The organism is Candidatus Arsenophonus lipoptenae, from assembly GCF_001534665.1.
In the GTDB taxonomy this organism is placed as follows: domain Bacteria; phylum Pseudomonadota; class Gammaproteobacteria; order Enterobacterales; family Enterobacteriaceae; genus Arsenophonus; species Arsenophonus lipoptenae.
Map to the genome: position 1 here is coordinate 690,172 of NZ_CP013920.1, position 57,671 is coordinate 747,842.

General features: G+C 24.1%; 37 protein-coding genes, 1 tRNA gene and 1 pseudogene. 18 read left to right on the top strand and 21 right to left on the bottom strand.

The annotated features are described in order from the left end of the window. Positions 1-138: 138 nt before the first annotated feature. The 5 genes from AUT07_RS02830 to serC all read right to left on the bottom strand — a co-directional run bounded on the left by AUT07_RS02830 (position 139) and on the right by serC (position 5,610). Complete coding sequence (locus tag AUT07_RS02830; RefSeq protein ID WP_066283868.1) at positions 139-432, bottom strand: integration host factor subunit beta; 294 nt, start codon at positions 430-432, stop codon at positions 139-141. Between the two features lie 77 nt (positions 433-509). Further along, entirely contained in the window at positions 510-2,177 is a 1,668-nt protein-coding gene (gene rpsA, locus AUT07_RS02835; protein WP_066283873.1) for a 30S ribosomal protein S1, read from the bottom strand. Positions 2,178-2,329: 152 nt separating this feature from the next. Then, positions 2,330-3,004 (bottom strand): (d)CMP kinase, encoded by a 675-nt coding sequence (gene cmk, locus AUT07_RS02840; protein ID WP_066283875.1) that lies wholly within the window; start codon positions 3,002-3,004, stop codon positions 2,330-2,332. A 111-nt stretch (positions 3,005-3,115) separates the two neighbouring features. Then, the gene (gene aroA / locus AUT07_RS02845; protein WP_066283878.1) at positions 3,116-4,399 is read right to left on the bottom strand and encodes a 3-phosphoshikimate 1-carboxyvinyltransferase; all 1,284 of its coding nucleotides are present in this window, start codon (positions 4,397-4,399) and stop codon (positions 3,116-3,118) included. A gap of 113 nt (positions 4,400-4,512) precedes the next feature. Next, a complete protein-coding gene (gene serC / locus AUT07_RS02850; protein ID WP_066283881.1) occupies positions 4,513-5,610 on the bottom strand; it encodes a 3-phosphoserine/phosphohydroxythreonine transaminase in 1,098 nt (365 codons plus the stop codon). Positions 5,611-6,593: 983 nt separating this feature from the next. Between serC and AUT07_RS02855 the strand changes: the two genes are divergently transcribed. After that, the gene (locus AUT07_RS02855) at positions 6,594-7,640 is read left to right on the top strand and encodes a 3-deoxy-7-phosphoheptulonate synthase (protein ID WP_066283883.1); all 1,047 of its coding nucleotides are present in this window, start codon (positions 6,594-6,596) and stop codon (positions 7,638-7,640) included. A gap of 471 nt (positions 7,641-8,111) precedes the next feature. Here AUT07_RS02855 and guaA read toward each other — a convergent pair whose 3' ends face one another. Next, the gene (gene guaA, locus AUT07_RS02860) at positions 8,112-9,689 is read right to left on the bottom strand and encodes a glutamine-hydrolyzing GMP synthase (protein WP_066283885.1); all 1,578 of its coding nucleotides are present in this window, start codon (positions 9,687-9,689) and stop codon (positions 8,112-8,114) included. Between the two features lie 73 nt (positions 9,690-9,762). Then, on the bottom strand, positions 9,763-11,223 hold the full coding sequence (gene guaB, locus AUT07_RS02865; RefSeq protein ID WP_066283889.1) for an IMP dehydrogenase: 1,461 nt from the start codon (positions 11,221-11,223) through the stop codon (positions 9,763-9,765). 1,135 nt (positions 11,224-12,358) lie between these two features. Here guaB and dapE point away from each other — a divergent pair. After that, positions 12,359-13,495 (top strand): succinyl-diaminopimelate desuccinylase, encoded by a 1,137-nt coding sequence (dapE, locus tag AUT07_RS02870; RefSeq protein ID WP_066283892.1) that lies wholly within the window; start codon positions 12,359-12,361, stop codon positions 13,493-13,495. 352 nt (positions 13,496-13,847) lie between these two features. Here the strand turns inward: dapE and bamC are convergent, their stop codons facing one another. Together bamC and dapA are read right to left on the bottom strand one after the other, a co-directional pair. Beyond that, entirely contained in the window at positions 13,848-14,525 is a 678-nt protein-coding gene (gene bamC / locus AUT07_RS02875; RefSeq protein ID WP_066283895.1) for an outer membrane protein assembly factor BamC, read from the bottom strand. Positions 14,526-14,544: 19 nt separating this feature from the next. Continuing rightward, a complete protein-coding gene (gene dapA, locus AUT07_RS02880; RefSeq protein WP_066283897.1) occupies positions 14,545-15,447 on the bottom strand; it encodes a 4-hydroxy-tetrahydrodipicolinate synthase in 903 nt (300 codons plus the stop codon). Positions 15,448-15,967: 520 nt separating this feature from the next. Between dapA and bcp the strand changes: the two genes are divergently transcribed. Next, positions 15,968-16,438: a thioredoxin-dependent thiol peroxidase gene (gene bcp / locus AUT07_RS02885; protein ID WP_066283898.1), complete on the top strand. Its 471-nt coding sequence runs from the start codon at positions 15,968-15,970 to the stop codon at positions 16,436-16,438. An 81-nt stretch (positions 16,439-16,519) separates the two neighbouring features. Here the strand turns inward: bcp and AUT07_RS02890 are convergent, their stop codons facing one another. Together AUT07_RS02890 and AUT07_RS03425 are read right to left on the bottom strand one after the other, a co-directional pair. Beyond that, a complete protein-coding gene (locus tag AUT07_RS02890) occupies positions 16,520-17,569 on the bottom strand; it encodes an AI-2E family transporter (protein ID WP_066283903.1) in 1,050 nt (349 codons plus the stop codon). Positions 17,570-17,993: 424 nt separating this feature from the next. Beyond that, positions 17,994-18,664, bottom strand: a pseudogene (locus tag AUT07_RS03425) (HdaA/DnaA family protein). 1,125 nt (positions 18,665-19,789) lie between these two features. On the opposite strand from AUT07_RS03425, the gene speG reads away from it, so the two are divergent. Both speG and ppk1 read left to right on the top strand, forming a co-directional pair. Next, positions 19,790-20,365: a spermidine N1-acetyltransferase gene (speG, locus tag AUT07_RS02895; RefSeq protein WP_066283905.1), complete on the top strand. Its 576-nt coding sequence runs from the start codon at positions 19,790-19,792 to the stop codon at positions 20,363-20,365. Between the two features lie 52 nt (positions 20,366-20,417). Beyond that, the gene (gene ppk1 / locus AUT07_RS02900; protein WP_066283907.1) at positions 20,418-22,496 is read left to right on the top strand and encodes a polyphosphate kinase 1; all 2,079 of its coding nucleotides are present in this window, start codon (positions 20,418-20,420) and stop codon (positions 22,494-22,496) included. Between the two features lie 344 nt (positions 22,497-22,840). Here the strand turns inward: ppk1 and AUT07_RS02905 are convergent, their stop codons facing one another. Continuing rightward, positions 22,841-23,287, bottom strand: a complete 447-nt coding sequence (locus AUT07_RS02905) for an NfeD family protein (RefSeq protein WP_066283908.1) — start codon at positions 23,285-23,287, stop codon at positions 22,841-22,843. A gap of 1,384 nt (positions 23,288-24,671) precedes the next feature. Here AUT07_RS02905 and murJ point away from each other — a divergent pair. Further along, positions 24,672-26,207: a murein biosynthesis integral membrane protein MurJ gene (murJ, locus tag AUT07_RS02910; RefSeq protein ID WP_066283911.1), complete on the top strand. Its 1,536-nt coding sequence runs from the start codon at positions 24,672-24,674 to the stop codon at positions 26,205-26,207. 104 nt (positions 26,208-26,311) lie between these two features. Here the strand turns inward: murJ and AUT07_RS02915 are convergent. Continuing rightward, a tRNA-Val gene (locus AUT07_RS02915) sits at positions 26,312-26,385 on the bottom strand. Positions 26,386-26,745: 360 nt separating this feature from the next. Here AUT07_RS02915 and AUT07_RS02920 point away from each other — a divergent pair. Then, positions 26,746-27,369 (top strand): riboflavin synthase, encoded by a 624-nt coding sequence (locus AUT07_RS02920; RefSeq protein WP_066283914.1) that lies wholly within the window; start codon positions 26,746-26,748, stop codon positions 27,367-27,369. 478 nt (positions 27,370-27,847) lie between these two features. On the opposite strand, the gene mrdB is transcribed toward AUT07_RS02920, so the two are convergent. The 6 genes from mrdB to leuS form a co-directional block, all read right to left on the bottom strand. Continuing rightward, positions 27,848-28,963: a peptidoglycan glycosyltransferase MrdB gene (gene mrdB, locus AUT07_RS02925; RefSeq protein ID WP_066283916.1), complete on the bottom strand. Its 1,116-nt coding sequence runs from the start codon at positions 28,961-28,963 to the stop codon at positions 27,848-27,850. A gap of 6 nt (positions 28,964-28,969) precedes the next feature. Beyond that, positions 28,970-30,880, bottom strand: coding sequence for a peptidoglycan DD-transpeptidase MrdA (gene mrdA / locus AUT07_RS02930; protein WP_066283918.1), 1,911 nt, complete (start codon positions 30,878-30,880; stop codon positions 28,970-28,972). A 686-nt stretch (positions 30,881-31,566) separates the two neighbouring features. Then, the gene (nadD, locus tag AUT07_RS02935; protein WP_066283921.1) at positions 31,567-32,250 is read right to left on the bottom strand and encodes a nicotinate-nucleotide adenylyltransferase; all 684 of its coding nucleotides are present in this window, start codon (positions 32,248-32,250) and stop codon (positions 31,567-31,569) included. After that, positions 32,234-33,274, bottom strand: a complete 1,041-nt coding sequence (gene holA, locus AUT07_RS02940; RefSeq protein WP_066283926.1) for a DNA polymerase III subunit delta — start codon at positions 33,272-33,274, stop codon at positions 32,234-32,236. Before holA ends, nadD begins: the two co-directional genes overlap by 17 nt. Before the next feature lie 61 nt (positions 33,275-33,335). Beyond that, entirely contained in the window at positions 33,336-33,827 is a 492-nt protein-coding gene (gene lptE / locus AUT07_RS02945) for an LPS assembly lipoprotein LptE (protein WP_066283931.1), read from the bottom strand. A gap of 29 nt (positions 33,828-33,856) precedes the next feature. Beyond that, complete coding sequence (gene leuS, locus AUT07_RS02950; protein ID WP_066283934.1) at positions 33,857-36,445, bottom strand: leucine--tRNA ligase; 2,589 nt, start codon at positions 36,443-36,445, stop codon at positions 33,857-33,859. Between the two features lie 760 nt (positions 36,446-37,205). Between leuS and pssA the strand changes: the two genes are divergently transcribed. The 5 genes from pssA (at position 37,206) to corA (ending at position 45,923) form a co-directional block, all read left to right on the top strand. Next, a complete protein-coding gene (gene pssA, locus AUT07_RS02955; protein WP_066283937.1) occupies positions 37,206-38,564 on the top strand; it encodes a CDP-diacylglycerol--serine O-phosphatidyltransferase in 1,359 nt (452 codons plus the stop codon). 151 nt (positions 38,565-38,715) lie between these two features. Next, positions 38,716-39,915: a class I adenylate cyclase gene (locus AUT07_RS02960; RefSeq protein WP_066283941.1), complete on the top strand. Its 1,200-nt coding sequence runs from the start codon at positions 38,716-38,718 to the stop codon at positions 39,913-39,915. A 1,068-nt stretch (positions 39,916-40,983) separates the two neighbouring features. Beyond that, a complete protein-coding gene (gene dapF, locus AUT07_RS02965; RefSeq protein ID WP_066283943.1) occupies positions 40,984-41,808 on the top strand; it encodes a diaminopimelate epimerase in 825 nt (274 codons plus the stop codon). An 890-nt stretch (positions 41,809-42,698) separates the two neighbouring features. Next, positions 42,699-44,867, top strand: a complete 2,169-nt coding sequence (gene uvrD / locus AUT07_RS02970; protein ID WP_066283945.1) for a DNA helicase II — start codon at positions 42,699-42,701, stop codon at positions 44,865-44,867. A 105-nt stretch (positions 44,868-44,972) separates the two neighbouring features. Continuing rightward, entirely contained in the window at positions 44,973-45,923 is a 951-nt protein-coding gene (gene corA, locus AUT07_RS02975; protein ID WP_066283948.1) for a magnesium/cobalt transporter CorA, read from the top strand. Between the two features lie 567 nt (positions 45,924-46,490). On the opposite strand, the gene mscM is transcribed toward corA, so the two are convergent. Beyond that, the gene (gene mscM / locus AUT07_RS02980; protein WP_204200693.1) at positions 46,491-49,814 is read right to left on the bottom strand and encodes a miniconductance mechanosensitive channel MscM; all 3,324 of its coding nucleotides are present in this window, start codon (positions 49,812-49,814) and stop codon (positions 46,491-46,493) included. 17 nt (positions 49,815-49,831) lie between these two features. Further along, positions 49,832-50,758: an archaetidylserine decarboxylase gene (asd, locus tag AUT07_RS02985; protein WP_083495551.1), complete on the bottom strand. Its 927-nt coding sequence runs from the start codon at positions 50,756-50,758 to the stop codon at positions 49,832-49,834. A gap of 411 nt (positions 50,759-51,169) precedes the next feature. Here asd and orn point away from each other — a divergent pair, with 411 nt between their 5' ends. From orn to hfq, 6 genes are all read left to right on the top strand, one after another. Continuing rightward, complete coding sequence (gene orn / locus AUT07_RS02990) at positions 51,170-51,715, top strand: oligoribonuclease (RefSeq protein ID WP_066283955.1); 546 nt, start codon at positions 51,170-51,172, stop codon at positions 51,713-51,715. Positions 51,716-51,987: 272 nt separating this feature from the next. Further along, on the top strand, positions 51,988-52,485 hold the full coding sequence (tsaE, locus tag AUT07_RS02995) for a tRNA (adenosine(37)-N6)-threonylcarbamoyltransferase complex ATPase subunit type 1 TsaE (RefSeq protein WP_066283957.1): 498 nt from the start codon (positions 51,988-51,990) through the stop codon (positions 52,483-52,485). Next, the gene (locus tag AUT07_RS03000) at positions 52,463-53,704 is read left to right on the top strand and encodes an N-acetylmuramoyl-L-alanine amidase (RefSeq protein ID WP_236860970.1); all 1,242 of its coding nucleotides are present in this window, start codon (positions 52,463-52,465) and stop codon (positions 53,702-53,704) included. The genes tsaE and AUT07_RS03000 overlap by 23 nt, the downstream gene beginning before the upstream one ends. A 21-nt stretch (positions 53,705-53,725) precedes the next feature. Beyond that, complete coding sequence (gene mutL, locus AUT07_RS03005) at positions 53,726-55,657, top strand: DNA mismatch repair endonuclease MutL (RefSeq protein ID WP_066283963.1); 1,932 nt, start codon at positions 53,726-53,728, stop codon at positions 55,655-55,657. Further along, positions 55,650-56,624, top strand: coding sequence for a tRNA (adenosine(37)-N6)-dimethylallyltransferase MiaA (miaA, locus tag AUT07_RS03010; protein WP_066283964.1), 975 nt, complete (start codon positions 55,650-55,652; stop codon positions 56,622-56,624). The genes mutL and miaA overlap by 8 nt, the downstream gene beginning before the upstream one ends. Positions 56,625-56,766: 142 nt before the next feature. After that, a complete protein-coding gene (gene hfq / locus AUT07_RS03015; RefSeq protein WP_066283966.1) occupies positions 56,767-57,063 on the top strand; it encodes an RNA chaperone Hfq in 297 nt (98 codons plus the stop codon). Positions 57,064-57,671 lie beyond the last annotated feature (608 nt).

The following is a 57,671-nucleotide window of genomic DNA, read 5'->3' on the forward strand; positions in this document are numbered from 1 at the left end:
GCTAAATTAGAAAAATAACATACCTATGTATATGTTTAACATGTATGTACAATCTGTTATACTACATAGATTTAAATTATTTTATTTTTTTATTAAAATATTAAATTTAAAATGAAAGGTTGTTAATAATTTTTAATTTTATAAATTTTTATATGTGGAATTTACACGATTTCTTAATTCTTTTCCTGGTTTAAAATGCGGAATATTTTTTCCGTTCAATAAAACTTTTTCACCAGTTTTAGGATTACGGCCAATGCGCGGTGGTAGGTAGTGAACAGAAAAACTACCAAAACCACGTATCTCTGTACGTTCTCCTATAGAAAGAGTTTTTGTTATTTGTTCAAGAACTTCTTTTACAGCATTTTCGATAAGTTTTTCTGATATATGAGTCAATTGATTAACAAGTTTTTTAATTAATTCAGATCTTGTCATAGTAATAATATTCCACTAAATTCTTATTAATGGTTAATAACAATTAATAAGGCTATCTTAATTTTGAAAAATATTAATTATTCACCTTTTGCCGCTTTGAATGCTACAGCCATAGCATTATTTGCAAGATTATTATTTTCTTTTTTATTTGCAGAAGAATTAATTATTTCCTTTTCATGTATTTCATCTTTTAAATGTAGAGATAAGTTAACAATTCTATGTTTGCGATCAATACCGATATATTTAACTATAATTATATCACCAATATTGATGATTTGGGTATCATCTTCAATTAATCCTTCAGATATTCGTAAATAACCTTCAACTCCAGTAGCTAATTCAATAGTGGCTCCTTTTTCATCAATAGAAATTACTTTTCCTTGAACTGCAATACCCTTTTTATGAGTGGAAATATAGTTATTAAATGGATCTTCTTCTAATTGTTTAATACCTAAAGAAATACGTTCACGTTCAGCGTCAACTTGTAATACAACAGCAGATATTTCATCACCTTTTTTATATTCCTTAATTATCTCTTCACCTGTATTTTTCCAAGAAATGTCAGATAGATGCACTAATCCATCAATGCCTCCTTCTAAACCAATAAAAATTCCAAAATCAGTAATTGATTTTATTTTTCCATTTACTCGGTCATTCTTATTATGAGTTTCTGCAAATTGTTTCCATGGATTTGGCTTACACTGTTTTAAGCCTAATGAAATACGACGACGTTCTTCATCAATATCTAATACTATAACTTCTACAGTATCACCAACAGTAACAACCTTAGATGGATGGATATTTTTGTTAGTCCAGTCCATTTCAGAAACGTGTACTAGACCTTCAACACCTTCCTGAATTTCAACAAAGCAGCCATAATCAGTGAGATTAGTAACTTTTCCTGTTATTTTAGTATTTTCTGGATAACGTTTAGCTATGGCTATCCATGGATCTTCTCCAAATTGTTTCATGCCTAAAGATACTCTTATACGATCGCGATCAAATTTTAATACCTTAACATTGATTTCATCACCAATATTTACAATATCACTTGGATGTTTAACTCGCTTCCAAGCCATGTCTGTAATATGTAGTAAACCATCAACACCACCAAGATCAACAAATGCACCATAGTCAGTTAAATTTTTCACTATACCTTTAACTTTCATACCTTCTTGTAGTGTTTCTAATAAGTTATTACGTTCTGCGCTATTTTCAGATTCAATAACTGCACGACGGGAAACAACAATGTTATTACGTTTTTGATCTAATTTTATAACTTTAAATTCAAGTTCTTTATTTTCTAAATGTGTCGTATCACGAACAGGACGAATATCAACTAATGAACCAGGTAAAAAGGCCCGAATGCCTTTTAATTCTACTGTGAAACCGCCTTTTACTTTACCATTAATAATACCTACTACAGTCTCAACATTTTCATAAGCTTTCTCTAATATTAACCATTCTTCATTACGTTTAGCTTTTTCACGAGATAAAATTGTTTCACCAAAACCATCTTCTATAGAATCTAAAGCAACATCGATTTCATCACCAACTTGAATATCAAGTGCACCGTCTATATTTTTAAATTGTTCTATTGGAATTGCAGATTCTGATTTTAAACCAGCATCAACTAAAACTATATCTTTATCGATCGCAATAATAACACCACGAACTATAGATCCTGGACGAGTTTTTATGTTTTGTAAAGATTCTTCAAAAAGTTGAGCAAAGGATTCTGTCATAGTAAGATCTTCAAATTTTTAAATTTTAACTTCCATTTGATATTTTCTAAAATGAGGTTATTGTATACTTCTATGCTAATTATGCTAAATATTATTTTATATATAAATTATTTAAAATCAAAAAATAATTTAATTAATATAATGAAATTATATTATATTTTTTTATTTATATAAGCAAGCACTTGTTCAATAACTTTTTCAAAAGATAAAGACGTTGAATCTAAGATAAAAGCATTTTTTGCAGGAATAAGTGGTGCAAATAATCTATTACGATCACAATCATCTCGCTTTTTAATATCATCGATAATAGTTGATAGTTTAACATTAAAACCATTTTTATGCAACTGTTTCATGCGTCTAAGTGCTCTTTCTTTTAGAGAAGCATGTAGAAAAATTTTTGCTATTGCATCAGGAAAAACTATTGTTCCCATATCACGACCATCAGCAATTAATCCAGGTTTTATACGAAATAATCTTTGTTTAATTAGTAATGCTTTTCTTACTTTAGGATACTTTGCTATAAGAGATGCTATATTACCTATAACTTCACTAAGAATATCATTACTTATGTCATTACCTTCAAGCATTACAATTAATTTATTTTTTATCAAATTAAATCTAATATTAAGACTATCAGCTAATAAAACTAGTTTTTTTTCAGATTTAATATCAATATTATATTGCAATACTGCTAATGCTATAACACGGTAAATAGCACCAGAATTAAGCAACTGCCAACTAAATTTATTTGCTAATGCTAGACATAATGTGCCTTTTCCTGACCCACTTGGACCATCCACTGTAATAACTGGAGGTAATTTGTTCATAATAATATTTTTGTAATCAAATAAAACAATTTTTATTTAATATTTTATTATAGTGATTAAAATATCTAATTTATTATTTTGATAGTGATACTCAAAATAAATGTTATTAATTTAATATCGATAACTTATTTTTTCTAGTTGATTAAAGTAATCTGGAAAAGTTTTAGATATACAATTTGGATTTAAAATTATAACTGGGATATCAGATAATGCTATCAGTGAAAAGCACATAGCTATACGATGATCATTATAAGTTTCTATTGTAGAATATTTGAATAATTTAGGTGGTAAAATACGAATGTAATCAATCCCAAATTTTACATTTGCACCAATTTTTATTAATTCTTTACTCATTGCTGTTAATCGATTAGTTTCTTTTACACGCCAGTTATAAATATTTCGAATAATAGTTTCCCCTTTTGCAAATAAAGCGACGATAGCGATAGTCATTGCGGCATCAGGAATTTTATTCATATCCATATCAATACTAAGTAAATTATCCCTTTGGCATTCGATAAAATTTTTTCCAAAATTTATTTTTGCTCCCATTTTTTTTAAAACTATCGCAAATTTAGTGTCACCTTGTAAACTATTTTTATTGATACCTTTTACTTTTACTGTCCCACCTTTGATTGCAGCTGCCGCTAAAAAATAAGAAGCAGAAGAAGCATCACCTTCAATTGAAATTTTTCCTGGTGAAATATATTGCTGGTTACCTTTAATATAAAATTTATTATATTGCTGATTTTTTATTTTAACACCAAAATTATGTATTAATGTAAGAGTCATGTCAATATAAGGTTTGGAAATAAGACCACCATATATTTGAATAATTGTGTCATTATATGCTAATGGAGCAGCAATTAAAAGTGCAGTTAGATATTGACTAGATATCCTTCCATCTAATATGATATTACCACCTATAAATCCACCTTTTATTCTTATAGGAGGATAACCATCTTGTTTAAGATAATCAATATTTGCTCCACCTTGTCGCAGAGCATCAACTAGATGTTTAATAGGTCGTTTTTTCATTTGAGAATTACCTGTTAAGATAATATCACTATCCATTAAGGATAATAATGCACTTAATGGACGCATAACAGTACCTGCATTACCAATAAAAAGTTTTAAGTTTTTCTTGTGATTAAAATAACAAGGGTCACCTTTTACAATACATTTTGTAGAATGATTAGATAATTGATATTTTATATCAAATAATTTTAGCACATTTAACATATGATAAATATCATCACTAACAAGCAGATTAGTTAATACGCTTTGTTGTTGAGATAATGCAGCTAATAATAGTACCCTATTAGAAATGCTTTTAGATCCAGGAAGAGTAATAACACCGTTAATATAAGAAATTGGTTGAATAGTTAAGGATTGCATGAGAAGTAAAGACTCTATTAATATTATATTAAATAAATTGTTTAAATAATGTTTTTAGGAAACTTAAGTTATTAATTATTTCTTATTCAAGAGATAATATGTTCAAATATTCATTATTTATTTTGATATTCAAAATCCTTCATAAAATTAATTAATTTTTTTACACCATCTATAGGCATAGCATTATAAATTGAAGCACGTAATCCTCCGGTGCTATGATGTCCTTTTAAAAAAAGTAACCCTTTTTGCTCTGCAGATTTGATAAAAATTTTATCTAAATTTGATTTTTTTATTTTAAATGGTATATTTATACTAGAGCGATTTATTGGATTTATTTTATTGATGTATAAACTACTATTATCAATAGTATCATATAATAACTTTGATTTTTCTTGATTTCTTTTTTTCATTTCTAGTAATCCACCTTGTTTTTTTAACCATTTAAATACCATGCCAGATAGATACCATGCAAATGTTGATGGGGTATTATACATTGAATGATTTTTATCTAAAATATTATAATTAAGAATAGAAGGAATTATTTTTCTGTTTGCTTTTTCGCAATATAATAAATCATTACGAATGATAACTAATGTAATACCTGAAGGTCCAATATTTTTTTGTGTTCCAGCATAAATAACGCCAAAACGATTTACATCTAATGGTGCTGATAAAATAGCAGATGAGTAATCTGCAAGTACAATTTTATTATTTGAAAAATTAGGTAACGAATTAATAGCAATACCATCAATTGTTTCATTTGGGCAATAATGTATGTATTTTGAATTATTTGTTAATGACCATTGATTTATTGGTTGTACACTTAAATGTTCTGATTTTTCTATTAAAATGTTAATTTTGTTAACAATACAATATTTTAATGCTTCATGAGCAGCAGATTTAGACCAATATCCACTTATAACGTAGTCAACCGTTTCATTAGGATTAAATAAGTTTAATGGTAATGCGGCAAATTGACCTCTTGCCCCACCATGGCAAAAAAGAATTTTATAATTATCTGGTATTTTGAGAAGTTCACGTAGATTTTCTTCAGCTTGTTTAACTACTTCTATAAATGCTTCACTACGATGACTTATTTCCATGATAGAAACACCCATACCATTCCAATCACAAAATTCTTTTTTAGCTTTTATTAATACTTCTTTAGGTAACATAGCCGGACCAGCGCTAAAATTATATATTTGATTCATAATTCATCCTTATTTTTATTTAAATTGAAATTGTTACTAATTATTTTTTCACTATTTAAATTTTTAATTAAGTTAAATTATTACTTAATTAATATTATAATTAACTTTATAATTATTTAAATATTAATTTAAATTATTAATAATTATGACATATTAATAATATAACGATATCAATCATATTTAATTATGAAAATTTATTTTTTATTAGATAGTTTAGTAATTATTAAATTCCTATATAAGATTTATTATTTATCTAAAAATATTATTTAATATTAATATAATTTAAATAATCTAACTTAATACGAATAAGATTTTTTGAAATTAAGTATTAATATATTTTTTATACTTTATATAAAGTATAAAAAATATTAATATAAAATTTATAATGCTAAAATCAATAATTTTTATTTATTATTAGTTATTTAAATATTATTTATATAGTTTATTAATAAACTTCATAAAATTATTTTGTATTAGGTAAAAATGAATATTTTTTGTTTATTAAAAATTACTTATATACTTATATATAACAAATAAAATAATTTAATAGTTATACTTTTATTTATTTATTGTTATAAATTTTAATATTATATTTGAATATAATAATAGTTAATTATAGAATATAAAATATTAAATTATTAAAAATATTATATATTTCTTATATAAGCATCACAAAAAATTTAATTTATTAAAACATTTTAATAAGGTATATAATTATATTTATAATATATCATAATATCTATTTATATGTTTATTTCTTCGTTAGTTATCTAATAAATATTCAAATATAAAATCATACTATAATAAAAGTTATGATAAATATATAATTATTTTTATAAAAAATTATTTATCAATTTAATTAATATATTTATTATATAAAGTATAATTTATTTATTCGATAATTAATTTACTTTATTATTCAGTTTAATAAATAGTTTATTTGCAATATTTTTATCTAAATTACAAATATATATGAGATGAATATGTATAAAATAGATGAATTAAGAACTCGACATATTGATAAATTAATTACACCTCAAGATTTAGTTGATGAGTTCCCATTATCTAATAAAATCGTAGAAAATGTAGTAATGTCTAGAAAAGCAATTGAATTAATTTTGATAGGTCAAGATCAACGATTATTAGTAGTAATTGGCCCCTGTTCAGTACATGATACTAAAGCAGCATTTGAATATGCTCAATTATTATCTAAATTAAGAGTGGAATATAAAGATTATCTTGAAATCGTGATGCGTACTCATTTTGAAAAACCACGTACAGTAATTGGATGGAAGGGATTAATTTTAGATCCTGATTTAAATAACTCTTATAAAGTTAATAAAGGATTACGTTTAGCTCGTGAGTTATTAATGAATATTAATCAACTCCAATTACCAACAGCAACTGAGTTTTTAGATATGATAACTGGACGTTATGTAGCAGATCTTATTAGTTGGGGGGCTATTGGAGCTAGAACAACAGAAAGTCAAATTCATAGACAAATGGCATCAGCACTATCATGCCCAATTGGTTTTAAAAATAGTACTGACGGAAATATTAATATTGCTATTAATGCTATCCTTGCTGCACGCACAAGTCATGTATTTTTATCACCAGATAAAAATGGTCAAATGACTATTTATCAAACCCAAGGTAATCCTTATGGTCATATTATTATGCGAGGTGGAAAAAATCCTAATTATAAAGCTAAGGATATAGCTATAGCTTGTTATCAATTGCGCCAATTAGAATTACCAGAACAATTAATGATTGATTGTAGTCATGGTAATTGTCAAAAAGATTATCATCGTCAAATTGATGTAGCTAAAAATATTGCTGGACAATTAGAGAGAGGATCTAAGGTAATTGCTGGGATTATGGCAGAAAGTTTTTTAGTTGAAGGTGCTCAGAAAGTAATTTCTGGCAAAGAGTTGACATATGGTCAATCTATTACTGATCCTTGTTTAGGCTGGCAAGATACTGAAAAATTACTAGCTATATTAGCCGAAGCAGTAAAGTATAGATTTTAAATCTATTGATGTTACTTTTAAAAAGTATAATAAAATTTATTTATAGTTTATTTTTTTATATTTTTGTAAAAAATTTTATTTAGTTATCATAATTTTCTAAAATGAATTTTTATATAGGAAATATAAATTTTATTATTATATTAATTATAATTCTTTTTACTGTATTTACTTTGTACATTTAATATTTAAGTGGTATTAAATAAAAAATAATTTTTTATTTTAAATTTTAAAAAAATTGTTAACGCAATATTTTTAAAAAAATATAATTATTTTGAAGCTAATTTTCTGAAAAGTTTTTTTTGCTAATTATTTTTATTTAAATTAAAAATAATTATATTAAATGATTAATACAAGATACTGTTAAATACTAATTAATTAAATATAATTTTTAGCAAAAATTTATTTAAATTTACCTGATAATTTACTTTATTAATTAAATATTTAAAAATTATAATTTTAACTAATTATATGCTATTCCCATTCTATTGTAGCTGGTGGTTTGCCTGTAATATCATAAACTACTCTAGAGATACCTTTTACTTCATTAATAATTCTATTTGATACTAAATTAAGAAAATCATATGGAAAATGTACCCAATTAGCAGTCATAAAGTCAATGGTTTCAACTGCTCTTAATGCTATTGTCCAATTATATTTGCGTTCATCTCCCATTATACCAACAGATTGTAATGGAAGAAAAACAGTAAAAGCTTGGCTTACTTTATAATAAAAATTGTTTTTATGTAATTCTTCAATAAAAATTGAATCAGCTTGCCTTAATAGATCACAATATGATTTTTTTACTTCACCTAATATACGAACTCCTAATCCAGGACCAGGAAATGGATGACGATATAATATATCGTAAGGAAGACCTAATTTTGTACCTATTATCCGTACTTCATCTTTAAATAATTTTTTTAATGGTTCTATTAATTTTAATTTCATTTTTTTTGGTAACCCACCAACGTTGTGGTGGGATTTAATAATATCTTTTTTACCTTTCAGAGAAATAGAAGATTCGATAATATCTGGATAAATAGTCCCTTGTGCTAACCATTTTACTGTAGTATACTTTTTTGCTTCTTCATTAAGAATTTCAATAAAAATGCGACCTATTTTTTTACGTTTTAATTCTGGTTCAATAATTCCTACTAATCCATTAAAAAATCGTTCTTCTGCAGATACATTAATAATGTTTAAATTAAATTTATTTGATAATATATCAATAATTTGTTGTGCTTCATTTAGGTGTAATAAACCATTATCAATAAATATACATATCAATTGATTACCCACAGCACGATTAAGCAGTAATGCAGTTACTGATGAATCTATACCTCCAGATAATGCTAAAATAACAAGATCATTTCTAATTTTTTCTTGTAATTCTTGTATTGTATTTTCAATAATTATTTCAGGTGTCCAATATGTTTTACAATGACAAATATTTAATATAAACCGTTGCAAAATAGCTTTACCTTGATAAGTATGAGTTACTTCAGGATGGAATTGAATTCCATAAAAATGTTTTTTTTCATTAGCAATGATAGCAATAGGACAGTTATCAGTACTAGCTATAACCTTAAAATCTTTAGGAAGAGTAGTTACTTTATCTTCATGACTCATCCATACATTAAGTAATGGTTCACCATTTATACTAATATCATCATATATATTGTTAAATAGATTGCAAAAACTTTTAATATATACTTTGGCATAACCAAATTCTCGTTTATTAGTTGTTTCAACTTGTCCCCCTAATTGAATAGACATAGTTTGCATACCATAACAAATGCCTAATACAGGAACACCTATTTTAAAAACATATTCAGGAGCACGTGGGCTATTTTTTTTAGTAGTACTATTAGGTCCTCCAGAAAGAATAATGCCATTTGGATTAAATTCATGTATTTTAATTTCTGAAATATTCCATACAAAAAGTTCACAATAAACACCTATTTCTCGAATACGACGTGCAATTAATTGACTATATTGTGAACCAAAATCAAGAATTAATATTTTATATTGCTGAATATGAGATGTCATCTAAATAAAATTCCAAAAATAAAATCTATTATTTAATTAATTTGTAAAATTACGTTAATAAAATATAAAATAATTAACTTAAGCGATAATTAGGTGATTCTTTAGTAATTGTAACATCATGTACGTGACTTTCTTGTATACCAGCATAACTAATACGTACAAATTCTGTCTTTTTTCTTAATTCTTCAATAGTACTACAACCTGTTAGTCCCATACAAGAACGTAGACCTCCCATTTGCTGATGTATAATATGTTTTAATAATCCTTTATAAGCAATACGTCCCTCTATTCCTTCAGGCACTAATTTATCAGTTGTATTTTCTACTTGAAAATAACGTTCAGAAGAACCTTTCGACATGGCACCTAATGATCCCATCCCTCTATATGATTTATAAGAACGACCTTTAAATAAAATTATGTCTCCAGGTGATTCTTCAGTACCAGCAAGCATTGAACCAACCATAACACATGAAGCACCTGCTGCTATTGCTTTAGCAATATCACCTGAAAATCTAATCCCACCATCAGCTATTACAGGGATATTCATGTCATTTAATGCTTCAACTGCATCAGAAATAGCAGTAATTTGAGGTACACCAACCCCTGTTATAATACGTGTTGTACAAATAGAACCTGGCCCAATGCCTACCTTTACCGCATTAACACCAGCTTCTACTAATGCTTTTGCACCCTCACCGGTTGCTATATTACCTCCAATAATTGGTAATTTGGGATATTTTTTCCTAATATCTCTAATATACTGTAAAACATTGTTAGAATGCCCATGAGAAGAATCAATTAGCAAAACATCAATACCGGCTGCGACTAATGCTTCTATACGTTGTTCATTATTTTTACCAATACCTACAGCTGCACCAACTCTTAAACGACCTTGTTTATCTTTACATGCATTAGGTTTTCTTTCAGCTTTTTGAAAGTCTTTTACTGTAATCATTCCAAATAAATTAAAATTATCATCAACAACTAATGCTTTTTCTATGCGTCTTTCATGTAATTTTTGTAAAACTACTTCACGTGATTCATTCTCTTTAACCGTGAGTAAATTTTGTTTAGTTGTCATAACTGCTGTTACTGGTTGATCTAAGTCTGTTACAAAACGAATATCTCGACCAGTAATAATGCCAATCAATTCTTTTTTATTAACTACAGGATATCCAGCAAATCCATTTTGCTTAACCAATTTATAGACTTCTCTGATTGTTGTTTTTGGAGTTACTGTTACAGGATCTATAACAATACCACTTTCATGTTTTTTTACTCTCCGCACTTCTTCTGCTTGATGTTTGATAGACATATTTTTATGAATAAAACCCATACCACCTTCTTGGGCTAATGCAATTGCTAAATTTGATTCAGTGACAGTATCCATTGCAGCAGAAATAATAGGGATAGTTAAACGAATAGAATCAGTTAATTGTGTAGATAAATTAGCTGTATTTGGTAATACATTTGAATGTGCTGGAACTAATAACACATCGTCGAATGTCAGTGCTTCTTTCTTTATACGTAACATTAGCATATCTCTTCTGAAGAGATTTAGAAAAGGATAAAATCTTATCATAAGATTATATATTATGGATTTTATTGATTCCAGTGTTTTTGTTAATAACAAGTGAATAATTTTATTTTAAAACTTAGATATATTGATATTGATTTCATTTTTTATATATATGCTATTTTTGTATTTTAATTTTATATAATTTTTTTAAATATTAGTTTTTTTAAAAGTATTTAAACATCATTATTTTAAATATCTTGTAATACTATTGCATATTATAAAAATATATTAAATATATGTAATATTTGTATTTTTTACATAATCTATTGTTAAAATCAAGTTAATGAGTTATAAATAAGTCCATAAAAATATTAGAATTTTAAAAAATATAAAAATATGATTTTTATCATAGAACATTAAAATTTGTCATATTTTTTTAATTTACTTTATTAATTATTAGTTTATTTTATTAGTTAATTTAAATATATATAATTCTAAAAAATAGTTTAATAACTTCTTAAGTTATATATATTTTGATTTATATTATATATAAGCTATAAAAATAATAATATATACGTAGAAAAGAATTAAAATTTATGATCATATAATTTAAAAAGTATTATTTTAAATATTAAACTAATAATATTGAATTTTATAAAATGCTATTTATAATAAATTAAATAAAAAATTCTGTCGTTCCTATTATTGTTATACTTTTAACATAAAAAGCAATAATATATTACAAGATTTGTATAGTTAAAAACTAATACGTTATGTCATCATTAATTGATTATATACTATACAGTATATAAAACTGTAATTCTACTAGACAAGCATATAAATAACTGGATAGCAATAAAATTATTTACTATTCATATGATTATAAAGTTAATGGAATACATATTAAATTGATTAAATTTTTTCATATTCACAATGAGAATTATTAATTAATAAACGTAGAATTACATGAAAAAATTTGTCTGAAGAACAAAAGAATATTACAAATATAAATAGTGATAAAAATTTAATATTAAATTATCCAACAATTATAAAACATCCGTTATTAGTTGTTAAAAATAAATATTTACTCAGATTTTTAATACTAGATTATAACAAGATTGAAGAAAATTTATACTATTAGAAGCTAATTATGATTTGTCCTGTTATTAAGTTAGCACAAGAACTTATCCAACAACCATCTATTAGCCCAAATGATCATGGTTGTCAAATTATTTTAATGAATCGATTAAAAAAAATAGGTTTTTTAATTGAAGTTATGTCATTTGGGGATACCACTAATTTATGGGCTTATCATGGAAAATATGGTGATATGGTAGCTTTTGCTGGACATACTGATGTTGTTCCTGCAGGTAAAATTCAGGATTGGCGTTATCCTCCTTTTACTCCAACTGTGGATAAAGGTATGTTATATGGCCGAGGAGCTGCTGACATGAAAGGTTCTCTAGCTGCAATGATTATTGCAACTGAGAAATTTATTATTGATAATCCTAATCATGCTGGTAGATTAGGTTTTCTGATCACTTCTGATGAAGAAAGTGAAGCAATTAATGGAACAGCAAAAGTAATTGACAAATTAATATATCGTAAAGAAAAAATTAATTATTGTATTATAGGTGAACCATCTAGTCATATGAAATTAGGTGATAATATCAAAAATGGTCGTAGAGGTTCATTAACGGCTAAACTTGATATCAAGGGGACTCAAAGTCATATTGCTTATCCATGTTTAACTAATAATTTAATACATAACTCATTATCGTTGTTAAATGAATTAATTAAAAAAAAATGGGACACTGGTAATGATTTTTTCCCTCCAACAAGCATGCAAATTTTTAATATAAATACTAATAGTATTAGTAATAATACTATTCCTGGGGAATTGTCTGTTCAGTTTAATTTTCGGTTCAATAGTAATATTACAGAACAACAAATTCGTCATCAAGTTGAAAAGATACTAAGAAAATATAATTTTCATTATAAGATCAAATGGGTTTTATCTGGTAATCCGTTTATAACAAAAAGTGGTAAATTAATTGATATTGTACGTCAGGTTATAAAGCAGCATTGTGGTTATCAACCTCAGTTATCAACTTCTGGAGGAACATCTGATGGACGTTTTATTACTAAAATGGGAACAGAAATAGTTGAATTAGGTCTATCAAATCAAACTATTCATAAAGTTAACGAATGTGTTAGTATTATAGATCTACAAAATTTAAGTTTTATTTATCAGAATATTTTGCAAAAAATATTTGCAATAATTTAAAATTATTTTTTCAATGTTTAAAAAAATTTGTATATTAAATTCAATTAATATTCGTTAAATAACATTAGTTTATTAACATACTATTTTGTGTTTTATTATTTATTAATAATATTTTTAGTGCTATAGTGTGATCTAATAATTAGATAGTTAAAATTTTATAAATAAGATTATTTAATATCTTATTAAAAATGATTTATCCTGATATTTTTTTGTTAAAAATTTTATTTTTCAGTTTTTAATATATACTTTTAATATAAATTTAAATATCATTAAATCCTGATAGGTAGTATTACTAATTTTTTAATTTTGCTATTAAAATGCATTTTGCTAAATTATTTTTAAAATTATAAATTTAACTTATTGTATTATTATGTAATTTATTTATTGAATAAATTAGTTTATTTAACATTAACATATTATAACGTTGAATTTCTGTAGGACTGGAAATATTTTTTGATTTTTGTTTTATGCCTTCATTACTTATTGTAATTATTATTTGATTATTTTTCAATTTAAATTGGATCTTTTGTTTAGTTTGTACTGGAATATCTTCATCTTTTCTTTCCCAAGAAATCCAATCTGTAATTAAGAAGAAATGGGAATCATTTTTTTTAATAATTTTTGTTATTTTTTGTTTTAATATTTTTATAATTTGTTCCCAAATATATTTATTTTCAGTTGATTGTTTTAAAAATAAACTACAAGTAGTTAAAGTATTTTTGATATAAGTGTTGTTAAGTAACAAAATAGGTTGAATAGGAGGTCTAATATCTAAATCTTTACCTACCGCATTATTTTGGTTACCTTGTGGAGGAATATAATATTCATCTTCTTCTAAAGGTAATGATATTCCATATGGAATAATTAAACGTTTTAATGGTGTATATTTTAAATATGTGTCATCCCCATTAATTTGACGTTTATGTTTTTGATTACTTGTACATGACATTAAAAGTATTATAAATAATAATACTATTATTTTTATTTTTAATTTATATAGTGATATTTTATGTGGAAATATTTCCATCATATTTACATTTCTCTAAATCTTATAAATTAGCTATTTTTAGTGCTTTTTTTACTGCTATTTGACCAACTAATGTTAATGATGTCATAGGTAATCGTAATGTATACGATTTAATTAATCCTAATTGATAACAGGCCCATTTGATTGGAATCGGATTAGTTTCAATAAATAATTGATTATGTAATTCACTTAATCTATAATTTAATTTATATGCTTCAGCGTATTTTTTTTTCAATGCTAGTTTACATATTTTAGTCATTAATTTTGCAGCAATATTAGCTGTCACAGAAATTACTCCTTGACCACCTAATTGAATAAATTCTAATGCTGTAGCATCATCACCACTTAGCAAAATAAAATTTTCATTATTTATTAATCTACGCATACGATTAACGCGAGCTAAATCGCCACTAGCATCTTTAATGGCTATTATATTACTTAATTTTGCTAATCTTGCAACTGTTTCAGGTAATAAATCACACCCAGTACGTGATGGAATATTGTATAAAATTTGAGGCAGATTTGTTTTTTCAGCAATAGCTTTAAAATGTTGATATAATCCTTCCTGTGAAGGTTTATTATAATAAGGAGTAACTGTTAGACAAGCAAAAATACCTGTCTTTTCTAAAGATTTAATTACTGAAATTGCTTTTTTTGTGTTATTATGACTAATTCCAGCGATAATAGGAATTCTATTATGAGAATATTTTAATGTAGTAAATATTACATCTAAGTATTCATTATAATCAAGTGTCGCTGATTCTCCAGTAGTACCAACTGATACAATAGCGGTAGTACCGTTATTAACGTGATAATCAATTAATTTTTTTAGGCTAGTTTTATCTATCCTTCCTTGTGTATCCATTGGGGTAATAAGCGCCGCAATACTACCTCGCAAAATTCTTTTATAAAGATTATTAAACATAATATATCCTTATTTAATTATTTTATATTTATGATTTATATTTTATGTTTTGATATCTATCAAAATAAATATTTTTTATAAATATATTTAATTTTATTACTATGAAATAAAAAAATATGTTACTACTTAAATTTTTAATATATTATTTTTGTTTATATAATTTATTTAAATTTAAAAAATAAAATAGATTTGTAATTTTATGTAAAAATTATATAAAAACAATATAATACAAATAAATGCATGTCTATTTTAAATAATATTTATATAAGATTATAGTGATAATAGTGAAATTAAACTAGTACGAGATGTAGATTATAATATATAATATAGAATATAATAATAAGGCATAAAAATTGATAAATAGTGTGACTTATTGATTATTTAAAATAAATATGGCAGTAAAAATAATAAAATATAATTTACTGCAAAATAACTTATTAAAAAATATAATATTTTTGTGGTAAGTATTTAATACATTAAGGTATATCTGTATATAAATTTATTCAAAAGGATATTTTTAATGATTAGATTAAAAATAGGTGATAAAGCACCATTTTTTAGCTTGCCTAATCAGGAAGGTAAAATAATTCAATTATCTAATTATTTTAATAAAAGAGTTTTAATTTATTTTTATCCTAAAGCAATGACACCAGGATGTACCATCCAAGCTTGTAAATTAAGAGACGATATATATAAATTTCAACAAATGAATGTTGAAATTGTTGGTATAAGTACTGATAAATTTGAAAAATTATTGCTTTTTGCTAAAAAAGAAATGCTAAATTTTACTTTATTATCTGATCATAAGCATGATGTTGTAAAAAAATTTGGTGTATGGGGTATAAAAAAATTAATGGGAAAAACTGTTTATAGTGTACATCGTATTAGTTTCTTAATAAATACTAAAGGTGAAATTGAATATATATTTGATAAATTTAAAACATCTAATCATCACCAAATTGTATTAAATTATTTAAATCTTCATTCGTGAGGATCGAAAGGATATATTATAGAATAATGAATAAATTTTATTACTACTAAATTTATCTATTTATTATATTATCTTTATCTATCAGGATCTTTCAGGGCATACATCTAAAATAGCTTTAATTAAAGTTGCTAATGGAATAGCAAAAAATACTCCCCAAAATCCCCAAAGACCACCAAATACTACTATAGATAAAATAATAATAAGTGGATGTAAATTAACTATTTCAGAAAAAATAATTGGAACTAATAGATTGCCATCTAATCCTTGAATAATTAGATAAGTGATGAGTAAAGTACAAAATTCAGATCCAACCCCCCATTGGAATAATGCAACTAATACTACTGGTATAGTGACAACAATTGCCCCAATATATGGTATCAATACTGAAATACTAATAATTACTGATAAAAATAATGAATACCGTAATTCTAAAATAATAAATGATATATAAGAAAATAAACCAACAATGATCATTTCTATTACTTTACCACGTATGTAATTAGTAATTTGTTTATTCATTTTTTGCCAAACTTGTCCTACTAATAATCTATCTTTAGGTAAAATACGTTGTAGTCCATTTATTATGTTTGTTTTATCTTTTAATAAAAAAAATATTATAAAAGGTACTAAAACTAAATATATTGCTATCGTGATAATACCAATAAGTGAAGCGACAGAATATTTAACTACAGATTCACCTAATGTGGATAAGCGGTTTCTTAAATTATTCAGAATCATATCTATGATACCAACATCAACTAAATCAGGATATCTTTCAGGTAACGCTTTAGCATATTTATTAAAGCTATTTACCATTGAAGGTAAATCTAATAATAAATTCATTCCTTGTTGCCAGATGATTGGTACAATAATTAAAAAAAACATAGCACTAATACTTATAAAAAATATAAATACAATAGACACAGAAGTTAATCTTGATAAACCTAAAGCACTTAATTGTTGTGTAGGTCCCTCTAGTAAATAAGCTAATACAATAGACACTAATAATGGAGCTAAAATATCATGAAAAAATAATATTATGCAAAAACCCATTACTATACTGATAAATAATGCAACTATTTGCGGGTCTGAAAATCTTTTTTTATACCATGTTAAAAACATATCGAACATATATATTCACTCCAGAATGAGGCGAAAATCTATCAAATTAAAATAATTGATATCAAAATTATGCGTTTTTGATATATTATCATTTAGTAAATAGTATTTATTATAAAAATATTATTTTAAAATTTAATTATTTATAAATTATATGCTAGTTTATAGTATTTGTTAATAATGATAAACTAATTATAAATTTTATATAAATTTCATAAATTTTAATTATATTTTTGTATAATTTTATTGACTATAAGATATTATTTTTAAATAAGTTAGTTTAATGAAATTAAATATTTTATCATTATTTATGATATCTAAATTATTTAAATATTAAAAATAATAAAATGAGCAATTTAATTGTTAAAAATTTAATTTTAAAAGATAATTTTTAATTAAAGTTTCAAAATATTTTTATAAATGAGATAGTTAGTTTTCAATGTGCAACAATAGAGTCATGATCTAATTTATCTAATATAGCGAGTAATATGCTAGTTTTTCTATTTAAACGATTTAATACAAATATAATAACTTCCTTTAGATAATTTAAAACCGCGTAACTGGGCACGTATTTGTAGTGCTTTTATTTTATCTTTATCACTAAGTGGATAAAGAGTTTATATATCTGCCCCAGTAAGCCTAGAAGCTAAATCAGGTAATGATATATTAATTAATTTTGGTGATGCTTTATTACCTGTAATTAATAAACAGGAATTACCATATTCTATTATGGATTATATAAATTAAAGATTGCCATTTCCCACTTACTGTTATTAACAATGCGATGAATATTATCAATACAAACTAGCATTAAGTGTTCCACACCATCTAAAACATTAGGTATGAAATGACTATATTTATTTAAAGGTAATATAATAAGTAACTGCCTTATTTTTTTTGATAATTTATTACATGCAGCATGTAATAAATGGCCTTTACTACTAACTTCTTGATGTGACTAGAAATAAATATAGCTATAAACTTTGTTGATTAATTGCAGATTTAATAATAATAAAAAGCTATTTTTACAGTAATAAAACTATTAAATGTTTTATAATCAGGAGCGAATAGTAATATAAGTTGAGATATTATTATATTCAGAATCACCTCTATTTTAATAAAAAATAATACATATAATTTAATATAAAAGTTTTAATTTTACTAATTTAAATATATTTTTTATAATTTATATAACTAATATTTTATTAGTTTACTAATGTTAAAAACATAATAATTTTTAATTAAATTATTATAATTATATCTTATATAAGATATAATTATTATTTTATCATATATAGTATTTTTATTTTTAATAAAATATTTTGAAATAGCGTTTATAATATAACAATTAATTATCAATTAAATATGGATTTTTGTAAATTTTATATAAATGATTAAAATAATAACCTATTTTAATTATAAAAATTGTAAGACACTCATCAATTAAAATAAAAATTACTATAAGTTTAACCATTATAGATTTAACCGTTATATAACACATAACAATAACCGTTTATATCATACTTACCTATAAAATAATAAAAGTTAACTATTATAATTCTCTATTTTAGAAACAACTTCTATGGTATGATGAAATCATTTAAAAATATGTAATTAGATAATTTAATTTTATGTATAAATAAAAATATTCTTTCAAAAAAAATTAAAAAAAATTTATTAATTTTTTGATAGTTATTTTTACTGAATTATAAAATTCTTTAGTATCTTTAATTAATTATTTTAAATTATTATTTAACTTTATATACTGAATATATTACTTAATTTTTGCTTTTAAAAAAATTAATATTAATACTGTTTTTTATAAAAATAGTTTAATATTTATATAGGATGATTTACTTAAAAATTATTTTAAGTAGCTATTTTTTGTTTTAGTAAAATTTAATTATAAAATCGATTTATAATATTTTAATTATATTATAAAATAATTAAGATTTTTATTTCTATAATCATAAATTCTTGTATTTTAAATTTATTAAAATTATTAAAAATATTTAATATATGTATATTTATTTAAAAATTTAAAAAAATAATTAGAAATCTAAAGGAGTTGATAATTAATTAATAGTTTATTATTAATAATAAATTAGAATACAGTTATCAAATAATTAGTTTTGTATTAAAAATAATAGTTATTGCTAGATAAAATAGTTATAGTTATTTATATATTTTTATATAATAAGTAATTCTTATCTTTCTAATTAAGGTTATCTAATGTCTACTGATAAATCTAATGAGTCAATTACATTACGACCATTAGAACGTGAAGATCTACCATTCATTCATCAATTAGATAATAACGCTAGCGTAATGCGTTATTGGTTTGAGGAACCTTATGAAGCCTTTGTTGAATTAAGCGATTTATATGATAAACATATTCATGATCAACTAGAACGTAGATTTATTATTGAACATAAAGGAACTAAAATTGGATTAATTGAATTAGTAGAAATAAATTATATTCATAGAAGAGCTGAAATTGGTATTATTATTGATCCTGCATTTCAAGGTAAGGGATATGCTGCTAAAGCTACCAACTTAGCAATGGATTACGCATTTTCAGTATTAAATTTATATAAAGTTTACTTGATTGTGGATAAAGAAAATACAAAGGCTATGCATATTTACAAAAAATTAGGTTTTCGTATTGAAGGTGATTTAATTGATGAATTTTTTATCAATGGAAAATATCGTACAGTTATTAGAATGAGCATCTTTCAACATCAATATAGTGAAATAAAGAAATCTTTGTTTATAAAAAATAATAAAATAAATGAAAGTCATTATTAATTAAAAATTAAGTAAGTTATAGCAGTATATTACTACTGTTTATGGAGTAAGGATGTATCAAGATCTTATTTATACTGAAAAAGAGATTAGTTGGCTTTCATTTAATGAACGAGTGTTACAAGAAGCAGCAGATAAAAGAAATCCATTAATTGAACGTATGCGGTTTTTGGGTATTTATTCAAATAATCTTGAGGAGTTTTATAAAATTCGATTTTCTGATGTAAAACGACGCATACTAATTAATGAAGAAAGAGGAACAGCATCTAATTCAAGAAAGTTGTTAAAAAAAATTGAAAGTAAAGTTGCTCAAATGGATCGCGAATTTGATTTTTTATATAATGAATTATTATTTGAAATGGCTCGTAACCAAATTTTTTTAATTAATGAGCGACAAATTTCATCAAATCAACAAATTTGGTTACGACAATTTTTTCGTCAGCAACTCCGTCAGTATATTACTCCTATATTAATAACTCAAGAAATTGATTTAGTTGAATTTTTAAAAGATGATAACACTTATTTAGCTGTTGAGATTATTCAAAATAATAATATACAGTATGCTTTATTAGAAATCCCAGCTGGCAAACAACCTAGATTTATTCATTTACCACCCGATACTTCTAAAAAAAGAAAATCAATGATATTGCTAGATAATATTTTACGTTATTGTCTGGACGAAATTTTTAAATGTTTTTTTGACTACAAGGCATTAAATGCTTATGCCATGAAAATGACACGTGATGCGGAATATGATTTAACTACAGAAATGGAATCTAGTATGTTGGAATTAATGTCATCTAGTTTAAAACAACGTCTTAATGCTGAACCAGTTCGTTTTGTTTATCAGAGTAATATGCCTGATGAAATGGTAGAATTATTAAAAAAAAAACTTGGTTTATGTAATGATGATTCAGTTATTGCTGGTGGACGATATCATAATTTTAAGGATTTCATGAAATTTCCTAATAAAGGAAACAAAAACTTACTTAATAAGCCATTAATTAGGTTACGTCATCGCCGTTTTGATGACTTACGTAATGGATTTGATGTTATTAGAGAAAAGGATGTTCTGCTCTATTATCCTTATTACACTTTTGAACATACTATAGAATTATTACGCCAGGCCTCTTTTGATCCAAAAGTTTTAACAATAAAAATAAATATTTATCGTGTAGCTAAGGATTCACGTATTATTGGATCTATGATCCATGCTGCTCATAATGGTAAAAAAGTTACTGTAGTAGTTGAATTACAAGCTAGATTTGATGAAGAGGCTAATATTCATTGGGCTAAGCATCTCACTGAAGCTGGAGTACATGTTATTTTTTCTGCCCCAGGACTTAAAATTCATGCGAAGCTTTTCATGATTTCTAGGCTTGAACAAAATAAAATTATTCGTTATGTCCATATTGGAACTGGAAATTTTAATGAAAAAACTGCTTTGCTTTATACTGATTATTCTTTATTGACAGCAAATCAGACAATTACCAATGAGGTAAGAAGAGTATTTAATTTTATTGAAAATCCTTATAGACCTGTAACTTTTGAAAATTTAATGGTTTCGCCACAAAATATGCGTGCAAAATTAACGCAACTAATAAATAGAGAAATTAATAACGCAAAAGCTGGTAATATTGCTTTTATATCATTAAAAATTAATAACTTAGATGATAAAGAATTAATTAATCATCTTTATAATGCTTCAAATATTGGCGTAAAAATTCGTATTTTAATTCGTGGTATGTGTTCTTTAGTTCCTGGTATAGTTAATTTTAGTGAAAATATTCAAGTTACTAGCATTATCGATCGGTTTCTTGAACATGATAGAGTATATGTATTTAGTAATAATGGTAACGAAGATGTTTTTATTTCATCAGCTGATTTAATGACCCGAAATATCGATTTTCGTATTGAAGTTGCAGTGAAATTAGTAGATCAACAATTAAAACAACGTGTCCTTGATATTCTTGAATTGCAATTTAATGATACTGTAAAAGCACGTTATATTGATAAGAATTTGACTAATCGTTATGTGCCACGTGGAAATAAACGTAAAATACAATCTCAACTTGCTATATACAATTATTTAAGATTATTAGAACATCCAGATATATTAAAGCTAAATAAATAATATTATAGATACAAGATTTAAATGCCTAAATAGAAGAATATTAATTTAATTTTCAATTGATTTCTTACAAAGAAATTATATTAATATATAATTACAGTGTAATTTAAACTGATTAACTATTAATGCAAAATTAATTCAATAAGCTTCAATTTAATTAATGTTGTGCATTTGATATTTAAAGGCATTAAACTTAATATAGTAGATAATCATTTGAATTAACTTATAATAGAATAAGTTAATCAATATTTTTAAAACAAGAAAATCATCAAATTATTTATGATAATTATTATAAAATTCTGATGAAACTAATTTAGTTAAACTTATATTACTGTACTTATATGTTGTCAAACTATGGGTTTTACATTTAAAGTATTACCATTAATTGAAATAATTTCTACTTTAGTGCCTATTATTAACTCCATTTCACAATAAGTACGCCAACTACTATCGTTTATTTTCACTCTGCTATAACCATTATTAGTTGGTTCAATCAGTATTACTCGTAATCCAATCATATTTTGATTTCGTTGATTTGGTAGTCCTTTTTGTGGTTTACAAATCTTGTTTAACCAATACCACCAAAAAAGCACGGAAATAATAGTTGAAATTAAAAAAATAAAAACTTGGATTTCTAAACTGAGTGGGATTAACCAGACAATAATTCCAACTATGATAGCTGCAATACCACTCCATAATAAGTAGCCGTTTGCAATTAACGTTTCAATTGCTAGCAATAAACAACTAACTGATATCCAAAATTCGTATGCTTCTTTTGTAATTTGTTTTATCATAGTTAATTTCCTAATAAGTATCGATTTTATTTCATTAAAACATGAATAACACTAATAATACTTATTATATTACTGGTCATTAATAAAATTATTTTTTATATATTAAAAATATAATTGATCTATACTATAATTTTCTTCTTATAAATACAAGAATTTATATTTCTATTGTTATTTATATAATAATTGAATAGTTTTTTATAATTTTATCAAATCATAACATAGAAAATTTATTAATTTTAAGTTTAGTAATATATAATTAATTATTATTGTTTATGATGGCATGGTTATTCCTTTTCGAATACTTATTAGTTATAATAAAATTATTTATTAATTATGTAGTTTTATTATATTTGATATTTATCATTTATTATAAATTAATTTTTTATTTATTGAATTAAAATGTGTTTGTTAAAATTGATTTATAGTTTTAATTATTTTAAATAATATTTTTTTAAGAAATTAAGTATCTCAAATCCAATTTTACAATTATAGTTATTTAAATTATTTTTATTTTAAATAAACAAATTTTTTGACACACTTTATTATAAGATTATTACGATAATTTTATATATCGTAATAATAATATTTAATACTATATAACTTAATAATTTGAAATTTACGCTAATTTCATGTCTTTATATTAAATTTTTAAAAAAATTATATATTGTTATATATATGACAATATGATTAGTAAATAAAAATAATATTTATGAATACATTATATATTTTAGATTATATTTTTAGAAAATTACAGTTTTTTATGCTATATCTTATTTTTATTTAATTAAAAACTATTTTTTATTTTGTTTTTGATGTCTTTAGGTATGTTACTTTTATTTATTGTTGGAATTTTTTGAAATTTATAAAAAATTAAAATTATATTAGTTTTATATTTTATTTTTATGTAATATTATAATTGATTAATGCTATAATTAAATATAAATAAATGTATCATATTAAAAAATTATTGATAATAATCAAAAATAAATATTTTATATTTACTATAAGATAGATACTGGTTATTCAAAATATTGTATTTATATGAATACATCTAAATATAATTATTATAAAAAAGTATTTTTTAATTAAAATTATTTTTATTTGAAAGTGTTAATTTAATAAATATTTTTAAATAATTTTAATTTAATAATATCAAAACTTACTGAAAGAATATTTAATATAAATTGTAAAGATCATAAAATTAAACTACATAAAACATTTTAATAAATAAATTTAATTTAAAACTTAAAATATGTTTATAGATAAAATGATGATACAAGTTTAAATTATTATTACTATTACTGCTAGTAATATCTATCTTGTTATTTTAATTAATATTTATATTATACGTAAATTATTTTAATCATATTAATCAAGATGTTTTATGAATTTATTCAAATCATTAGTATCTGTAAGTATTATAACTATATTTTCTAGAATATTAGGCTTTATTCGAGATACTTTTATTGCTCATTTTTTTGGTGCCAGTGTAGTAACTGATGCTTTTTTTATCTCCTTTAAATTACCAAATATTTTACGAAGAATTTTTGCAGAAGGAGCATTCTCTCAATCATTTATTCCTATTTTAGGGGAATACAAAAACAAAGAACATATTGATACAATACGCAATTTTATTTCTTATGTTGCTGGATTATTAATATTAATTTTATTTATTATTACAGTATTAGGAATTTTAGTTGCACCATGGATTATTTATATTATTGCACCTGGTTTTATTGATATTCCTGATAAATTTGATTTAACGGTACGTTTATTTAGAATTACTTTCCCTTATATTTTATTTATTTCCTTGGTGTCTTTTATTAGCTCTATTTTAAATACTTGGAATAAATTTTCTGTTCCTGCTTTTTCTCCTATTTTATTAAACATTAGTATGATTATGTCAATGTTATTTTTAGTGCCATATTGTGAATTTCCTATTTTAGCATTAAGTTGGGGAGTTTTTATAGGTGGAATTTTACAGTTATTATATCAAATTCCATTTTTAAAAGGAATGGGTTTATTAGTTTTACCTCGTATTTCTATGCAACATATAGGTGTATTAAGAGTAATAAAGTTAATGGGATCTGCTATTATAGGTGTTTCAATAAGTCAAATTTCTTTAATGATCAATACTGTGTTGGCATCATTTTTAGAATCTGGTTCTATTTCATGGATTTATTATGCTGACAGATTAATGGAAATACCATCTGGTATATTAGGATCAACAATTGGAACTATATTATTACCTTCTTTATCAAAAAGTTTTTCAACTGGTAATTACAGAGAATATCAGTGTTTAATAAATTGGGGATTGCGACTTTGTTTTTTATTAGCTCTTCCTTGCACTATTGTACTAGCTATTTTTGCCAAACCATTAATAATATCACTATTTCAGTATGGTAATTTTAGTTCGTATGATACCACAATGACTTTCCGCGCATTAATTGCATACTGTATTGGTCTAATGGGATTAATTATAGTAAGAATATTAGCAACTGTTTTTTATTCCAGAAAAGATATTAAAACTCCTATTAAAATAGCTTTTGTTAGTTTAATCTTAACGCAATTAATGAATATTATTTTTATTAAATTATTACAACATGTTGGATTGATTTTATCAATTAGTTTATCAGCATGTATAAATGCATTCATGCTATATTGGCAATTACTTCGTCAAGGTATATTTATTCCATCATTAAATTGGGGTAATTTTTTGTTAAAATTAAGCGCTTCATTAATGATTATGACTATTATATTAGTATTAATATTACAATATATCCCATTATGGGAAGAAGAAATTATGTTGATAAGAATATCTTGGTTATTAATTGTATTTTTTATAGGTATAATTAGTTATTTTATTGCATTATTTGTTTTTGGGTTTCGTTTACGCGATTTTTCACTAAGTGTTATGTAGTTTACAAGCGGTATAATTATCTTACAATCAGTATAATTATATTAATTTTGATTGTTAAATATGATTTTTCATTTAAAATAAAGAAGTATTATCAGTATTAGAAATGCGTCCGAGTGGATTCGAACCACTTACCATCACCATGTCACGGTGATACTCTAACCAACTGAGCTACGGACGCAATAATCCAATAATCATTGTTAAATTTTAATTGGTATTTTAAATACCAAAAATATCAAATTTATGGCTACAATATTAGTTTTTATAAAAATATATTTATTTAGTATAGTAAATATAAATTTACTCTATTAAATAATTTTTAAAATATAATCATAAAATTATTTATCATTGACATTTTAAAAATTTTAGTAATACAATTATTTTAGAAAAAAACTAAATTGAACTATAATTCCATATAAAGAGTAGTATAATAATACTATTATTTATAATATAGTCTAATATAAAATATAATTTATTAAAAGTAATATTTTATTAAAATATATAGTTGGTATTTAATATATTTGTACAGGTATCATTTAAGATGTTTACAGGCATCATTCAAGGAAAGGGAATACTAGTAGATGTTATCAATAGGATTAATTTAAACCGTTTTATTGTTAAATTTCCTAATGAAATGCTTCCTAATTTAAAGATAGGTGCTTCTGTTTCTAATAACGGATGTTGTTTAACAGTATCTGATATTAATCAGGAGTATATTACTTTTGATTTAATGAAAGAAACTTTAAAATTGACAAATTTAGAAAGTTTAAAAATAGGAGATATAATTAATTTAGAAAGATCAGTGAAATATAGTGATGAAATAGGTGGACATATAATGTCTGGACATATAATTACTACAGCTAAAATAATTAAAATTTTAAAATCTAAAAATAATCTTCAAATATGGTTTAATTTATGTAAAAAAAAATATGTAAAATATATTTTACATAAAGGGTTTATAGGTATTGATGGAATTAGTTTAACAGTAGGAAATGTAACTAATAATAGTTTTTGTGTTCATTTAATACCTGAAACAATTCTTCGTACTACTATAGCAGAAAAAAATCTTGGAGAAAAAGTTAATATTGAAATAGATTTTCATACTCAAGCAATAGTTGATACTATTGAACGCATAATAAACAAAAAATATAAAAGAATAATTTAAAGTAAAAATAATCTATATATAATATACTATATATAAATTTATTTTATCATAAAATAATTTAAAATTAATATATTAAAAAAATAAGCTAAGTAATATTCATAATTAAACTTACTTATCTTTTTATTATTTTATATTTTTATCTATTTTAAGATCAAAATATTATTATCAGTTGTGTTTCACACATTGATTAATATTAATTACATAATATATATCGATTAAAAATATTAATATAAAAAAATACTTTGAATATATATTTTAGGTATTGTATTTTTTATTATTAGTTGAATTAGTGAAAAAATTTAAAATTTTACTAAAAAACCATAATATTTTTATGATTTTAAAAAAAAGATAGAACAGTAGAGAACAGTAGTTAGATTTACTATAGTTAGTTATTAGTTATTATTCTAAATTAATAAATATACAACAAATAAATTTTTATAAAAGATAATATCATTAAGTACTAATAATTAACATATAGTCATAAATTTTTTGATAAAAATTTTCTATGAGTATGAATTGACATAATAATACCGAATCCAGACATTAATACAATTAATGCAGAACCTCCATAGCTTAATAATGGTAATGGAATACCAACTATAGGTAAAATACCACTAACCATTCCAATATTAATAAATATGTAAGTAAAAAAGATTAATATTAACCCACCAACCATAACTCTACCAAATGTATTTTGTGCATTAGCTGCAATTATAAACCCACGTATTATCAATAATAGATATAGTGTTAGTAAAATAATGACACCAATTAATCCAAATTCTTCAGATAGTACAGCAAAAATGAAATCAGTATGACGTTCTGGTAGAAATTCCAATTGTGACTGAGTACCATGTAACCATCCTTTTCCAAATAGGCCACCTGAACCTATAGCAATTTTGGATTGAATAATATGATAACCAGATCTTAATGGATCCATTTCTGGATTCAATAATATAGTAGTAATACGAATTCTTTGATAATCATGCATTAAAAAATACCATAGAATAGGAATAAAACAAGCGATACCTATAAATGAAATAGTAATTAATTTCCAATCCATGCCAGCTAAAAAAAGTATAAATAAACCAGATGCGATAATTAAAATAGAAGTACCTAGATCTGGTTGAGCTGCAACGAGTAATGCTGGTAAGAAAATTAGTATTAATGCTAGAAGAGTATTTTTTAATGTAGGAGGATATATATCTCGATTTACAAAACGTGCTACCATCAGTGGGACTGAAATTTTAGTTATCTCTGATGGTTGAAAACGAATAAATCCAATGTCTAACCATCTTTGTGCACCTTTACTAATTTGACCATATGCATCAACAAATAATAACAAGATTACAGAAAAAAAATAAAGATGAGGTGCCCAATTTTCATATATACGTGGAGAAATTTGCGCCATAATAATCATTAGAATAAATCCAATTAAAATCTGAATGCACTTGCGTTGCATCATATCTATATTTTGACCACTAGCACTCCACATGATTACAACACTGTATATTATCAAAGAGCAAATAATGAGTAACATTGTAATATCAAGATGCAACCATTTGGACAGCGATAATTTATTTAAATTATCATTCATGTATTATTAATCTTCTTTTAGTAATGTATTTGTATTTTTTACTTGTGATATATTTTTTTTATTAATTAATAAATAATCAAAAATACTTCTAACAAAATTACCAACAGTTATCCCAGTACCACCATTTTCTAGAATAATAGTAATAGAAATAGTTGGTTCATGATATGGTGCAAATCCAATCATTAATTTGTGATCACGTAGGTGTTTAGATACCTGACTTTCATTATATTTTTCATAATTAAATACCTGTGCTGTACCTGATTTGACAGCAGCTTTATATGGTGTATTGAGAAAATTTTTATATGCTGTTCCATTTGGTGCATTAGCTACCCCGTACATAGCTTCTTTAACTAATTTCCAAAATACTAAATTAATATTACCTATTTGTATATAATCTTTATGTTCATATGGTAGAATAGCTTTATCTAACTTTATTCCATAAAGTAGATGTGGAGTTTTAACAACACCATTATTAATTAACGTCATTAATACTTTAGCCATTTGAATTGGAGTCGTAGTCCAATAACCTTGTCCAATTCCTATAGGAATTGTATCTCCTTGGTACCAAGGTTTTTTGTAACGTTTTTGTTTCCATTCACGAGTTGGCATAAGACCTGAATTTTCTTCCCAGAGATCAATTCCAGTATATTGACCATATCCAAATTTATGCATCCAATATGATATACGATCTATACCCATATCATAAGCTATCTGGTAAAAAAACGTATCTGATGATTCAATAATAGCTCTAACAACATTTAATCTACCATGACCAATTTTTTTCCAATCTCTATAACGTTTTCCAGAATTTGGCAATTGCCACCAACCAGGATCAAAGAATATAGAATTAGTTGAGATAATGTTTTCAGTTAATGCAGCAATTGCTATAAATGGTTTAACAGTTGATGCAGGTGGATATACTCCTTGAGTAGTTCTGTTAATTAATGGTTTATTTGGATTATTTAATAATAATTGATACTCCTTATTAGATATACCATTAACGAATAGATTAGGTCCATATGTTGGTTTAGAGACTAAAGCTAAAATTTCCCCATTACGTGGATCGGTTACAATTGCCGCAGCTTTGCTGCTATTTAATAGTTTATCGATTTTAATTTGTAAATTGAGATCAATAGTAAGATAAATATCTTTTCCTGCTTGTGGAGTGTATTCATGTAGTTGACGTATAACTTTGCCATGACTATTCACCTCAACTTCTGCATATCCTATTGTACCATGTAAAATATTTTCATAATATCGTTCAATGCCTAATTTACCGATATTATGCATTGATTGATAATTTTTTAATAAATTATTTTTTTTTAATTTACTTATATCTTTATCATTGATTTTACCTACATAACCTATAACATGAGTCAGAATAGAGCCATAAGGGTAATAACGGCGTTGGTAACCTTTTACTTCAAGTCCAGGAAATTTATGCTGATTAACAGCAAAACGTGCTACTTGTACTTCATTTAATGAATTTTTTAATGGTATAGAAATAAATCTATGTGAACGTTTATGTTCTTTTTTGAAATCTTCTATATCTTTATCATTTAGATCTATAATATCACGTAATTGAGAAAATATTTTTTTTAGATTAATTGTTTTTTCAGGAATAATTTCCAATTTATAAAATGTTTTATTTAATGCTAGCGGAATTCCATTCCTATCATAAATTATACCTCTGCTTGGCAGCAGAGGGACTATTTTAATTCTATTATCATTTGATTTAGTTTGATAATTTTTATGTTGAATTACTTGTAAATTATAAAGATTGATAATTAAGATACTTATTAATATTAAAATAATAATAAAAGATATTAAGGAACGACGAATAAATAAAGTTGTTTCAGCGGTGTAATCGCGAAAAAATAATCTTTTCTTTTTTTCTTTTTTTTTCTTCGGATTCACACTGGTAACCTAGATAAATATCATATTTCTTATGTTTATAATGATTTTGTTATGTTTTCATTTATTTAAATTTTTCTATAAATTTAAAAAATAAAATTTTAATCTTTAATTGTATTAATCTTTTATTTTGTATAAAACATTATATAAAAATTAAAATTTTTACTTTTATATTTAAAATTAATATAACTTTTGTATTATGTATCTTAATTATTTATATCTATTTTTATAAAATGTTAAATATTTTATAAAAATAGATATAAATACAAAGTTAATAATTAATTTTAGTATAAAATATAATAATTTTAAATATTAAATTCAAATACAAAATTTTTGGATACAAGTTAAAACTACTATCTATTATATAAGAATGCTAAACTACATAATTATATTAATTATATTAAATATAATTTATATAAAAATTATTTGTTTTTAACAATATCATGTTATTAACATATTTTTGTGATTTTATTTGAAATCGATATAAAATATTGATAGCAATTAAATTCAGTTGATTAAATAATAAATAATTATAAATTTTGTATAATATGAAATATTGATATTTTTGGTTTCTTATTTTTTGATTTTATTATTATGTATATTGTACATAATATAATTTTTCCAAAAAACTGAATGATTTGAATCACATCATTGTGATAGTTTATTTCATTTTATATGTAAAATTATATTTAGTATTCATTTTTATACAGTTGATTTTTTTTAACATAACGTAATACTAGAGGTGGTAATATTTTTTTACTATTTTTTTTATCATACTGATATTTTCTTATCTCAGTCGAAGAAATATTTAATAAAGGAGTATTCGCTAAATATATAGCTCCAAATGGTTTATATCTAAGTATTGCTGGAAAATAAACTTGATATTGTTTAATCCATTGTCTCATATATATATTTTCAAAACATTTATTGGTGTATCCAGGTCGAGGATACACCAATAAATGACAAATTTTTAAAATTTTTTGCCAATTAAACCAAGTATTAATTGACAGTAATGAATCCTGTCCAATAATAAAGGCCAATGATTTTTTCCAACCTATTTGTTGTCTAATAGAGAGGATAGTTTCTATTGTATAAGATGGTGTTATACGATTAAATTCACGAGTATCTATACTAAAAAGAGGTTTATGTTTGATTGCTAATTTTAACATATCTAATCTTTGTTGAGCAGTTGTTGTGGGCTGTGATTTATGTGGTGGGATGTGATTTGGAATCAAAATAACTTTTTGTAAGTAAACTTGTTGAGCTAGTTTTTCAATTGGAAGTAGATGACCATAGTGAATAGGATCAAAAGTACCACCAAATAGTGCTTTAATAACTGGAAAATTAGATTTTTGTTTAGCTTGTAAATTCATTAATGAAACTTTTTGTTATTGTTTCGCTACACAATAATATAGACAAAATTTCTAGTAAAGGCCAAATAATATAGCAATAATCTTTTTTTAAATTTACTTCTACTTTATTAAGTATTTGTATAGCAAGCTGTAATTTATAAATTGATAATCTTTTTATTGCAGTACTGATAATAGGTCTACGATATTGCCACACGTTATTTTGATTAAATAATTTAATTAAATCTTTTCCTTTACTTTGATATTTTAATGTCAAAATTAATATAAGTTCACGTTGAATAATATGTAATAAAAATACATTTTCATAATTTTCTTTTTTTAATTGTTGTAAAATATGCCAGCTACGTTTAATATTACCTTGAAGTAACATATCAATCCAATGATATGGTTTAAAATGAACGTTATCATTTACTACTTTTTGAACACGAGATAAGGTAAAGTTACCATCAGGATACAATATTAATAATAATTTAAATATTTGATTTAGAGCTAGTAAATTTCCTTCATAGTAATAGCATAGTAACTGAATAGATTGTTCATCTAAGGTAATTGACATAACTTTTGCTCTTTTAGATATCCATTTTGGAAATTGATGTAGTTCAGGTGTTTGGCAATTAATGTAAACCCCGTCTTTGCTTATTTTTTTATACCATATACTATTTTCCTGTTCTTTCGTTAATTTTTTGGCACATAATATTAGTAATAAATCAGAGTGTAATAATTTGCTTAATTTTAGAAGTTTGTTTTTTAAAATCGTCGTATAACCACTTTCAGGTAAAATTAAAATAATTATTTGTCTTCTTGAAAATAAGCTATAAGATTTACTAAGGTGATAAATATTATTCCAGTCAGTATTAGTATCAAGTGAATATGTATAACGTTCAGTAAAACCTTTTTTATGAGCTATTTCACAGATTTTATCAATACTTTCCTGTAATAAAAAAGCATCATCACCAATAACTAAATAGCAAGATCTTATCTTATCATTAAGATATAAGTTGAGGTTTGTTGTACATATATGAATCATTATTGAATTATTAATATTTTACTCATATTTTATAGGACTTATGTTTTTCAAAATATTTATATTAAATATTACCATAAATAATTAGTAATTTATCAATTAATTGACAAACAGCTTCTTCGTATATTTCTTGTTTAATAACTTCATTTTCAGCTTCTCTAGCTAATATTTCCAATGGATTATCAAAAAAAGTTCTTTCTACGCGTACGTTTATTGGATAAGAAGTACCATTTGGTAGAATAAATAGTACATTTAGAAAAAAAATTAATTTTTTTTCTGCACTTTTCCCATCTTGATAAATAGAAACAGTTTCTATTTTTTTTGAGGTATTTTCAATTTTTAAAATTGGTATATTCTGAACGGCTTCATTCATTAATCTGATATTGTTTAACTTTAATTGTTGCTTAATTATATGTGTAATATGTCCATAGGAATTATTAATATTTAATTTTAATATTTTTAATTCTTTGGGTATTTTATCAGTATCGTGTAAATGAAATCCACAACCATTTATAATTATTATAAATGTAATAATAAATAAGATTAAATAACGCATATTATTCTTTAATTAAATGACAATAAATTTTAATAAATAAAATTTAATAATTTAAGTGGTATATAAATTACTTTTTTAATAGTTTTATCTTTAAGATATTTAGCTATGTGAAATTCTTTTTTTGCCATGTCTAATATAGTATCTTGAGATGTATTGACGTCTACAATGATATTACCTTTAACTTTACCATTAATTTGTATAAAAATAACTTTAGTATTTTTTATGATTGCTTGTTCATTAGCAATAGGCCAACTAGCGTTATCAATATCCCCTTGCTGATTAAGTGCCTTCCACATAATAAAACAGGCATGAGGAATAATAGGTGATAATAGTAGTATGATAACCTCTAATGATTCCTGTATTAATGCACGATCTTGCTCACTGTTGTTTGATATTTTTGTTAATTTGTTCATAAATTCCATAATTGAGGCAATTGCAGTATTAAAAGCATAACGTTGGTCAATATCATTAGTTACCTTAGATATTGTTTTATGCAAATCACACCATATGTTTTTTTGATATTGATTTAGAATAGATTTATTCAAGGGTATAGTTTTTCCTTTTTTTGTGTGTTCAAAAACAGTACGCCAGAGACGACGAATAAAACGATTCATACCATTTAAACTTGATTCCTTCCATTCTAAATTATTTTCTGGTGGTGCTGCAAACATTATAAATAACCTTACTGTATCAGCTCCATATTTTTTTATCATTAATTGTGGGTTTATGCCATTATTTCTAGATTTAGACATTTTACTCATACCTTTATAAAATAGCTTGTTTCCATTTTTATCTATAGCTTTAATGATCTCATTTTTTTTATTTCTTTTTACTATTACATCATTTGGTGATACCCAAATACGTTCACCTTTTTTTCCTAGATAATAAAATGCATCTGCTAATACCATTCCTTGACATAAAAGTCGTTTAACTGGTTCATCTGTATTAACTAAACCAAAATCACGCATTAATTTATGAAAAAAACGAAAATATAATAAATGCATAATAGTGTGTTCAATACCACCTATATATTGATCTACTGGAAGCCAGTAATTAGTAGCTGCTAGATCTAACATTGCTTTATCATAATGAGGACATGTATAACGAGTATAATACCATGATGATTCTACAAATGTGTCAAAAGTATCAGTATCACGTAATGCTATATAACCATTAATTTTGGTTTTTGCCCATTGTGGGTTTATTTTTATATTTTGAACTTTTCCATGTATTCTATGTATCAAGATATCTTCAGGTAAAATTACTGGAAGTTGTTTTTCTGGTACTGGTATAGTAGAACCATTTTCTAAAGTTACCATAGGAATAGGTGTTCCCCAATAACGTTGACGAGATACGCACCAATCACGTAATCGATAATTAATTTTTCGTTTCCCATTACCTTGTGTAATTAATTTTTCAGCAATAGCATTAGCACCTGTTTTATTATCTAATCCACTGAATTCACCAGAATTAATTAAAATATTTTTTTTAATTAATAATTCTTTTTTTATACTTGTGATATTTTGTTTATAATTAATAATAACTGATTTAATAGGTAAATTATATTTAGTTGCAAATTCAAAATCATTTTTATTATGTCCTGGAATAGCCATCACTACCCCTGTATGATATTCCATTAATATAAAATTAGTTATCCAGATTGGTATCCTTTTATTAGTTAGTGGATGTATTGCAAATAAATTAGTATTAATACCTTTTTTTTCTATATTTGCTATTGCTTCTTCAGCTATTTTAATATTACTATTTTTATTAATAAAAGAGTTAAGTTCATTATTTGTTTTTGCAAGACTTTTTGCTAATGGATGATTTGTTGCAATAGCTAAATAAGTTACACCCATAAAAGTATCTAATTTTGTAGTATAAGCAATTAATGTTTTATCATTATTTTCTAATTTAAAAGTAATTTCAATTCCTTCTGAACGCCCAATCCAATTACGTTGCATAGTTTTAACATCTTCTGGCCATCCATCTAATTTATCTAGATCATTTAGTAATTCTTCTGCATATGCGGTGATTTTAATAAACCATTGAGGAATTTCTATTCGTTCTATAGGTGTATTACAACGCCAACAATTACCATCGATAACTTGTTCATTAGCTAAGACAGTTAAATCATTTTTACACCAATTAACAGATGATAGCCTTTTATAAGCTAACCCTTTTTCATAAATTTTAGTAAAAAACCATTGTTCCCAACGATAATATTCTGGTGTACAAGTTGTAATTTCTCTACTCCAATCATAACTAAATCCAAGCATTTTTAATTGATTTTTCATATAACTAATATTGGAATAAGTCCAAGTTGCAGGATCAGTATTATTTTGTATGGCAGCATTTTCTGCAGGTAACCCAAAGGCATCCCAACCTATAGGTTGTAGAACATTTTTTCCTAACATTCTTTGATAACGTGATATAACATCACCGATAGTATAATTTCTAACATGTCCCATATGTAGTTGACCAGATGGATATGGTAACATTGATAGGCAATAAAATTTTTCTTTATTAATATCTTCTGTTACTTTAAATGTTTGTTTTTTTTCCCAATGTTGTTGCACTAGTATTTCTACTTCTTCTGGTATATACTGTTCTTGCATTGATGGGATATTCCTATAATTAAATGTTATATAAAATTAATATTTATTTATTCTATATTGCTATAAAATATATTTTAATTGTTTTTAATAACTATAAAAACTTTTAATTGCTTTTTTATTTTACTAGAAATATTAAATTAATTTTATTTACAATAATAAAATTTATATTTAAATAGCATTTTAAATTAAGTTCTTAGATATTTGATATAACTAATATTGTATAATGATTTCTTAATAAGAAAGAAGAAGAATATTATTTTGTATTTTTTATTTTTACATAAAAAAATATTTTATCAATAGATTGGATAAATTAATTTTTTCTTAAATTAAATATTTAAATATACATAATTGTATATGTAAGTTGTTTATTTTAAGTAATTGATTAAACAGATGGTTTATTATGTGTTTTTCTTTAAAAATTTTTATTTATAATTTTTAATTATTTATAGGATATATAAATATCTATTTTATTTTTGTGCTAAGCTAAAATATTATAAAAAATAATATTAGTACATTCTATACTACATCCCTATTTTCTATTATACAATTGAATATTAATTCAATATATCATACATTTTTTATAAAAAAGCAACTATTTACTAAAAATTAATTAGATGATTAACAGCTAAAAATAAAATATATATAATAATATAATATAAAGATAAAAATTATAACTGATATTATCATAAAATATATTTTTTAAAAAATTCAAAATAATATATATTGTATATATAAAATATAAAAAGAGAAAATTCACACTGTGATTTTATCAAAATTACAACAAATCAAAACTCAACAATACCTTGAAAAATTAGCAAAATTATCTCAGGATGTATCTGGATTCACCACTTTATATCAACCAGAAAGTTTTCGTAAAGCATTATTAGATAATATTGCTAAAGCTAAAAAATATATTTATATCACTACACTTTATTTCGAATCTGATGATGCAGGATCAGATATATTAAATGCATTATATCAAGCTAAGATAGCTAGACCAACATTAGATATAAAAATAATGGTTGATTGGCATCGTGCGCAACGATGCCGTATTGGTGGATCTAAAAATTCAACTAATGCTGAATGGTATTATCAAATGGCTATATCTCATCCTGAATTAAATATTGCTATTTTTGGCATTCCTGTAAATACACTAGAAGCTTTAGGTGTTTTTCATGTAAAAGGTTTTATCTTTGATAATAATATCATTTATACTGGTGCTAGTATAAATAATGTTTATCTTAAACAAAATAAACGTTATCGCTATGATCGCTATCATATATTAAATAATACACAATTAGCTATAACAATGAAAAGTTTTATTGATCAATGCTTATTATCTTCACCAGCTATCCAACTTCTAAATCAAGTATATTACCGAAGTAATACTAAAATAAAGCGTTTTATTAAAAAATTTCGTCATAATTTAAAAAGCTCTCATTATCAATTTAAAAATAATGCTACTAATGGAGAATTAGCAGTGACTCCATTAATCGGCTTAGGTAAAAGAAATGAATTAAATAAAATTATTTTATATCTAATGCATTGCACAAAAAATAAGATGATTATCTGCACTCCTTACTTTAATTTACCAACTATTTTAATACATATAATTATTAAATTATTACGTGATGGTAAACAACTGGAAGTTATCATTGGCGATAAAACGGCTAATGATTTTTATATTCCACCAGAAGAACCATTTAAAATTATTAGTACATTACCTTATCTATATGAGATAAATTTGAGAAGATTTATATATCGTCTACAATCTTTTGTAGATAATCAACAATTAACTATCAGGCTATGGAAAAATGGAGATAATAGTTACCATTTAAAGGGTATTTGGATAGATAATAATTGGCAGTTAATAACAGGTAATAATCTAAATTCTCGTGCATGGGGATTAGATTTAGAGAATGCAATATTAATCCATGATCCTGAAAATGTTTTATTTCAACAAAAAAATAAGGAATTAAAATGTATAACAAATTATACAAATATTATACATTCTTATCAAGAAATAGATAATATTCAACATTATCCAGTAAAAGTCAAACAACTTATTCGTCGTTTAAATAGAATTTATGTTGATAACTTAATACGTCGTATTATTTAATAAAAGAAATTATTTATTTTTATTATCTAAATTTTACTAAAATAATTTTTATTACCAAATAATAGATAAATAAATTTATTGATCTAATACTAATAATAGTATATTAATCTTTTGATTAATTATAAATGAAAATTTATAGTAGGAAATATTTTTGTATATTCATCTTGAAATATTAAAACAAAGACTAGATTCAATTAATCAATTAAGATTAATTCGTGCATATTCATCTATGAGTGATCAGTTAAAAATAATATATGAGTTACTCCCAATTCTGTTAAATTATCATCATCCTATTTTACCAGGATATATAGAAGGTGATGTACCTGTTGGTATTTGTTTTTTTGTGCCTGATACAGATCAAATTAATTGGTTAAAGCAATTTGATATAAATTTTTATTTTGAACCAATTTTATATAAAAATAACAGTGAATTACCTATTATAGGTATTTATTCTATGGGTAGTACTTCATCAATTGGTCAAAATAATAATTCCGATTTAGATATTTGGATATGTCATCAATCATGGTTAAATAAAAATGAAAAAAAACTTTTGCAAAAAAAATGCACATTAATTAAAAAATGGATATCTTCATTTGGTGTTGATGTTACGTTATTTTTAATTGATGAAAATTTGTTTCACGATAACATTAGTAATAGTATTATTAGTGATTCTGAACATAAAACTAGAACAATACAATATATTTTATTATTAGATGAATTTTATCGCACATCAGTCCGCATAGCTGGAAAACGTTTATTGTGGATGATAATACCTGTAGAAGAAGAAAAAAATTATGATGAATATGTTTTATTATTATATGCACAAGGAATTTTACTTCAAAATGAATGGTTAAATTTAGGTGGTTTAGGAAAATTGTCATTAAATGAATATTTGAGAGCTAGTATATATCAATTATATAATAGTACTAATTTTTCTTATAAAACTATATTAAAAAGTATTTTGTTAGAATCATATTTTATGAATTCTCATTATGGAGAATTATTATCTATAGAATTTAAAAAGAGATTACATGCTGGACAAATGATTTATTATGGGCTAGATGCTTATTGTTTAATGTTGGAACGTGTTACATGTTATTTGATAAATATAAATGATTTTGCATTACTTGATATAATTAGATGTTGTTTTTATCTAAAAGTTAATGAAAAATTATCTGATAAAAATAATAAATTTATAAATAATAATTGGCGTAAGCATGTATTATCCCAGCTTGTTATTTCATGGAAATGGAATATAAAGAAATTAAGGATTTTAGATAATAAAAATAATTACATAATAGATCAGTATCAGTATGAGTATAAAAAATATTTACAAAGGAATGCGTACTGATCACAATTTAGGATTTTACTAAGCTTGAATTTTTATTAATTAATACAATCAATAAGATATTGATTACTTTAAAAGTAAAAATTATATATAATTTTTAAAACTATTTTAAAAAATTCTAATTAATAAATTTTATTGTATTTATTTGAAAGTTAAACTTTAATTTGTGCACATCTGTTATCTTATTTATGTAGATTTTGTTTAATCTCATCTAAATATACTGAAATTATAAATTTAAGATTCATATACTCTTAAAAAAATAATTATTCTGCTATATATAAAATTAATTTATTGTTATTGATGTGGATATATTTTTTAAACTTTTACTTCTTACATACTTTATTTGAAAATATAAGCTCATACTTAATAAGTTCAAACTTAATATAATATGATCATATTAGAATTTAAATATAAACATATTAATAGTAATATAAAATTTTTTTGTTTTTGCATTTAACATTAATTCAAGAATATAAAAAATATTTATATATTTTCTTTATAGTTAATTATTTATTAATTTAAAATTTATTACTTTAATTAAAAAAAAATTGACTTTAGTTTGATTTATCAAATCAATTTATTGCAATAAAAATGTTTTATTAAATGTTTTTGCATGATATTTATTATTGTTATTGTAAATAATATATTAATTAATATAACTGTTATAGTGAGCTAAGTTTATAGTATTATAAAAAGCAAATATTTTAGTATAGTGTTTCATATTTATATTTTTATATTTTTAAATGCATAATTAAATCCATATATTATTTTATATTCTGCTATATAATATAATTTTTGTATATCGAAATAATATTCTTATTTTTTTCTGATTATATTATAAATTATTATAATTTATAATTAAGAATATGAATTATTAAATTAATGATAAAGGTTAATTTCTCTATTAATGATATCAATATTTGTTTTTAAAACTATCTGTATATCATTTTTAATGATCATGAAAAAATGATTTAAAATTAAATTTTACATAAAAATAATTAATCATAATATATATAAATAAACATTTCACGTATCGATTAATGAAAAGAATTAATTATACTGGAGTATAAAATGCAGTTTTCTAAAATGCATGGTTTGGGTAACGATTTTATGGTAGTAGATGCTGTAACCCAAAATGTTTGTTTTTCTACTGAACTTATTTGCCGTTTATCAGATAGATATAAGGGAGTTGGATTTGATCAGCTTTTATTAGTTGAAGCTCCTTATGATCCAGAGTTTGATTTTCATTATCGTATTTTTAATGCTGATGGTAGTGAAGTTTTCCAATGCGGCAATGGTGCTCGTTGTTTTGCTCGTTTTGTTCGTATGAAAAAACTTACAAATAAACGTCTTATCAAAGTTAGTACTCAATCTAGTAGAAAATTGATATTATTAGTAGAAGAGAATGAAGATATTTGTGTTAACATGGGTGTTCCTGAATTTAAGTCATTTAACTTATTCTTTAAAAAAGAAAAAATAAAAAAAAAATACATATCAACAATTCAACAAACAAGATTATGTGGTATAGTTTTCATAGGCAATACTCATTGTGTATTACAGGTAGAAAATGTTGACACTATTAAAGTTAATTTATTGGGATCAATTCTTGAAAAGAATAAATTTTTTCCTGATAAGCCTAATATAGGATTTATGCAAATTGTTAATCATGAACATATCAAGTTACGAGTACATGAACGTGGTGTAGGAGAAACTCAAGCTTGTGGTAGTAGTTCTTGTGCAGCAGTTGCTATAGGTATTAAACAAGGTTTATTAAAAAATAATGTACGAGTTGATTTACCTGGTGGTATGTTGAAAATACATTGGAATGGATTAGGTCATCCATTATTTATGATTGGTCCTGCAATACATGTATATGATGGTATTATTCATTTTTAATTTTTATTCTTTTCTAAAGTTTTTAAAATTTTATTTAACAGACAATTTTTATTTACAATTTTATTGTAGCTAAATAGAGTTTTATTTTAAATTTGTTTGGGTTTATTGTTTTTAAATATATAAAATTATTTCTAATATTAAATTAGAAATCAAAATTAAAATTAAATTTATGTTGATTTTTAATAAAATTAATATATAATTTTATACAAAACAGCATGTTAAAATTAAAAGCATAACATAATTATGTATTCCATAGTTACTTGATTTTAAATAATCTGCGTATTTTTATATAAAAAGCATTTTTCAAATAAATTTATTATTTTTCTTATTAAAATATTTTGAACTGATTTTTTTAAAAGAATATTCATATAGTTTAGTTAATAGAATTTATATATGTTTTAATACAATATTATTAAAAAATTATTAATAATACAATGATTTAGTAAAAATCATTGTATTATTATGAAAATATTTTCGTATTTTTCATTAATTTTAAAAGTTTTATAATATTAAAAATTTTATAAATTGAAATAACTATTCTAGTTATTGTTTTGTTTTTATTTGTGTAGATAAGATTATAACTATAAGATTAATTAAATTAATCTTTTGTTTTATTAAAACTATATTATTCAAAAATCAATAATAATTGACTAAATTAATTATATAAATAATTAATTTATATAAATATTTAATATATTTTACATAGAAAAATGTATATTACCATATTAATAATTAACAATGTTAAGTGTTTTTTTTAAATAAAAATTGTACATTTTATGTATATGATAAATAATTTAGTTTTTATTTTATATATTTATATAACCTTATGTTTTTAAAGATTTTTTTAAAGATTAATAACTTTATTTTATAATTCATAAATTATTATAGATATGAAATTTTTTAATTTACTTAACAATTTAAATGATAAACAAAAAGAAGCTGTTTCTGCAGATAGGATTAATATGTTAATACTTGCTGGTGCTGGTAGTGGCAAAACTAGGGTGTTAATTTATCGTATAGCATGGTTATTATTAGTTGATAAAGTTCATCCTCTTTCTATTATGGCGGTAACCTTTACAAATAAAGCAGCAGATGAGATACGTTGTCGTGTTAAAACTTTATTAGGTAGTAATATTAATCCGGCAGGAATATGGGTAGGAACTTTTCATGGATTAGCATATCGTTTATTACGTCTTCATTATTTAGATGCTAAATTACCACGTAATTTCCAAATATTGGATAATAATGATCAATATCAATTATTACTTAGAATTATCAAAACTATTAATTTAGATAAAAGTAAATGGTTACCTCGTCAAGCTATGTTATATATTAATAAAAAAAAAGATGAAGGATTAAGGCCAGAGTATATTGAAAGTTATAGTAATCCAATTGAAGAAATGTGGTTAAGAGTTTATAAAATTTATCAAGAAGAATGTGATAAATCAGGGTTAGTTGATTTTTCTGAAATATTATTACGTTCACAGGAATTATGGTTAAATAATCCTGATATACTAAAGCATTATAGTAATCGTTTTACTAATATTTTAGTTGATGAATTTCAAGATACTAATAGCATCCAATATGCGTGGATCAGGTTGCTAGCTAGTAATACTAGCAAGCTGATGATTATTGGAGATGATGATCAGTCAATTTATAGTTGGCGAGGTGCTCAAATAGAAAATATTCAACGATTTCTGCATGATTTTCCAGAAACAAAAATTATAAGGATGGAACAAAATTATCGTTCTACTAAGAATATTTTGAAATCAGCTAATACATTAATTACTAATAACAATAATAGATTAGGGAAATTTTTGTGGACAGAAGGTCCTGATGGTGATCCTATATCTATTTATTGTGGTATTAACGAATTAGATGAGGCACGTTATGTTATTAATAAAATTAAGCAATGGAATGAAGCTGGAGGTAATTTAAACGAATGTGCAATTCTTTATCGTAATAATGCTCAATCACGTATATTTGAAGAAACATTATTATATTTTTCAATTCCCTATTGTATTTATGGTAATCAAAAATTTTTTGAAAGACAAGAAGTTAAAAATGTACTTGCTTATTTGCGTCTAGTGGCTAATCGTAACGATGATATATCATTTGAACGAGTAGTAAATGTTCCTCCACATGGTATAGGCAAAAAAACATTAGAAATTATTCGTACAGTAGCACAGAAAAACCAACTTACTCTTTGGAAGAGTTGCGAATATTTATTAACTGATAATATTCTTGCTCGTAATAAGAATATAGCTATTAGTAGATTTCTTAGTTTAATTAATTCCTTAGATCAAGAAACATATGGTATGACATTACATGTACAGATAGAACAGATTATCCTGAAGTCAGGGCTACGTAATATGTATGAAAAGAAAAAAGAGAATAAAGGACAAGAGCGTATTAATAATCTTAATGAATTGTTAACTACTACTAAGCAATTTAATTATCAAGAAGATAGTCAAGATATAACACCAATAAATGCATTTTTATCTTATGTTACATTAAGATCTGATGATAGTTTGGTGAAAGAAAATCAAGATACAGTACAATTAATGACAATTCATGCAGCAAAAGGTCTGGAATTTCCATTAGTTTTTATTGTAGGTATGGAAGAAGGTATATTTCCAAATCAAATGAATATTGAAGATGTTAGATGGTTAGCAGAAGAACGTAGATTGGCTTATGTTGGATTAACTAGAGCAATGAAAAAATTGATATTAACTTATTCTAAAAGTCGTCAATTATATGGTAAGGAGGTATATCATTCTCCTTCTCGTTTTATAGATGAATTACCTATAGAATGTATTAAAAAAGTTTATTTGAATACAAATATTTCAAATTCTATTAGTTATAAACGAACTAATACTAAAATGAATAAAAATTATAATAATTATTTATTAGGCCAAGTAGTTTATCATTCTAAGTTTGGAAATGGAACTATTATTAATTTTGAGGGCAATGGCGATCGTTTCCGTATACAGGTTATTTTTAATTCTGTAGGTATAAAATGGTTAGTTGTAAATTATGCTAAATTAAAATGTCAATAAAAATACATTATTATTTATAAATATAAAATAATATTAATCATCACAAATAATTTATTTTATTTCTTTCATTTGCTATTTAGATTTTAAAAAAGGGGGTGCCATAACATGTTGTTGGCATTTAAATTAAAGAATAGTTATTTGTATCGTCTTAAATTAAATTCTGGTGAAAAATTGACAGATGCTATATGGATTGATTTGATGGAGCTTGATGAAAAAGAAAGGCAAAAAGTTCAAACTGAATTAAAACAATTATTAGTAACCCCATCTGAATTAACTGATATTGAGGCTTCAGCTAGATTTTTTGAAGATGAGTATGGTTTACATATTCATTCTTTTTTTTATTATCAAGATAAAAATGAACATGTTGATAATTCTACTGTTGCTTTTACTTTTTGTGATGGTCGTTTATATACTTTACGGGAACGAGATTTACCTGCCTTTAATTTATATTTGATGCGTTCAAAAAGTCAAAAATTAATTAATGCTAATGCCTATGAGTTATTTTTAGATTTATTTGAAATTAAAATTGAGCAACTTGCTAATACAATAGAGAATATTTACTCAGTATTAGAAACGTTAAGTAGAATTATATTAGAAGCTAAAAACGGAGTTAGTACGGATAGCGCTCTTTCTAATTTAGCTGAACAAGAAGATATTGGTTGGAAAGTTAGGTTATGTTTAATGGATAGTCAACGAGCTTTGAATTTTTTAATTCGCAGAGCAAAATTATCAACAAGACAATTAGATCAAGCTAGAGATATTTTACGTGATATTGAATCACTATTACCCCATAACGAATCATTATTTCAGAAAGTAAACTTTCTTATGCAAGCAGCAATGGGGTTTATTAATATTGAACAAAATCGCATTATTAAGATTTTTTCTGTTGTTTCTGTAATTTTTTTACCTCCAACATTAGTAGCATCTAATTATGGTATGAATTTTGAATTTATGCCTGAATTAGAATGGCGTTTTGGTTATCCTATAGCCATTATATTAATGATTATAGCAGGATTAGCTCCTTATTTTTATTTTAAACGTAAAAATTGGCTATAATGAATTTATTAATTTTGATGAATTTACTTATAAAATCAGCAAAAGAGTAGCAAATAAAATAATGTGTAGTAATAATTTAATTATTGATTTTATTAAGTTATTTTTAAATTTTGTAAAAATTTCTACTATTTTAAGTATTTTGATGATTTTTAATATGAAAGATATAAAATATATATTATGTAATAATATGTTAATTTATAGAACATAGGTATTAGTTATTAGATATAAATTGATTACTATTTTAGTAATAAAAAATATAATATATTTTGATATAAAATAATTATTAGATTGAATTTAATTATTTGAAAATAACTACATATAATATTAATTAAAATAAAAATGTTTTAAATTATTATCAATGGGATAACTTATGATATCTACATTGAGTATTATGTATGATAAATTCATATATAATTACATTATCTAATGTATGCTGGTTTAAAGTATTAAGATTTATTTTTTTATTTTTTAAATAAAAATAGAACAAGATACAATCTCTATATTTATAATGTAATAATTATTGGAAAATATTATTTGTTTTTATTTAAATAAATATAATTTGTTAAATTATGATAATTTTTTTGTTTTATTTCTAAATATCGTATCGTCTATTATATGAATTTTAGCTTGAAATGAAGTACATGGTAAAATAATTCCATTTTTTTCAAAACTAATTAGTATATTTTGATGTACTTCATGTTTAGCAGGCATTCTGTGTCCCATTTCAGCTACATAAATACGTAATTCAAAAATTTGAATTCCTTTTTGTAAATCAATTAAATATGCTTCAGGTGCAGGATTAGTTAAAATAGTAGGTGTTTTTTTGGCAGCCTCTATTAAAATTTGACTAATTTTAAGACTATCTATATCAGATGGTGCTGGAATAGTTAACACTATACGTGTAATAGTATCTGATAATGACCAATTAATAAATTGTTCTGTAATAAATGCTTTATTAGGGACAATAATTTCTTTTCGATCCCAATCTGTTAAAGTTGTTGCTCTAGTATTAATTTTAGTAATACTTCCAGTTAAATTACGAATAGTTACAGTATCGCCAATACGAATTGGTTTTTCAAATAAAATCATTAAACCAGAAATTATATTAGCAAAAATTTCCTGCAGTCCAAAACCTAATCCAACACCCATAGCAGCAATTAACCATTGTAATTTTGACCACTCTATACCAAGCATTGAGAATCCTATTAATGTACCTATTAGAGCTATAGTGTATTTTGTTAAAGTTGTGATTGCATAACCTGTGCCTGGAGTTAAATCAAGATGCTGTAATAGAGCTAATTCTAATAATGCTGGTAAGTTTCTAACTAATTGTGTAGTAATGATAATAATAAGAATAGTAATAAATAAAGAACTTAAAGTAATAGGTTGAATAGTATCTACACCATTAACTGTAGTATTGACGTTCCAAAGTTGTATATTTTCTAAAAAAGAAAATGCTGAGTGTAATTCAGACCAAAGTAAAATTAAAGATACTAATGCTATCATAGTTAGGATAGATCTAACTAAACCAAGAGATTGTGTACTTATTGTATCCAAATCAATAGTGCTTTCTTCGATATCTACTAAACATTCCCCACTACTATTGATATTAGTATCACCTTCATCTTTTGCCCGTTGAGCTAAGATATCAGCTCGACGTTGTTTTGCCCTATCAAAAGCAATTTTACGTCTTTGAATAGACATCCATCTACGTATAATATGATAAATAATAAGCAAAAAAAACCAAATTGCAACAGAGGTTTCTAACCTAGCTAAAAGTTCTTGTGATGTTGAAAGATAACCTAAAAGTGCTGCAATAGCAGAAAAAATTGGAGCTATAATCAGCAATAACCATAGTATATTACTAACTGCATTCTCACCTGATCCATGGCGGGCTAAATAAAGTGGGACACCTACACGTTTTAAGTTATGTGTAATTAAACTTAATGCAAAACAAAGTAATAATAAACATAATCTACCTAAACTTGGAGCAAACTCACGGTCATTATAATATTCAAATGTAATTAAGGCAATCATTAATGGTACAATAGCAAAAATTGATAATTGATAATAACGCATTGCCTTCTTAACATTTTCTTCAGACCAATCGAAATGAGAAATAAATAATCCATTAGGTAATGCAAAAGTAGCACTAATCATAAAAAACCATAAAACTGGTGTTGTGGCTTTTAATCCTGAGCCAATAGCAGTAGCCATTGGAAATTGCCAAGCATTTTGTAATCCATAACCAATGGCGGACCATAAGATAGGTAAAGGTAATGCAATAAGAATTGACCAAAAAACAGTTCTTAATGTCAGAGAAAAGTGATCTTGAGTTACTTTTCCAATACGTGCACTTGCACGAATAAGAAAATTATTATAATGTTGATGAGTACTTATACTAAAAATAACTATAATAAAAGCAGAAATAAGATATAGTAAGCTATCTTGATTTGTAAATATAATTTTAATAGCTCCACTAAGTTGTGATAAAGTGTCTAATGATAGTAAACGAGTTAAATCTTTGACTATTATTATGGGATAATTGAGATTTATAGGATTAGTATCTGCAATCCAAAACATATAGCGATGGGTTGCATCTTTAATCTCATTTAGTGCGTCAGTTAATTGAGTTGTAGCAACTTTAAGTTTAGTTAATTCTAATATTTCACTATCATAACCAGAAATTATTGAGTTTAATAATTCTGTTCTAGTTTTCATAAGTGATTCAAAAATATCTTTTTGTGCTATTGTAAGGTTTTTTGTTTCAGTTTTTATTTCATTATTTTCTTTGTTGTTACTTAAATTAAGATTTTCCAACATATCTTGATATTTAAGATGCTCAACTCGCGTATTGATAATTTCTCTATCAATTTGTTGGTTTTTTGGAATTTCTGGCAAATGATATAATTGAGTTCTTAAAACTTCACCTAAAGCAGTTGAACCATTTAACCATTGAGCTTGTTCACGTATTGTTCTAATCGATTGACTTACGGTTAATATATCGATAGAAGTTTGACGATATCTTTGTTCAATATTATTTATTCTATATGATTGTTCATTAAGTATTTCTGATAATTTACGATTTATTTGTAATTGTTTTGTTAAAAATTGTGGTAGTTCTTCTCCTTGAGAAGCTAACATTTCAGTATGTTTCAGTGCTAATTGTGCTTTCTGTTGGCGTTGAAAATTTAAGTGATTTCTTAGGTTCTGTAGTTCTTGATCAATTTTCTGATAACGTTTTTTAAAAAGCTCAATACGTAAGCGAACAATTTCTTGACGATTATTAGCTGAAAGCTGTGCTATTTCTAGTTCATTTGTTTTTGCTTTTCTTGCTATTATTTCTATTTTTGCTAAATTATATTGTGCTTCAGCTAAAGTAGTCAGCGGGATAGGTAGTGATTGTAATTTAAATATAGAATTAGAAAGTAATTTTCTGGCTTCTAATAATTGTTGAGGTAATGTTATGATGGAATCACTAATGCTGCGATTAATATCCTGTTCTTGTTGAATTTTTCTGCCGTATTCTAGTAATTTACTACTAGCTTGGACAATGCGTTGTTCAAGTTCAAGAATTGTTATATTTGTCGGTATAGTAATATTTTTTTTATTTTCAATAAAAAATTTTTGTTGTAATTCTTGTATAATTTTAGGAAAATCGTCAATTGCTTTTTGGTAATCTTGTATTTTTTTTTCAGATTCTTTTGCTTCTAATAACCAATTTAATGAAACTTGTAATGCTTGAATAATTTCTGTATTTTTTTTATTTTTATTTATTTCTAGTTGTTTAATGTCTTTTTTTATTTGTGTTGCACTGAAGTCAATTTCTGCACATAAAGTTATTTTTATAAACGAGATGCTAGATATTATAAATAGTATGTAGACTATCATATGCACAATATAATTCCTTAGATAAATTTGCTTAAATCCATTTTATTTAAATTTTCTAGATTATTATGTTGGTAATTATTATTATAAATTGATTCTGCTAATAATTCACCTACTTGAGTTATTTTTCCTGGTAATAAATTAGAATTAAGTGTAATTTGATTTGATTCAAATAAATTAATTACTGTTGATCCTAATTGAAATTTTCCCATTTCTTCACCTTTTTTTATATAAATAGAATTTATTTTTTCTTTTTTTGGATAACTCCAATGTTGAATTATACCTTTTCTTTTATTATTAACACAACCATACCAACTAGTATTTATACTTCCTACAATTGTTGCACCTATGAGAATTTGTGCCATATTTCCTACTGGTGTATCAAAAATACAAATTAGTCGTTCATTACGAGCAAATAAATTTGGAATATTAATTACAGTTAATGGATTAACTGAAAATAAATCTCCAGGAACATAAATCATTTCAGTTAATAAACCATCACAAGGCATATGGACACGATGATAATTACTTGGAGATAAGTACGTTGTTACAAATAATCCATTACGAAATTTATTAGCAAGTATGTAATTACCTGCTAACAATGCTATTAAACTATAAGAATGTCCTTTAGCTTGTAAAATTTGATTATCTAAGATTAGCCCTAATTGAGTTATCATTCCATCTGCAGGTAATGCTAGTTTATTTTTACCTATAACAATAGGTCGAATATTTTCTTTTAATTGACGAGTAAAAAAATCATTGAATGTAGAATAAGCTGAAAGTTTACTTTCTTTTGCTTCATTCATGTCGACTTTATAAAATTTAACAAAAAGTTTAATAATTAGCTGAGTCAAACCAGCTATTTTCTGATTTGCAAACCATCCTGCTAATTGTGTTAGCTTTTTTTTAGGTAATAAATATTGTAAAATAATTTTTATTTTTTTCAGAAAATTAACCTGCAGTTAGATTTAATTATCATTAATAATCAAATATTAATTTATTCTTTATTTCAGTATACATTGTATGTTATACATTTATAATATTGGTTGTAGTATGTGTATAATTTATGATATATATCATTTTTTATTTTTAGTATATAAACCATGTCATAAATTGTATGATGCTTATATAAAGTTGATAATATCTTAAATTTTATAAAATTTTTATAATATATACCTATCTAATTTGTTATTTTTTCTTTTTTGATCTTCTTATTTTTATAATAAATTATTTTACTATTTTATTAAATAAATTAATTAATAAAAGTGACTTTACTTTTATTGTTAAAAAATTTTTATGTATTATATATTTGCGTTGTTAGTTTAACACAAAAATAAAAATGAAACATATGGTATAATATGACAAATAATAATTATAATTTAATTTGGATAGATTTAGAAATGACAGGATTAGATCCAGATCAGAATCGTATTATTGAAATTGCGACGATTGTTACTGATTCTAATTTAGAGATTCTATCTGAAGGACCAGTTATTGCTATTCATCAGTCAGAAAAACAAATATTACTTATGGATGAATGGAATATGATAACTCATAATAAAAGTGGATTAATTGATAGGGTAAAATGTAGTCAGTATAATGAAAATAAAGCGGAATTAGAAACAATTGTATTTTTAGAAAAATGGGTACCTAAAGGGGTTTCACCTATTTGTGGTAATAGTGTTGCCCAAGATCGCCGGTTCTTATTTAAATATATGCCTAAATTAGAAAAATATTTTCATTATCATTATTTGGATGTTAGCTCTTTAAGAGAGCTAGTTCTCAGGTGGAAACCAGAAATATTAAATGGTTTTATGAAAAAAAATACACATCAAGCGCTAGAAGATATATATGAATCAATTTCTGAAATTTCATATTATCGCAAGTATTTTATTAAATTGTAACTATTATTAGAAATTTTTAGAACATTTTACATTTTTATTTTATATAAATTATAGTTATTTATAACTTTTTTAGTTTAAAATATTACATATAAATTTTTGATATAATAAAATAAGTGTATTAAAAAATTTTTATTTATTTTATGATTAATTATACAAATTTTAATTTTGGAATAAATTATGAATATATACTATATCTCATTTGATTGTTAGTATCATTTCATGATATAGCTTATTAAAAAGCTTTAAATTATACAAAAAATCTAATACTTCTTATGAAAGAACTTATATTATATCTTGATAATGAAAAAAAAACAGTTACTTTAGGATATCAATTAGCTAACATTTGTACACAAAATTTAATTCTTTATTTGTATGGTGATTTGGGATCAGGAAAAACTACTTTTAGTCGTGGTTTTATAAAAGGTAAAGGATACCAAGGTTACGTAAAAAGCCCAACTTACACGTTAATTGAAACTTATTTATTACCTTTTAGTACAATTTATCATTTTGATTTATATCGTTTAAATGATCCTGAAGAACTTGAATTTATAGGGATTCGTGATTATTTTAATTCTCATTCTATATGTTTAATTGAGTGGCCAAATAAAGGTAATGGTATGTTAGCATCTCCTGATCTTAATATATATTTATTGCATAATAATAATATGAGACAAGTAAGATTGATTTCCGTATCAACATATGGATACTCATTATTAAAAAAATTGTCGTTAGTTATTAATAATGATCATGATGACAATTTTTATAATTAATAAAATAAAACAATATCAATTTTATGTGTTTTATTTATTAAAAATAATAGTATTATTTAGTACATTGTTATTATTTAATTCACCATATGTACAAGCGATAATATTATCTAATATTAATATTCATAACAACATATTAAATGCACAGATAAGTTTTTATTTTTCTAAAGGTCATTTAAAGTATCGTTTTTTTATACTTCATAAACCTGAACGTTTGGTTATAGATTTTTATATATCAAATAACATTATTAGATTACCAATAAAATTTAAAAATAATAATTTAGTAAAATTAATTCGTACTAGTAAATCACCAAATAATAAATACCAACGTATTGTAATTGAATTATCACAATCTATAAGAACAAATATAGCAGTCAAAAAAATAAATAATTATAATAAAATTATTTTTAATTTAAAAAAAAATGTTAATAGTGAAATACAATTTCAGAAAAACAAATTAAAATTACTATCGATACATTCAAAATATAAACAATCACCTAAAAATACTAGAAAAATAATTGTAGCAATTGATGCTGGACATGGTGGTAAAGACCCAGGTGCAATTGGACAGAATGGTTATCTAGAAAAAAATATAACAATGGGTATAGCACGTAAATTACAAAACCTTTTAAAAAGAGATCCTATTTTTAAACCAGTAATGACTATCAATGGTGATTATTTTCTTTCTGTAGAAGATCGTTCAACAATAGCACGACAAAATAGAGCTGACATGCTCGTTTCAATTCATGCTGATGCAGCACCTAATAATCGTGCTAAAGGAGCTTCTGTATGGGTTCTTTCTAACCAAAGAGTTAATAGTGAATTAGTAAATTGGCTAGAACAGCATGAAAAACAATCTGAATTATTAGGTGGGGTGGCTAATGTATTAGCTGATAGAAGAAAGGATCCTTTTTTTAGTCAAGCAGTTTTAGATTTACAATTTTGTAATTCACAACGTGTAGGTTATGCTGTAGCCGTATTAGTATTAAAGGAATTAAGCAAAATTGGCAGTATTCATAAATATAATCCAGAACATGCTAGTTTTGGTGTACTTTGTTCACCTGATATTCCTTCTATTTTAGTAGAAACAGGTTTTATTAGTAATATTTTTGAAGAACGTCTTTTAGTTTCTGCTGATTATCAAGAAAATTTAGCAATAGCTATTCACCGTGGATTACATAAGTATTTTTCCAAAAATCCTTTGCAAGTTACGCTTAGATAATGGAATACATCAGAGGTTATTATGTCAGAGATAAGAATTCTTTCTCCTAAATTAGTTAGTCAAATTGCTGCTGGTGAAGTAGTAGAACGTCCATCATCAGTAGTGAAAGAATTAATTGAAAATAGTCTAGATGCTGGAGCTAATAGTATTGATATTGAAATTGATCATGGTGGTGTAACACGTATTCGTGTACATGATAATGGTATTGGTATTTCAAAAAAAGATTTATCATTAGCGTTAGAGAGGCATGCTACTAGTAAAATAAATACGTTAGAAGATCTTACTAAAATTAAGAGTCTTGGATTTAGGGGAGAAGCATTATCTAGTATCAGTTCCGTATCTCGTTTAATACTCACTTCACGTGTTGATGGACAAATAGAAGGATGGCAAGTTTACGCTGAAGGACATGAAATGTCTTTTACATTAAAACCTATTGCGCATCCAATAGGAACAACAGTTGAAGTTTTTGATTTATTTTATAATACACCTGTTCGGCGAAAATTTTTACGTACAGAAAAAACCGAATTTAATCATATTGATGAAATTATCCGTAGAATAGCTCTGTCACGTTTTGATGTTAAAATTAATTTATCTCATAATAGTAAATTAGTACGCCAATATCGCTCAATAAATACAAAAAATAATATAAAAAATGAAGAGCAATATAAACGACGTTTAGCGATTATTTGTGGTGATAATTTTACAAGAAATTCATTAACATTATATTGGGTAAAAGATGATTTAGAAATAAAAGGTTGGATCATTCGTCCTAATTTAGATAATAATTCTAAATTTCAATATTATTATGTTAATGGTAGAATAATACGTGATCGAATCATTAACCATGCAATTCGACAAGCATATGCTGATGTTCTTCAAGAAGAACAGAATTTGGCTTATGTACTATATTTAAATATAGATCCTAACAATATTGATGTTAATGTTCATCCAACTAAACTTGAAATTCGTTTTCATCAATCAAGATTAGTACATGATTTTATTTATCAAGGATTAATAAATACATTAAAAAAACAGAAAAATTTACAACAATGTTGTCAACAATATGATCAACTAATTATAAATAAAACACAAAAAATTAATTCTATTGTAGGATTACAACAGAATTCTGTTGTAAAGGAAAAACTTTTTAAATCATATAATGTAGACGATTGTTTATTTATTAAAAATAATACAATAGGAACAATGTCAAAATTTAATAAAAGTAATATAAATTCACTCTCTGAAACTGATTCACTTTATTATCCTAACAAAGTAGAAGTAGATAATGTAATTTTTAGTAGAGAACGTGTTGAATTTGATCAGAAATTGTTAAATAATATATCTGAAAGAGAAAATAAAAATATTGCGATATCATCTTTTTCTATAAAACAAAATTATACATTTAGTAAAATATTAACAATTTATTTGAAAAAATTTGCATTAATCGAATCATATTTTGGAATAGGTTTATTATCATTAATAGAGGCTAAAAAGTATTTAAAAATAAATCAATTAATACCTGCTGATATTAATAAAGGATTAAAAATCCAACCATTATTAATGCCAGTAAAATTAATATTAGAGGATTGGGAAATTGATACTTTTTATAGAGTAAAAATATTATTAAATAAATTAGGTTTTGATGTCAATATTTTTGACAGTGAAATAATAATTCATGGAGTATCTTGTCCATTAAGATCTCAAAATATGGTTATTTTTTTTCCAAAACTATTGAAATATCTTTCTCAGAATATTTTTTGTCAATTATATGATTTAATTATTTGGATAGCAGATCAAATAATAAATAAAGAGCAAGTGTGGACGATTACTAATGCCATGCATTTATTAATAGATTTTGAATTAATTTATCCTGAATTAATTAAAAAACCTCCAAAAAAATTAATACAAATAATTGATTTTCAATCAACAATAGCGGCATTAACTAATGAGTAAAAATCAATTTAAGCATCAGCCGGCAGCTATTTTTATAATGGGTCCAACAGCTTCTGGAAAGACAAGTTTAGCAATAGCATTATGTCAAAAATTACCTGTTGAAATAATTAGTGTGGATTCTATGTTAATTTATCGTGGTATGGATATAGGTACTAAAAAACCAACATTAAAAGAGCAAGAATTAGCTCCACATAGACTAATTAATATTTTGGATCCATCAGAGTCTTATTCTGTAGCAAATTTTCGTCATGATGCTCTATTGGAAATGGAAAATATTATCTTATCAGATCGTATCCCATTATTAGTTGGAGGGAGTATGTTATATTTTAAAGCATTATTATATGGTTTGTCATCATTACCCTCGTCTGATATTAAAATTCGCTTAAAAATTAAAATGCATGCTAAGAAATTTGGTTGGATGGCTATTTATGATTGGTTAAAACGTGTTGATCCTATATCTGCATATAGAATACATCCTAATGATCAACAGAGATTATCTCGTGCATTAGAGGTTTTTTTAATTTCTGGAAAAAGTTTAACTGAATTAACTAAAACTGTAGAATCAAAATTACCTTATAGTGTATTACAGTTTGCTCTTTTACCTAAAAATCGTAAAATGCTTTATGATCGTATCGAGATGCGGTTTCTAAAAATGTTAAATTTAGGTTTTGAGGATGAGGTCATTAATCTTTATGCTAGAAAAGATATACATGAGGATCTACCAGCTATTCGTTCTATTGGTTATCGACAAATATGGTCATATTTGTCAGGTAAAATAAGTTATGATGAAATGGTTCATAGCAGTATATGTGCAACACGTCAATTAGCTAAACGGCAAATTACATGGTTAAATAGATGGAAAAATCTACATAAACTAGATATTTCTGATATAGAAGAATCTATTAAATATATTAATAAAGTACTAAATATTAATAAATCAGTACAGAGGATACTAGCTAGATATTAATAATTCAGTTGATTTAGTAATTTAATTTAGTAATTTTACTATTTATGTATAAAAAGTGATAAAATTATAATTTTTATTGAATATTTATTTTTTCTATCTATCAAGGTTCTTAGTTAAAACAATAAAATAAGGAAAATAAAGAATGGCTAAAGGGAAATCTTTGCAAGATCCGTTCTTAAATGTGTTACGGCGTGAAAGGGTTCCAGTTTCCATTTATTTAGTTAATGGTATTAAATTACAAGGTCAAATAGAATCATTTGATCAATTTGTAATTTTATTAAAAAATACAGTAAGTCAAATGGTATATAAACATGCTATTTCTACTGTAGTTCCCTCTCGTCATGTATCTCATCATAGTAGTCAAGGTTGTAATACAAATTTAGGTAATTACAATACAGGCAATATTGTAGTGTCACAAAATAATGATACAACTAAATAATTGTGTTGATTATTTGAACAGGTAAAATTCATATATATGAAATTTTGATTATTAGTTTACCTGTTCAGATTTCTTAAATTTAAGTATTTTTTTACGAAAAAGAAATATTCTTTCATCTATTTTTTGAATAACCTAAAATTTATTTTTTATAATTGATAGTACATTTTCTCTATAACTTTATTAAAAATAAAAATTAATACTTAAATGATTAATATCTTTATAAAGAAAGACATTTTGTAAATTTATTTTGATATCTAATTAATCTATTTTAATTATGTGATATAATAAAAATATATTAAATATTATAAATTATTATAATATAAGTATAATATGTAATGATTTGGTTATTATAAAAAAATTATTGAGATATTTAGTATATAAGAGTTTAATGAAATTTGAGATATTTTTCAATATATTAAGTTTTGTATATAATTTAAAAAAAATTATTTTTTTATTTAAAAACTTTGATAAATAACTTATGCTATGTTTTAGTTAATTTTTAATCAATAAATGAAGTGTTCATAACATATTAAACAATATACATTTAGTTATAATATTAACACAATTTATAATTATTTTATAATAAAATTATTAAAAATCCTTAGTAT

Coding starts and splice junctions, on each gene's coding strand:
- mutL (WP_066283963.1), top strand. CDS start 53,726: ATGTCAGAGATAAGAATTCTTTCTCCTAAATTAGTTAGTCAAATTGCT.
- AUT07_RS02855 (WP_066283883.1), top strand. CDS start 6,594: ATGTATAAAATAGATGAATTAAGAACTCGACATATTGATAAATTAATT.
- AUT07_RS03000 (WP_236860970.1), top strand. CDS start 52,463: ATGATGACAATTTTTATAATTAATAAAATAAAACAATATCAATTTTAT.
- bcp (WP_066283898.1), top strand. CDS start 15,968: ATGATTAGATTAAAAATAGGTGATAAAGCACCATTTTTTAGCTTGCCT.
- AUT07_RS02830 (WP_066283868.1), bottom strand. CDS start 432: ATGACAAGATCTGAATTAATTAAAAAACTTGTTAATCAATTGACTCAT.
- murJ (WP_066283911.1), top strand. CDS start 24,672: ATGAATTTATTCAAATCATTAGTATCTGTAAGTATTATAACTATATTT.
- holA (WP_066283926.1), bottom strand. CDS start 33,274: ATGATTCATATATGTACAACAAACCTCAACTTATATCTTAATGATAAG.
- mscM (WP_204200693.1), bottom strand. CDS start 49,814: ATGATAGTCTACATACTATTTATAATATCTAGCATCTCGTTTATAAAA.
- orn (WP_066283955.1), top strand. CDS start 51,170: ATGACAAATAATAATTATAATTTAATTTGGATAGATTTAGAAATGACA.
- speG (WP_066283905.1), top strand. CDS start 19,790: ATGTCTACTGATAAATCTAATGAGTCAATTACATTACGACCATTAGAA.
- dapA (WP_066283897.1), bottom strand. CDS start 15,447: ATGTTTAATAATCTTTATAAAAGAATTTTGCGAGGTAGTATTGCGGCG.
- rpsA (WP_066283873.1), bottom strand. CDS start 2,177: ATGACAGAATCCTTTGCTCAACTTTTTGAAGAATCTTTACAAAACATA.
- nadD (WP_066283921.1), bottom strand. CDS start 32,250: ATGAATTTACAAGCTAAACAAAAATCTAATTTTCCAGTTATTAAAGCA.
- aroA (WP_066283878.1), bottom strand. CDS start 4,399: ATGCAATCCTTAACTATTCAACCAATTTCTTATATTAACGGTGTTATT.
- guaA (WP_066283885.1), bottom strand. CDS start 9,689: ATGACATCTCATATTCAGCAATATAAAATATTAATTCTTGATTTTGGT.
- dapE (WP_066283892.1), top strand. CDS start 12,359: ATGATTTGTCCTGTTATTAAGTTAGCACAAGAACTTATCCAACAACCA.
- tsaE (WP_066283957.1), top strand. CDS start 51,988: ATGAAAGAACTTATATTATATCTTGATAATGAAAAAAAAACAGTTACT.
- AUT07_RS02920 (WP_066283914.1), top strand. CDS start 26,746: ATGTTTACAGGCATCATTCAAGGAAAGGGAATACTAGTAGATGTTATC.
- serC (WP_066283881.1), bottom strand. CDS start 5,610: ATGAATCAAATATATAATTTTAGCGCTGGTCCGGCTATGTTACCTAAA.
- corA (WP_066283948.1), top strand. CDS start 44,973: ATGTTGTTGGCATTTAAATTAAAGAATAGTTATTTGTATCGTCTTAAA.
- AUT07_RS02905 (WP_066283908.1), bottom strand. CDS start 23,287: ATGATAAAACAAATTACAAAAGAAGCATACGAATTTTGGATATCAGTT.
- bamC (WP_066283895.1), bottom strand. CDS start 14,525: ATGATGGAAATATTTCCACATAAAATATCACTATATAAATTAAAAATA.
- hfq (WP_066283966.1), top strand. CDS start 56,767: ATGGCTAAAGGGAAATCTTTGCAAGATCCGTTCTTAAATGTGTTACGG.
- uvrD (WP_066283945.1), top strand. CDS start 42,699: ATGAAATTTTTTAATTTACTTAACAATTTAAATGATAAACAAAAAGAA.
- mrdB (WP_066283916.1), bottom strand. CDS start 28,963: ATGAATGATAATTTAAATAAATTATCGCTGTCCAAATGGTTGCATCTT.
- AUT07_RS02890 (WP_066283903.1), bottom strand. CDS start 17,569: ATGTTCGATATGTTTTTAACATGGTATAAAAAAAGATTTTCAGACCCG.
- ppk1 (WP_066283907.1), top strand. CDS start 20,418: ATGTATCAAGATCTTATTTATACTGAAAAAGAGATTAGTTGGCTTTCA.
- guaB (WP_066283889.1), bottom strand. CDS start 11,223: ATGTTACGTATAAAGAAAGAAGCACTGACATTCGACGATGTGTTATTA.
- leuS (WP_066283934.1), bottom strand. CDS start 36,445: ATGCAAGAACAGTATATACCAGAAGAAGTAGAAATACTAGTGCAACAA.
- miaA (WP_066283964.1), top strand. CDS start 55,650: ATGAGTAAAAATCAATTTAAGCATCAGCCGGCAGCTATTTTTATAATG.
- lptE (WP_066283931.1), bottom strand. CDS start 33,827: ATGCGTTATTTAATCTTATTTATTATTACATTTATAATAATTATAAAT.
- cmk (WP_066283875.1), bottom strand. CDS start 3,004: ATGAACAAATTACCTCCAGTTATTACAGTGGATGGTCCAAGTGGGTCA.
- dapF (WP_066283943.1), top strand. CDS start 40,984: ATGCAGTTTTCTAAAATGCATGGTTTGGGTAACGATTTTATGGTAGTA.